Source organism: Pseudoalteromonas sp. MMG012 (assembly GCF_018100875.1).
Classification (GTDB): domain Bacteria; phylum Pseudomonadota; class Gammaproteobacteria; order Enterobacterales; family Alteromonadaceae; genus Pseudoalteromonas; species Pseudoalteromonas aurantia.
Map to the genome: position 1 here is coordinate 1 of NZ_JAGJEF010000041.1, position 41,673 is coordinate 41,673.

Sequence of the window (41,673 nt, forward strand, 5' to 3'; positions counted from 1 at the left end):
ACTGCTTTAGTACGGGGCAGGATTCTAGAGCAAGGTTCGGGGTGATGCAAGTGTAAAATCAAAAAAAATCAAAGTTTTTTGATTGAATGCTCATTATTACGGCAAAAACGCTAAAAAGCAGCAGTTAACGAACAAAATCAGACCAATAATTGAGTCCTCGAAGCACTAAGTCATCGACAAACACACTTGGCTTATCAAAATGCTGTTGTAATAACTCACCATATCCACCAGCAAAAATAACTTGCACCTGACTAAAATCGCATGGCAAACGCGCAATGCCTGAGTAAACCGCACCTAATGTCGCAACCAACGCCCCATTTTTAACTGCATTGGGTGTGTTTAAGCCTAGGCTTTGCTCAAAGACACTAACATCATCACTAAAAACTTTCTCTGTATTAGCAAGTAAACTGGCAATCATCATATCCAACCCGGGCAAAATCCACCCGCCTAGATGCCCCCCCGCACGAGTCACCACATCCACTTTAGTGGCCGTGCCAGAATCAATAATTACACAATCTTTACTATCATATAAATAATGCGCTGCAATGACCGTTAACCATCGATCAATACCTAGATTTTGGTATTGTTTATATGCGCACTTTATAGCCCCAAGCTCAGGACTAACACAGGCATGTCTCAGTTCAATACCATGCTGTTGTGCTTTTAGCTCTATTGCTCTGAGCAAATTAGAACTACCGACCTGAGCGACAACAATTTCTTCAATGTGTTGCCAAGGGATGTCAACTTCATCAATTCGCGTTATTTTCCCTTGTTGCTGTATACCGACCTTAACTGCCGTATTACCTACATCAATCAGTAATCTCACGCTTCATCCTTACGTAATGATATTTCTCCACCATAATAACTTTTCAACTCTCCATCTTGACGCAAGACAATACCACCTTGAGGGTCAATACCTTCACATATCCCACGCCATGTGCGCATACCTGTTGATAAAGTCACCATTTCATTTGCAAAAGCATTGACCTTATTCCATTGTTCTACCATGGCGGTTAAACCTGACTTTTCATACAGTGACAATCGCTGTGCCAAACTGTGTGTTAGTTGAGCAACTAATACATTTTTATCCAAGCTATGGGTGTGCGATGCCAAATCAGTCCAAGGCTGATCAATCCCTTTGGAAGCGTTCTCAGGCATTTGTAAATTAATGCCTATGCCAATTACTAAGTGGCATGGCCCTTCTACTTGGCCTTCAAGCTCCACAAGTACGCCTGCTAATTTACGACCATTTAAATAAATATCATTGGGCCACTTAAGCTCAACTGATAAGCCATATAACGCTTCGATGGCATCATAAACTGCCAAGCCAACTGCAATTGAGACGCCCATCGCGGCTTGCAAACCATCATCTAAACGCCAATAGTAACTATAATACAAATTGGCACCAAAGGGAGATTGCCACACTCGACCACGGCGTCCTCGACCCGCTTGCTGCATTTCTGCGACAAGTACTTGTCCCGACTCCAACGCCTCCCCTTGTTGAATACGGCGCATTAACTCACTATTAGTAGAATCAATGATCGGCTGTACTTCAACGCTATTTCGGCAACTTAAACGCTGCAAACTCGCCACGACATCCTGATGATTTAATAGCGGCAGACTTTCATTTAGGCAGTAACCTTTTCCATTGAGCGAAAAAATATCAATGCCCATTTCTTGCAATGATTTTATATGCTTAGAAATAGCAGCTCGACTAATGCCCAATTGAGTAGCAAGAAATTGACCGGAAATAAATCCCCCTTGATTTAACGCATGTAGAATTGCCAATTTATTACCTTGCGGTGCATTATTCATTGTTTGACTCCACAATCGTCACTTCGCCATCATTGCCGATTAACCTAACTTCATGCTCTAACCGCACTGCGAACTTATCATTCACACACTTTTGAATATGCTGAATAACCTGACACAATACAGTCCCTGAGCTGTGCCCTTCATTAACAAGCACCAAGGCCTGTTTTTCATATACTCGCACACCTGCGACTGTATATCCTTTGAGGCCTGATTGTTCTATCAGCCAGCCGGCTGCTAACTTATGACTATCATTACCCGCAGGATACGCAGGCATTGATGGATAACATGCCAATAGTTGTCGGTACTGAGTATTTGCAACAATAGGGTTTTTAAAAAAACTCCCTGAATTAGCTAACACGTGTGGATCTGGCAACTTACTTTGCCGTATCGCTATCACAGTGTCACAAACCTGCCGTGCTGTTATCTTGTCCGGATCAAGCGTTTGTAGAGGCCCATAACTGAGTGTTGGCTGCCAACATTTAGGAAGACACAACCCAACACGCGTGATCACAAATTGATTTTTAAGTGCATGTTTAAAAATCGAATCCCGATAGCCGAATTGACACTGGGTGTTACTGAGTCGTTCAAACTTGGCCTGTGATATATGGTAGCCCTCGACAAAATCAACAAACTGCGCCAGCTCTACGCCATATGCACCAATGTTTTGTATCGGTGCAGCACCAACCGTACCTGGGATCAGCACCAAATTTTCGAGCCCTGCAATCCCTTTATCTAGCAGGTGAATCACCACAGCATGCCAATTTTCGCCCGCAGCAAGCGATATCTTCCAATGAGTATCCATTTCATCGATCAATATGCCTTTATTTGACATTTTAATCACACACCCTGCGAAGTCAGTAATAAAAATGGTATTACTTCCCTCCCCTAATACACAAAATGGTTCAGTGAAGTCCAGTGAGCGCAACTGTTCTGCATTGTCTATCTCAATAATACGTCGACAATGATGCGGTAAAGCAAAAGTATGAAGTGACTGTAATGCTTGCACGTACGTGCCCTAAACCTTAACTAGTAATATTGAATAGTTTACCCCATTGGTTCGCTGGGCGCATCCATATGTGACTTTCCTATTCAGCATGGTATAACATGAGCTTATCGTTCACTTTTCACATTAATTTATTACAACAATAATGAGCAAGGATCCTATGAAACTTTCTGCCTTAGCTACCAGCTTAGTATTTGCTGGCCTCTCTCACTCAGCATTGGCAACCCAAGCTGTTGATGAACATACTTACGCCAATCTAAAAGATGTTATCAGTACCCATTTGCATTTAGATCTAGATGTTGATTTTGATGATAAACAGCTGGAAGGCTTCGTCGAACACACTCTTGATTGGCGTAATAGCCAAGCGCGTACCTTGGTACTTGATACGCGCGATCTCGAAATTGATAAAATCATGTATTTAGATGGTAATGGTCAATGGCATAAAGCGGCGTTCACCCTAGCAAAACGTGATAGCGTAAAAGGTGCCAAACTAACCATTACCTTTAATACACAAGCTAAAAAAGCGCGTATTTATTACAACAGCTTACCAAAAGCATCTGGTCTACAGTGGCTAACGCCTGTACAAACCGCCAGTAAAACTCACCCATTTATGTACAGTCAATCGCAAGCAATTCACGCGCGCAGCTGGATCCCTGTGCAAGACACACCTGCAATGCGTGTCACTTACTCAGCACGTATCAACACGCCAAAAGACGTCCGTGCGGTCATGAGCGCTGATAACTCAGGGGCATTTATTAAAGATGGTGATTATTGGTTTGACATGCCACAAGCCATTCCTCCGTACCTCATCGCTATTGGCGCAGGCAACCTTGAATATAAAGAAATGTCTCATCAAACAGCCATTTTTGCGGAGCCACAAATCTTAGATGCGTCAGTTGCTGAGTTTGATGATACACAAGCGATGATCGATAAAACAAATGTCATGTACGGTGAATACGCATGGGGGCGCTATGACTTACTGATGTTACCTCCTAGCTTTCCATTTGGTGGCATGGAAAATCCACGCCTTTCATTCATTACACCAACGGTTGTTGCAGGTGATAAAAGCCTCGTTAATTTAATCGCACATGAGCTGGCACACTCTTGGTCTGGTAACCTTGTAACAAACGCCACTTGGGAAGACCTCTGGTTAAACGAGGGTTTCACCTCTTATGTTGAAAACCGTATCATGGAAGAAGTATTCGGCCGTGAACGTGCAGTAATGGAGCAGGCATTAGATACCGCAGGCCTAAGAGCTCAGTTAAAAAACATCGCCGCGCCTGATACGCGTCTGAACCTAAAACTCAATGGTCGAGATCCAGATGATGCATTTAGCTCTGTACCCTATACAAAAGGGCAATTATTTTTAATCTATCTTGAAGAGAAGTTTGGTCGGGCCAAATTTGACGAATTTGTCAAAGGCTACTTTAGTAAATACTCATTTAAGTCATTAACAACAGCTGAATTTAAGGTTTACTTAAATACTCACCTATTACAAAAATACCCAGGTATTGTCAGCTTAGAAAAAGCCAATGAATGGATCCACCAACCAGGTCTACCTGTTGATGCGCCAAACCCAACTTCAGATGCATTCATTAATGTCGATAAACTTTCTACGGCATGGTTAAAAGGAGAAGGTACCGTCAATGATTTACCAACAAGTAGTTGGACTGTGCATGAATGGTTGCATTTCATCAATAACTTACCTAGAGATTTAAGCCTAGATCGCATGGCTGAACTTGATAGTGCATTTAACTTAACGACATCCACCAATGCCGAACGCGCTTTTGCGTGGTATATGTTAGGTGTAGGCAATGGCTATAAAGCAATTTACCCTGCACTTGATGAGCATTTATCAGGGATCGGACGTCGTAAACTGATAGTTCCTCTGTATAAAGCACTTGTAAAGAATGGAAAGCGGGAATGGGCACATAAAGTATATACAGCGGCCCGTCCAGGTTATCACCCGCTTGCTCAAGGCACTATTGATGCTATTTTTGCAAAGTAATACCTACTGAGTGCATAAATTGATAAGGGCCGTTACTGGCCCTTTTTTATTTTTTCTAAAAATGCCGCGCGCTGCCCTGAACTTGCTTGTTGCCACCAAAAATCGAGCATCGTTGCGGCATCAGGATGAGAAACGCCCTGCACCGGCTTTTGCGAACCCAATGATGGCGTAGTCAGCCAGGCTTTGGGTTGTGGTTTAGTGGACGCAGCACTTCTTTTGTCATGGCTATGTTGTGCAGGCATTGCAGCTATCATGCTTGACTGCGCAAAGCCATTGAGCTTCACGGCAAGCTGTGTTTTCGCATGCGGAGTAACAATGCGCACTACAGGGTTTTTAGCAAATATTTTTGCGGCATCAACGTCTTCAGCCCGCTCAAATGTGACCTGATATACCCCTTGTTCTGTTACATTCAATTCTATCCAGAATGCGTCTGAGTCCACCACTTCGTGTTCATCATAATCAAGCTCATATAAATCACTATATTGGAGTTTCAGTGCATATTGTCCTGGTGCGAGTTCTAATTCCGTAACCTTACTAAACAATGAGTGTTCGATAACATCATTATTAACCTGTAGCGGCAGTAGCTCCTCATTGAACTGAATGGTTGCTGCATGGCCATCTTTTAAAAAAGTGGAAAAAAGTAAGATGCAGACGTAGCTTTTTATTCTCATATCACGGTTTCCTTATTTACGTATATTTACAGTTGGCTATTTGACAGTTTGCCTAAACTTTGTCATTAGTGTACACCGTAATTTTTAAATTCTCTGCTAAGTCACGAATAACACATTTTATTAAGGATTATCAATGAGCAATAGCACTATTTTTGACAAAATTATTAACAAGGAAATTCCAGCCGATATTTTATATGAAGATGAATACACGTTGGCATTTAGAGATATCAATCCGCAAGCGCCATTTCATGTACTTGTAATTCCAAAAGCGAAAATTGCAACAATCAACGATGTCAATGAACAAAATTCACACTTAGTCGGCCATTTATATGTCGTAGCTGCTAAACTAGCTAAGGAACATGGGTTTGCCGAAGACGGATATCGTGTCGTCATGAACTGCAACGAAGATGGTGGACAAAGTGTATACCACATTCATTTACATGTCTTGGCAGGTAAAGCATTGGGGTGGCCACCATACACAAATACGAAAAAAGAACTACTTTAAAATATTCCCTGTTAAGGAATGTAAACAAGTAAGTTATTATTTCGAAAACATGAAAAGCCAGCTATATCATAAAGTTATAGTTTGAGTGATGTAATTCATTTGTATTCATAGCGTTATATGTCGATTACATATAGCAGAACTATCTATCGCTTGATGAAAATTCTAATACAAAAGGTCTGAGTCACGTGTTAGCATTGAATCATCAGTTGGAATAAGAGTGTTACCAAAAATGAGCAGTTCTGCCTTTTTGTTATTAGATAAAGAGCCTATTAACACCATAGGAATTAACGTTTTACAGCCATTGCTTAAAACGCAAGGACTAGATGTAACCACAGGTACCGATATAGCAGATGTGCCTGAAGGTACACGCCTATTATTTATAGAAACCGCAACCAATGATGCTTGGAATAAATTAAAAGAACAATTAGTCAGGCTGAAAGTAAGTTGCGATATCATACTATTTAACTTGGACGAGAATCCTGAGCTTGCCAATCGTGCATTACTAAGTGGGATCCGTGGTGTTTTTTATACCACTGATAACGCAGATGTATTAATGAAAGGTATTCGTCTCCTAATGGAAGACCAGCTTTGGTATCGCCGCGAGATCATGTGTAATGCGCTTAATCGTATGTTACAGTTTAACAAAGATGCACTGCACAAGTTAACTGAAGGTGATATTGAGCCCGTTAAACTCACCAAACGCGAAAAAGCAATTATTTCATTGATGAGTAAGGGGGCTAAAAATAAAGAGATAGCTGAAGATCTCAATATCAGTCCGCACACCGTTAAGACACATTTATATAGCGCATTTAGAAAAACCAAGTGCCGCAACCGTATTGAGTTACTCTCTTGGGCTCAGCAAAATATACCTGATGAAATTCGCTAAATACGAGTGTTAAAATTACAGCCGCTATATGCGGCTGTTTTTGTTTCTTTACTCCGCCCCGTACAGTCTCTATCCTTAACCACAAACCTTCAAAACAATAACAAGAATGTTCGACCCTAAAACACTGTATTTTACTAGTGCCATAATGATGGCCATGATGACCCTACTTAATTTTTTGACTTGGCGGACGAATAAAAGTACACCAGGCACCTTGCTGTACATATTTTATCCCATGGTTTTATTTGCCGCCATAATTGGGTTTTTTATCCATAGCGATATCGAGTCATGGCAAACCATCGGCCTCGCTAATACGCTCTTATTTGCCGCATCCATTATTCACTGCCTCGCCATCTGTCAGTTTCTGAACTATAAAGGCTGGGAGCTAAGACTATTTCTTATCGTCACAGCCTTTTTACTTGCCGCACTCGTGTACTTTAGTGCCGTGGATGATGATTTACGCTGTCGTATTTTTGTGTCTGACCTACAGCATATTTGCGAAGCAATCTTCTTATTATATCTGTTCTTGCGTTTTGCTCGCCCACTTTACCCCAATGGTACTATTGTATACGGTATCGTATTAACGCTAGTTTTAAGCGCTTTTTTAGCTCGTACGGTATTGATGGGAGAGGTCACCACTTTTACACTTCTTGAAGACAATTGGTTTGTTATTACGTTATTTGTTAACGGGGTATTAGCCCCTATTTTTTATGCCACTGGCATGGCCCTTTTATGTAATGAACGCCGTGAAGATCACTTAAATCAGCTTACTGAAAAAGCCAAAAAAGATCTCGAGATCAGGGGGCTATTTCTGTCCACTATCAGTCATGAGATCCGCACACCGCTCAATGGGATTTTAGGCAGTGCTCAATTAGTTTTAAACCGAACCACAAACCACCGCAACAAAGCGTACTGCGAAGCCATCGTCAATTCAGCAGCATCTCTTAACTTACTCATTGATAAAGTGCTCGATTACGCAAGTTTAGATCAAAGTGATGAGTCCCTTTACGAAGAAGATGTTGAACTCAAAAGTTGGCTCAATAACCTCTGTTTACTATTAAGCCCATTAGCCGAACAAAAGAAACTCAGCTTTGAGCTCATTTACGAGCTTCCTGAACAAGCTTGCTATTATTGCGATCAACAAAAACTCCGCCAAATAATTATAAACTTAGTAGGTAATGCTATTAAATTTACCGATAGAGGGTGTGTCAAAATCCGTGTAGAATTACTTGAAGAAGCGCATATGTCGCATATTGTCCGCTTTAGCGTGATAGATTCAGGGCCAGGTATTGATGAGGAAGACATTAGTAAATTAACCGAACCCTATGTGCAAAGTAGCGCCGGTAAAATCAAAGGTGGTACAGGGTTAGGGTTAGCAATAACCAGTCGATTATTAGATAGACTCGACAGTAAACTCGATATTCTCAGTGAACTCAATAAAGGCAGCTCTTTTAGCTTTGATATACCTTTAACCGTCGGCGAACTTAGCCTTGTTGAGCAACGCCACCATAATACAGATTGCATTACAGGTCTAAACATACTTTTGGTAGAAGATTTAGATTTGAATCAGAAGATTGCCATTGAGTTTATGGCAACTGACGAGCATAAGGTAAAGCTCGCAACCGATGGCGCCAGCGCGATTGAGTTACTGACACAACATCAATTTGATGTGGTGTTGCTTGATATGAACTTACCCGATTTCACTGGCCAAGAGGTGCTCCGTCGACTGCAAACAATTGAGCACAAAAACCAACGCACTCCGTTCCTTGCTTTCACCGCCAGTTTAAGTCCTGATGAAGTCAAAGAGTATTTAGCGCTTGGAATAAAAGACATTGTCGGCAAACCCATTAAGCAGGAAAAACTGCGACAAAAATTAAACGACTCACAGTCCGCACAGAAACCAAGTATGAGTGTGGAACTCACCGATACACTTTATGATGAAACGGCGGTTAGTTCACTAAAAAGTAGCTTTAGCGACGACGAAGTCTCTTCTATCTATAATGAATTTGTGCTGTCTGCGCGAAATAAGCTCATACATATTCAACAAATGCTTTCACAAGATAGTGAACAATGCATACGGTTACTTCATCGACAATCAAGTACCGCAATGCAGCTTGGGTTTAATCGATATGGTTTACTGTTAAAGAAAATTGAACGACGTTTACTTGAAAGAAAATCAAGTGATACCGAGCTTACTCAAGCAATGGCATTATGGCAGCAGAGTTTAGAAGCGTACCTTGATTTTGTAAGAAGAAATACCTTGAACTAGTTTGTAGCGACTAACATAACCATGGTAATACGCATGATTTACCCGCTGTTTAACGGTATTTTCTTACCGTTTATCGCGCATAATCGACATAACAGCCAAATTTAGTCATTCTCACTACTATTAAAGGTTTAATGCTGCGTATTAAACCGACCAATAACGATAATATGGAATTCACAATGGCATTTTTCAAAAAACCACTGACGGCCGCAATCAGCCTCGCGATTCTAGGCACAAGCCTACCGAGCTTAGCGGATACCACAAATACTACTGCCCCAGCAGCACAAGAACGTAAAACAGATACTTGGGATGTATTAAATACTCCGAGCGAAAAGCAAACAATCACCATTGACACCAATCAAACCACATGGAGCAACTTAGATGTTAGCCCTGATGGTAAGCACATTGTCTTTGATATGCTCGGTGATATATACATCATGCCTATCAGCGGTGGGAAAGCAACCGCGGTAACGAATGATATGGGGTGGAATATCCAACCTAAATTCTCTCCAGATGGCAGCAAGATTGCTTTTATTTCTGACCGTGCAGGTGGCGATAACCTGTGGGTAATGGATATCAATGGCGAGAATAAACGACAAGTGTCAAAAGAAACAAATAATATCGTTCACAACCCAGCATGGGCACCTGACGGACAATATATTGCCGTAAAGCAAGGTCAAGTGACAGGCCGCACTATCCCTGGTGGCTCAATTCGTATGTACCATATCAGTGGTGGTAAAGGCGTGATCGTTCGCGAGCGTTTACATGGTGCTAAATCTCAGAAAAATATCGCAGAGCCTGCGTTCTCAACTGACGGGAAAAAAATATATTACTCTGTTGATGGCACCGCTGGTGTAAGTTGGCAATACAATAAAAATGCACTTGGGACAGTGTTTGAAATCCGTAGCTGGGATTTAGCAACCGCAGAAGAAGAAACGATTGTCAAAGGCGCAGGAGGAGCCATTCGCCCGACACCAAGCCCTGACGGTAAATCTATTGCGTTCGTAAAACGTGTTGATGATGGTAAAGCCATGGCGAGTGCGTTATATGTTAAAAATCTGGAATCTGGGATCGAAATAGAAATTTATGCGGGCTTAGACAGAGATTTACAAGAAGCAAATGGAGCACATGGTAATACCCCTTCTTTTGCATATACGCCTGATGGCAAAGCGCTGGTGTTTTGGGCTGGCGGTGTATTTAGAACGGTAGATATTCAATCTAAAGAAGCACAGGTCATACCCACTCGAATCGTAGCAGAAAAACAAATTACACCTGCATTACGTTTTGCGGTTGATGTTGCTCCTGATAGTTTCAAAATAAAAATGGCTCGTTGGTCACAATTATCACCAAATGGTGAAACGGCACTTTTCCAAGCATTAGGTTATCTATACGTCAAAGATATAGAATCAGGTAAAGTCAGGCGCCTTACAAAACAAACCGATCACTTCGAGTTTTATCCAAGTTACTCACGCGATGGTCAATCGATTGTATACACCGCATGGGATGATAAAACGCTAGGTTCCATTCGCGTTGTTTCAGCGAAAGGCGGAAAAGGTAAAGTAATAACCAAGCAACCGGGACATTATATTTCACCGAGCTTTTCACCTGACGGCAAGCATATTTTATATAAGAAAGTAACCGGTGGTTACCTTTTAAATGGTGACTGGTCTATGTCACCTGGAATTTACCTTATTCCAAGTAAAGGCGGTAAAACAAAACGCGTTGTAAAATCCGGTGATAACCCACACTTTGGTGCTGAGTCAGACCGTATTTTCTTCTCTGTTGCAGGTGATACTGACCGAGAACTCAAAAGTGTTAACCTCAATGGGCAAAAAGAGCGCAGCCATTTTAAAGGCGATTACATTTTCGATTTTAAAGTTTCTCCAAATGGCCAATACGTTGCCTTCATTGAACACTTTAATACCTTTGTTGCTCCATTTACCAGCACGGGTAAAACCCTATCTATTAACAAAGGAACCAAATCCTTCCCTGTTAAGCAAGTGTCTAAGTACTCCGGCGATTACCTAAATTGGATAAGTGACAGTAGCGCGCTTACTTGGGCATTCGGCCCAAATTTATATCAGAGAAAACTCACTGATACTTTCGCATTCTTAACGGGCGAAGACATAAAAGCCAAAGAATTAACGGCCCAAGGTATTGATCTCAGTTTTACACAAAAAGCAGATAAACCTCAGGGTACACTGGCACTCGTCGGCGGTACCATAGTCACGATGCGTGATGCAGATAAGCAGCAGGAAATCATCGAAAATGGGGTTGTTGTTATCAAAGAAAACCGCATTGTTGCGGTCGGTAAGCAAGGTGACGTCACGATTCCAAGCGGTGCAAAAACCCTGGATATCACTGGTAAAACGGTTGTCCCTGGACTCGTCGATGCTCATGCCCATGGCAGTTACGGAAGCCATGACTTGCAGCCAAAACAAAACTGGAATCAATACTCAAACTTGAGCTTTGGTGTCACAACGATTCACGACCCTTCCAATAATTCATCTGAAGTATTCTCAATGGCTGAGCTGGCCAAAGCAGGTAAAACACTTGCCCCACGTATTTACTCTGTAGGCAGAATTCTTTATGCCGGTAATGCGCCTGGGTATAAAACGCCAATTAGCAACTTAGAAGAAGCGGAGTTCCATGTGAAGCGCTTAAAAGATGCCGGGGCTATCTCAGTGAAAAGCTATAACCACCCTCGCCGTGAAACGCGTCAGCAAGTGCTTGAAGCCGCTAAGAACATGGAAATTATGGTTGTGCCTGAAGGGGGATCTAAATTCCAGCACAATATGAATATGATTGTGGATGGACATACCGGTGTAGAACACGCCTTACCTATTCCTCATATTTATTCTGATATTGAACAAATGTGGGGGCAAACAGATGTTGGCTTTACACCCACTTTTGTGGTGGCTTATGGCGGAATTAAAGGGGAAGACTACTTCTACGAACATACTAATGTATGGGAAAATGAGCGCTTAATGAGTTTCGTACCGGATTATATTGTCAGACCTCGGTCTATTCGACCAGGCCAAGCGCCAGAAAGATTATATAACCACATATTGACAGCTGAAGTTGCCAAGCAATTGCGTGACGAAGGTGTCACCGTTCATATTGGTGCTCACGGCCAGCGTGAAGGTTTAGCAGCGCATTGGGAACTTTGGTCAATGGCCCAAGGCGGTTTCACCGCTTGGGAAGCGCTACGAAGTGGTACCATTGATGGTGCAAAATACCTTGGTATGGATCATGACATTGGGACTATCGAAAAAGGCAAACTTGCCGATTTAGCTATCATCGAGGGAGATGTGTTAAGCGATATTCGTCAATCAGAAAACGTGGCATATACGGTTATCAATGGGCGTATTTATGATTCGGCAACGATGAATGAAGTCGGTAACTACGATACTAAACGCGCACCGTTTTTCTTTGAAGGAGGCACTAAAACACAGATGCATCCTGCCACACAAATGTACATGGAAGAAAAAGCACACAAGTACCATTGGAAACACTAATTAATTGTTTCTGAAAATAAAAAGCCACCGATTGGTGGCTTTTTTATGCCATTTAAAAAAGACGCTATTTGCGAAATTAGGCACAAATTTTGTGTGCTTTCACTAGACGTAAACGAGAACTGTTCTACACTTTGCTGCAAAGATACATTTTGTATCAACAAAAATAACGAGAACAAGGAGTGCGCAATGGCCAGTATCAATGCGATTTATCAATCTTTAGACCTGACCAAAAAGCTTATTATTGCATTCTTATTGGTTGCACTTGCTCCCATTGCCGTTGTTATTTCTATGGCGCTATATCACGCCACAGACGCACTTCAGCAACAAGCCTATTCACAACTTGGGGCGGTTGGGGAAATCAAAAAAAGCGCCGTTGAACGCCACTTTAAAGCCGTAAAAAATAAAATGAGTGCGCTTGCACACAACCCATACGCACAAACCGCAGCCCGTGAATTCATTTATGCATTTAGTACACTTGATGGCACCGTTATTATTCCTGACACTTTAACGCAATTTTATCAGAATGAATTCACGACTAAATTTAATACTGAAAACCCGAGTGCAACGTTACCGGATAACTTAATTGATAGTATCAGTGCTGAAGGGCTTATGCTGCAACAACGCTATATTGCGGACAACCCGTTTGCACTTGGCGAAAAATCAAAATTGGTAAAAACCGACCATGATGATGATTATGATATGACCCACCAACGTCATCATGAATACTTTTTGAAAGTTGCTGAAATCAATCATTTCTACGATATTTTTATTGTGGATAACGAAACGGGTAACATCGTCTATTCTGTATACAAAGAACTCGATTTTGCCACATCGCTACTCACAGGGCCTTATGCAAATAGTAACCTTGCTGCTGTATTTCAAAAAGCCCGCTCGTTGAATACCCCCGAACAATATGCTTTTGTCGACTATCAACAGTACCTCCCCTCATACAATGCCCCAGCAAGCTTTATTGCCGCACCGCTCATCAACACTGGGCATGCACAATCTACACTCATTTTTCAATTATCAATTGATGCGCTGAATGACATCATGACGGAAAGAGAAGGGCTCGGTGATAGTGGTGAAACTTACTTAGTCGGGCGTGATGGATTAATGCGTTCAGATTCCTATTTAGACCCTGAAAATCACTCAGTAATAAACTCATTTAAATACCCAAGTAAAGGCGCTATAAATACGGAAGGGTTCCAACGTGCCATCGCAGGAGAGCATGGTCAGAAGCTGATCACCGATTACAACGGACAACCTGTACTTTCCGCTTTCATGCCCATAGATGTGTTAGGATCAGACTGGGCATTGCTTGCTGAAATAAACAAAGCAGAAGCATTTGATGCCGTCACACGATTACGTAATTTACTCATAGTCGTACTTGTATTCACGATTGCCGTCATCGTGGTTATTGCATTTCTCTTTGCGCGTACGTTAACTCGCCCGGCACATGCTTTAGTTAATACGATGCGCAGAGTTGAACAAGAAGGCGATTTCTCTATTCGCGCCCCCATCGCTTCAAAAGATGAAATTGGGCAATCTGCGCTTGCCTTTAATTCTCTATTAAATGAACTTCAGCAATCAATTTCAGAAACAAACTTAGTCATGAATGAAATGGCATCTGGACGTTTTTCAAAACGAATTAAAGTTCAGTGCAAAGGGGAGTTGGAAACATTAAAGCAAGCAACCAATCATTGTGCAAATAGCTTAGATGTTGCGATTGGCGAAATAAATCAAGTCATTAAAGCCATGTCAATCGGACAATTTGACTTGCAACTCACTGCACCTATGTCAGGCGATTTAGACAAACTAAAATCGAATGTAAACCAATCATTGCATTCTCTCAACGGCACTATGAATGCCATTGTGTCTGTTATGGAAAATGTCGAGCATGGTGACTTTAATGGACGCGTCTCTATTGATGCGCAAGGAAAACTCGGTCAGTTAAAAGATTGCGTAAATAACTCTATTTTCAGCGTGTCAGGTGCCATTGATGAAATAAGTACAGTGATGGGCGCTATTCGCCAAGGCGACTTCTCACAACGTATTGATATCCCATTAGAAGGTCAGCTCAATGCTCTAAAAGATAATGTAAACGTCAGTGTCGACAACCTCGCAGTTATCATCAAAGACATTAGTACAATAATGGCTGCAATGAGTAAAGGTGACTTTAAACAAAGTGTACAGTGCCCAGCTCAAGGTCAGTTAGGGCAACTTAAAGACGATATAAATACCTCTATTCACGGCCTTGATAAAGCAGTGAGTGAAATTTCTTCAGTCATGATGGCAATTAGCCACGGTCGCTTTGACCGCACAATCACCTCGGCTATGCCAGGCCAACTTGATACCCTAAAATCCGATATAAATAACTCTGTCGGTAATTTAAACCAAGTTATTGAAGAACTCGCCGCGGTGATGGCAGCAATGTGCAAAGGCAATTTCAACTTAAAGATACAATCGCCGCTACAAGGACAACTGCAACAACTTAAAGAAGATGTAAATACGTCTATTACTACAATTTCTGATGCAATAAGTGAAGTGACGCATGTACTCAGTGCTGTGTCTCAGGGCAAGCTAACCGACTCTATTTCAGGCAATTATGATGGCGTTTTCTTAGTACTAAAACAAGATGTCAATACCACTATCAGTAAGCTAACAGAAGTGATAGAGGGCATACAGTTATCAGCAAGCCATGTATCGCAAAGTGCAGGAGAGATTGCTGCCAGCAATACTGAAATTAGTGCCAGAACAGAAGAGCAAGCCGCTAATTTGGAAGAAGCCAGTGCGAGTACAGGCCACATTCTCAGTGAAATAACGGCTGTAGCCAAACAATCGGGTAATGCCGTAGAACTATCAAACGATGCCCAAAATATAGCCCTAGAAGGTGGTGAGCTTTCAAAAGAAACCGTCATAGCAATAGAAGAAGTCAATGGCGCAAGTAAAGACATCAATGAAATTGTGTCGGTCATCGATGGCCTCGCGTTTCAAACCAATTTATTGGCTTTGAACGCGGCAGTTGAAGCCGCTCGAGCTGGTGAACATGGAAGAGGGTTCGCAGTTGTTGCTAACGAAGTCCGAGAGCTTGCTGGGCGAAGCGCAGCATCAGCCAAGCAGATCAAAAACATCATTGCCAATAGTAATCAAAAAGTAGACCAAAGCACCGATATGGCAAATAGCTCTGGTCATAAACTCGAACAAATTGTCGACGCGGTTTCCAAAGTTAATAACACCATTGTCAAAATAAACCAATCAACGATCACACAACAACAAGCAATTAAAGAAGTTGACTTGGTTGTGCAACGACTGACTGATTTAATTCAAGAAAATTCAGCGATAACTGAAGAAACAATGGCGGCAGCGAAACAGATGGCTGATCAAGCACATCAAATGCACCGCTTGTTAGGTTACTTCTCGTTAAGTAAGCAAAGTGCAGACAATACGCAATTACTCACCCATCAATATAATCGCTAACTCAACTTAAATTCGTCGGCATCTAAATGGGCAGGGAAAGCTGCCCTAAATGCTTCTAGCTGGTTTTTCACTAAGTGAACGAATGCGACCGCAGACTGATTATCTGGTAATTGCATAATAGCTTCCCCCTTAAAATTATATGCAGCACTGCCCCCACTGTGGGCAACTTGATTACCATCTACACCAACTCGATTACAACCCAAGACATAACATTGATTTTCCATTGCTCTGGCCATCAATAATGTATCCCAAACATGACGCCGTGCTGCAGGCCAGTTTGCGACATTAACCATAACATCGTAGTCATTCCTATTACGTTGGAATACAGGAAACCGCAAGTCGTAACACACTTGGGGTAATATTCTAAAGCCGTTAATAGTAAAAACTTGTCTCGCTTGTCCCGCTTCGACATAGTCTCCTTCGTTACCCAATCGAAACAAATGCCGCTTATCATAATGCATCACAGTACCATCAGGTTTTACCCAATAAAACCGATTCACCTGCTTGGCACCCATTTGTACTAATACAGACCCCGCAACCACCGCTTGACAGTGCTGAGCACATTGAATTAGCCACTGCAGTATAGGTCCGCCTTTTGGTTCGCTGACCCCTTCATCAACCGCGAAACCCGTTGCAAAAGTCTCTGGCAATAAAATTAAATCAACCTTGTTTTTTGGTTCACTTAAACTTTCTGTTAATAGCGCCTGCAAAGCGGTAAAATTCATTTGTGGCTGTAACCAAACAATATCGTGTTGTACCACTGCAACTCGTAATTCAGTGCCCTTTGAATCATTTATAATTGGCATAGTTTCTCCGCTGCGATTAATAACGTAGCCGTTTCTTTTGCAAAACACAGTCGGATCACTTTGTCTGACGACCCTTGTGCATAAAATACGCTCAGAGGTATTGCAGCTATCCCCACTTCTTTCACTAAATACTCACAAAATGCCACATCATCTAATGAGGAGATTTCACTGTAATCCAGTAATAAAAAATACGTCCCTTCACTTGGCAGCACACGAAAACGACTGGTTGATAATGCATCGATTAAACAGTCTCGTTTTATTTGATAAAACTGGGCCAATTCATCAACATGTTGACCTTGCTCCACGAGCATATCGGTTAAAGCCAATTGTGCAGGCGTAAAGCTTGAAAACGTCACATACTGATGAATTTTTCTAAATTCATCCGTTAAGTGCGTAGGTGCAATACAGTAGCCCATTTTCCAACCGGTACAATGGAACGTTTTGCCAAAACTAGAGACCACAAAACTGCGACTTAACAACTCAGGATCACGTAACACACTCAAATGAGGCTGATTATCAAAGGTAATATGCTCATATACTTCATCACTTATCAGATAAAGTTCATATTGCATAACCAGCTTTTTCAACTGGGTGAGATCTGCCAACTTGAGTGTTTTAGCACTCGGGTTATGGGGGGTATTAATCACTATTGCACGAGTTTTTTCACTCATGAGCTGATATACCTGTGACCAATCAATTGCATAATCCGGCGCATGTGTTGCCACATGTACCGCTTTACCTCCTGCTAACTCAATGGCAGGTTGGTAACAATCGTAAGCAGGGTCAAAGACGATCACTTCATCACCTGGATGTATAATCGTTTGAATTGCAACAAATAGTGCTTCCGTTGCCCCTGACGTAATGGTTACCATCTGCTCAGCATCTATCTTCGTATGATAACGCCGCTTCACCAACTCACCTATTTGCAGTTGCAGTGGCTTTATACCTACCGAAGGCGAATATTGATTAAATCCTTCGCTACTATAATACGCTAACTTGGATTTCAATAGCTCTGGAGTGTCAAACTCGGGAAAACCTTGAGATAAGTTAATTGCCGCATACTGATTAGCCAACCCTGTCATTTTACTAAAAATACTCGTTGCAACAATCGGTAATTTACTCTGCACTGATACTCTCCAATTATACTTGTCCTGATCACCAAAGTCGGCTTGCTATTATACGGGTATACTTTACGGTGACTTTTCATATTACTTCAAACCAACGATAACCCCATGACGTATAAATTAGCACTGCCGTCGCTTAACAAAGTGTATGACTTATCACTGAACGTATCATAAACTGCAAATCATACTGTAGCTAGGTTACTTTATAGCGACGTAATATGAACCTACACGATCAATTACATGAATATATTTGCCAATTTACGTCAATTAAACGTGGCGGTTTAGCAATAAGATACGCGTTCACTTATCTCTCAAACAGCCATCGTTTTAACCGCGATACCAGCACAAAAAAGGCAACTTAACGTTGCCTTTTCTCTCATCATAATTTTAGATGCGCATCTAAAAATGCGAGTATGCGTTCATAGTATTGTGCACGATGCTTCGCTTTATAAAATCCGTGTCCCTCACTTTCTAGTAACATAAACTGGTAAGGATGCTTGGCTTTTTCCAACGCCTCTATCAGTGACTCAGCCTGTTCAATCGGCGCTCTCTTATCTTCACCCCCATGCACTATTAGCACAGGCGCTTTTAGCTTCTCAATATTATGGCTTGGAGAAAAGTCTTTTAATTGCTGCTGATCGTCCCCCAAAACGCGAGCCAAATAGCTTCTCCCTGTTTTACGCCCCGCGACATCCCCCTCTTTAAACGTCAACGGTAAATCATACACACCAACAACACCAATAGCGCACTTGAACAAATCAGGCTCAATAATCGCGCTTTGTAGCGCCGAGTAACCGCCAAAGCTTGCTCCCATAATGCACATATTACTCGCGTCGGCATATCCTTGTTTGATCGCATACTGAGTGCCATCAATGATGTCATGTTGTATATCACTTCCCCACTTGCGGTATCCTGCTACTTCAAAATTTCGGCCATATCCACCTGAACCGCGAAAGTTTACTTTCAGTACTGCCATACCTCGACTTGCTAATAACTGACTTTCAACATCAAATCGCCAATAATCTCTTGTCCTATGAGGTCCACCATGTGGCATCACTACCAGTGGCAGATTTTTTGCTTCCTTTCCTTTTGGCAAAGTCAGGTAGCCACGAATTTCAACACCGTCGCGAGCGGTGAATTTTATCGGTTTCGTTTCAGACATTTTATCAGTAGGTAGCCAGCCCCTTTCGGAAAATAAAAAGCTCAGCTTTTTCTTTTCGCCATCATACAAATAATACTGCCCCGGGTTTTGATCACTCCAAACGTAAGCAATACTGCGCTTACCATCCTTACTGCTACTGATTAAATGTACTTGGCTATTAGGAAACGTCGCCAATAATGACTTTAACGTGCGGCTGCCTTGCGAATGACTATCTGTAAATGCGTAACTCGGATATCCAGACTCTAATTCAATCGCAATGACTTCTTTGCTAAAGCTATCAAGCCATACCCTTGAAGGTGATACCTCATTATCTTGAAACACCTTGGTCGTTACACCCGTTGTTAAATCAAGCTTGTAAATGCCTTGCGGGCCCCCAGATTCAGACGCCCCTATTAACGCGTATTTACCTGATTTATCGAATGACCATGGCATCACATCTTGTAAAGCGGTATTTTCTAAAGGCAATGAACGCCATTTATCCCCACGCTTATCTCTAATATGAATAGACTGGTTTATATAATTATCAGTAGAAACGACAACACGTACACTCCCTTGATGGTCGGTTACATAACGGCCCATTTTTGAAGGAGATCCTGCAACACGCTTACGGTGTCCATTGTGAATATTGACTCGGTACACGACTGTTTTAGGCTCTTTAACCATACGCCATGGGTACGTCACGATTAGAATATGATCTTCATCATCGGGGAGGCTATCTAATACATAAGAAGTGCCGTTTAAAGGGGGGACTTTTTTAATTGCCGAACCAGTTTGCATTTCACCTTGATAACCAACCACATAACGCTGTCGTGTACCGTCCCAGTTCATAGCATACAGTTCGCCTCGATATTCTGGGTGTGCAGACCAGCCCCTCAAATATTGCTTTTCCGCAACCAGCCTCTTATTGCTTGCCCAGACATAAGCACCAACTTGTCCACTGCCACTAAAGCTAATTCCGCTAACTATTTTATTATCTTTCAGGTCAAGAATATAAAGGTTATTCTTGCCTTCAACTTTAGAAATAAAACTGAGGTACTTGCCATTGGGAGAAATTTGCACCTGTCGGTACGCAAAATCCTTACTAAAATCTGCCACAGAAATAATTTCGCCAGCATGAGTCCATTTGGCACTACTTAATATCAAAATTAAGCAACACACTTTAAATAATATTTTCATAATCTATCCTTATACGCCATTGTCGGTGATTTTATATCGCCGACAATCCAACATTCAATAGAAACTTACCTGTTCATCAAGCGTGCCCTGAACAGCTCCACTGACATACTCGTGGTAAATAGAGTAGTTCAGGACAAATACCAGTCATGTTTTTAATACCAAAAGTGCAAAGCTCATAGAGGGTTATTGACAATATTGATACCAATTGAGGTTAGATTGTTTACTCGGTCTTATGAACAATAGTTCATTCAGTATGGGTAACGTTAATTGCGTAGTTACCTCACAAAAACGCGGTGTGTCCATATTTACTTAACCTCAGGTTTGGATAAGGGCTTTGGAATAGAAAATGTTTTGCAAACAAACTTACGTACAATCCAATGATGATATTTAGCTCAATATCAAGGCGCTTTTATGCAGTAATAGCGGGCTATTACAAATGAAAGCAACGCCGAGAGTGAGAAAAATAGCTTTATTGGGAAAATTTGCTTATCCAGAACTGAGGTTACTTAGCTTGTTTAACAATGAAAGGTAGGTGGCCAGCCTCGTGACCACCCAATAACAGTTAACCTTGCGGTTTTGCCAATTCAGTTTGAATATAACGACGCACTTGTTCCTCTAAAACGAATAAAGGGACAGAGCCATGACGCAGTATTTGATGATGGAACTCACGAATATCAAACTCTTGCCCAAGCGCTTCTTCGGCTTCCTGGCGTAATCGTTTAATCGTTAATTCACCAATTTTGTATGACAGTGCTTGCCCTGGCCAAGAGATGTAACGGTCCGTTTCTGTCTTGATATTGTGTAATGACAGCGCACTATTGTCTTTCATAAAATTCATTGCTTGCTCACGACTCCAACCAAACATATGCATACCGGTATCAACCACTAGCCGTGCTGCGCGCCACATTTCATACGTTAAACGGCCGAAGTTACTATATGGGTCCTTATAAAAACCCGCTTCAAGTCCTAAATATTCAGAATATAACCCCCAACCTTCACCAAAAGCCGAAATATACGTATTGCGACGATAACCTGGTAAATAATCCAATTCAGCATTCAACGCAATTTGTAAATGATGGCCTGGCACCGCTTCATGCAACGTCAGTGCTTCCAGCACATACAAAGGGCGTTTATCTAGTGCATAAGTATTTACCCAATAAAAACCAGCTTCATCATCTTTGCTCGCACCACTGTATCTACCAGTTGTATATTTAGGCGCAATACTTGCCGGGACGGGCTCTACACCATAAGGCCTGCGAGGTAGTGTATGAAACAACTTTGGTAATTGTGCATCCATTTTCTTGGCAATAAAAGTGGCTTCTTTTAACAGTTGTTCTGGTGTGGTTGCATAAAATTGTGGATCCGTTCTCAAAAAGTCGACAAATTCAGCAAATGTCCCTTTAAACCCACTCTCCTGAATGACGTTTTGCATTTCAGAACGAATACGAGCAACTTCTTGCAATCCCAATTCATGGATTTCCTTTGCCGTCATGTCTGTCGTTGTATAATGGCGAACACGATTTGCATAATACGACTCGCCATTTTTCGTGGCTGAAATACCAATCTCTTCTCTTGCGGCAGGGCGGTATTCATCCACAAAAAAGCGTAAGTAATTTTGATACGCAGGAAGCACCTGTTCAGTAATAACGTCTTGTGCACGTTGTTGCAACTTTTCAAAATCAGCTGTTGGTAGTTTCGCAGAATTCACTAAAAATGGCGCATAAAACTCAGAATCAACAACGTTAGGCACGATGAACGCAGTAATAGACTCTTCATAGCCCGCAAGCACAACTTTAGGCTGGGTCATGCCAACTTGTACACCCTTTTTCATCCACATTATATTTTGTGCAAAATAACGAGGGATTTGCTGTAATCGACTTAAATACAATTCATAACCAGATAGCTTCGCAAAGTCATGCCCAGCAACCATAGAAGACATGCTGGAATGGAAGCCGTATTCTGACGTCAACGGTATGTAATGGCTATGAAAGCGATACTGATCAACCTGATTTTGAATTTGCGCACGTAAAATGGTGTGATTAATCCGGTTGTCGTCACTCATTTTGGTTAAAGGAAGCTTATCCAACTCATGCAAGAACTGTACATTACGATGATAATTTTTTGCTAAACCTTCAGCAGATAAGTCAGGTAGCAACTGTGCCCCATTTGTCTGCGTTCTCGCATACGCATTGTTACTTTTGCGAGTTGTTTCCACTTCTTGAGCAATATGAGTAAACTGCGCATCAACATTAACAGGGGTTAATTGGCATGCAGACAAACAAAGAGCTAATAACGAAATAGACGTGTAGTTGATTAACGTTTTTCTCACTCGAAAGCCTTATTATATTTTTATCTTCAGTCACTGTAGCTAAGCAAGCTCATTATTCGCAACTAATTTCGACAGACTTCATAATTTACATTAGTGCAAAAATACAACAAACCCAGCCTTTGTGATTATAAAATCAGCAAATAAACAAATATAAATCATTTTTCTATTTCCAAAGTGGTCATTTTGCTTTTAAATACGTGATTGACTCAGTAATGTAGTCTTCAATGTAGGGACGCAATTCTGAAGCTCAAGGATATCAAGATTACTTACATACTTTTCGCTGACTTATTATTGCGGTAAATGAAATGATATTCCATGATCCTATGGCTGTTGCACAGGAAAAAATGACCAAAGTCTGCCTCTTTTTAGAGCAACACCATTTACCGCCTACGCCGTTAAATTATCAGGTAACGTACACCTATATTAGCAAGTCTGATACGGAGCTCAATGCAGCACTTGATAGCATCTTAAATAGCGGACAAAAAATAGATAGCATTTACTTAGAGCAACTCTACTTTGAGTACATAAATCAGGGTCATCAAGAAGAAGCAGCCATGCTAAAAAACGTGGATGGGATCCTATCAAGCTTACATAACTCCACCCGCAACTCACAACGTAATATCAATCAGTTTTCTGAACAACTGCACCACTGCGTCCACTCTTTAGATGAGCACAATATTGAAAAGAGTAAGCGTGCGCTGATACTTTTATCTAAACAAGCTGATGCTTTGCGACAGCAACAGGTGCAATTTAAAGCCACCCTTAAAAATGCCCGTTTAATGCATAAAAAGACGCAACAGCAATTGCTTAAACTGCGCAAGCAACACATTATCGACACCCAAACTGGCATGTACAAACGCCATTATTTAAATCAGCAAACACAACTGTGGCTACAACAAAATAAGCCTCTGTGTGCTATCGCAATACAAGTAGAAAACATCGACGAGTTCTCGAATAAATACGGCGATGCCATTGCTGAAGTGGTGCTCAATCGTGTTGCTAGGAAAATCCAAAAATATGTCTTTGAAAGCGGTTTACCCGGCAGGACTGGTAAAAATGAGTTTACCGTACTATTACCTGATGTAGAGCCTGAAACGGCACTCGTGATCGCAGGCAAAGTACTAAAAGGCGTCGAAAAACTGAAATTTGTGAGCTCAAAAAGCCCGCTTGAGTTACCCAGTGTGCAATTATCTTTGGGTATCGTTAAACAGCAGCAAGAGGCTGACTTTACGACATTAGCCCGTAAGGCAGCACAAGCGGCTCACAAAGCGCTCACCCTTAATCAGGCCTACTATATTCCCTCATAGTCTGAAATTTCTTCGCTATTATAAGATAAAATCCTACCCTTATGAATTGCACGTGAGTCACGCGATCAAGTACACTAAGCGCATCATAATGTTAAGCCTAACTGAGAAAACAATGAAAGAGTCACCACAAGATACTGCTGATTTTGGTTATAAAACCGTTGATCGTGAAGAAAAGGCTTCTCTCGTCGCCGATGTATTCCACTCAGTTGCAGCAAAATATGACATTATGAATGATTTGATGTCGTTTGGAGTCCATCGACTTTGGAAACGTCAAGCAATTGCTTGCTCCGGCGTACGAAAAGGCCATAAAGTATTGGATTTAGCAGGTGGTACCGGTGATTTAACGGCTAAATTCAGTCAGCTAGTGACTGAGTCTGGTCAAGTTATTCTTGGTGACATTAACGATTCAATGCTTAAAGTTGGTCGTGATAAACTACGTGACTTGGGCTTAGTCGGCAATATCGAATACGTGCAAATGAACGCGGAAGCACTGCCATTTCCTGATAACTCTTTTGATGTGATTACCATTGCTTTTGGGCTGCGTAATGTCACTGATAAAGATGCCGCATTGCGCTCTATGTATAGAATACTCAAACCCGGTGGTCGCTTATTAGTGCTGGAATTCTCAAAAACCAATAATGAAGCGCTCTCTAAGCTCTACGATTTATATTCATTTAACCTACTACCAACTATGGGGAAAATCATCGCTAATGACAGTGAGTCATATCGCTATTTGGCCGAGTCAATTCGTATGCACCCAGATCAAGAAACACTCAAGAGTATGATGGAAGAAGCCGGTTTTGAACAAACCAGTTATCAGAACATGACCGGCGGTATTGTGGCGCTTCATCGCGGCTTTAAATACTAAGGATACGTATGATTGAGGTCGTTGCAAGTGCCATCGTCGAGTCATGTTTGAATCGCTTGCTCGTTTTAGAGCCCGAATTAACAAGGTCTCTGGAAAACTGTAAACATAAAGTGATCGCCGTTGAATTACGCGATTGGCAGCACACCTTCGCGCTCACTTACGTAGGCCATCAATTTATGGTATTCAGTCAATACCAAGAACATGCAGACTGTCATATCAGCGCCAGCTTAGAAACTTTAACCAAGCTCACTAACCCTAGTTTGCTCACGCAACTCATTCGACAAGAGAAACTAGACTTAGAAGGTGATTTGCAACTTGCGCAAAACTATAGCTCAGCCTTTTCAAACATACATATTGACTGGGCAGAACATCTATCTCGCTACATTGGTGATGCACCAGCACAACAGGTGATAAACAGTACCCAAAAAGCCCATGTTCAAGGCAAAACGATTGGCAGCTCATTTAAGTCAACAGTCACACAATTATGCCAAGATGAACTCAAAGTGACCATTCACCCTTTAGAGCTTGAACAATACAAAATGCACACCCGACATATAAAAAATCAAGCAGCTCAATTAGAGCAGCGTATTCAACTCTTACTTAACCGCTGAGGAGCGAATGTTGGCAGTTGCTCGTTTATATCAAATAACTCAAACCTTACTGCAATACGGTTTAGATGATCTCATCCCAAAAAATAAACAACCTTGGTATGGAAAGCTCGCAAGAAAAAGTTTGTTTTGGTTAAAAAACAAACACCCCGATAAATCCATTGGTCAAAGGTTAAGACTGTCACTGGAAACTCTTGGACCAGTATGGATAAAGTTTGGGCAAATGTTATCGACCAGACGAGATTTACTCCCCCAAGAAATTGCTGAAGAACTAGCGCAGTTGCAAGACAAAGTGCAACCATTCTGTGGCCAACAAGCGCAAAGGTTAATCGAGCAAGCACTACAGATAGATAATATTAGCGAACTATTTAGTGAATTTGATCAAACCCCACTGGCTTCTGCTTCTATAGCGCAAGTACATACTGCTCGCTTACATACTCACGAGCAGGATAAAGACGTTGTTATCAAGGTCATCCGTCCTAATATCGAACAACAAATTGAAGCGGATCTTGCTTTAATGACTCGATTCGCCAGCATGCTTGTTAAAGTCGTGAGCCAAAGCAGACGCTTACGCCCAGTTGAAGTGGTCAAAGAATACAAAAAAACACTGCTTGATGAGCTCGACTTACTGCGTGAAGGTGCGAATGCATTACAGTTAGGTCGCAATTTCTCAGACTCAGATTCTTTATATATCCCAGAGATATACAGTGATCACTCGCGTAAGAACGTCCTCGTTATGGAGCGTATCTACGGCATCCCCGTTTCAGATACTGACGCTCTAATAGCGCAAGGTACCAATATGAAACTGTTGGCTGAAAGAGGTGTCGAAGTATTTTTTACCCAAGTTTTTAGGGACAGTTTTTTCCATGCTGATATGCACCCAGGTAATATTTTTGTCTCTACTCACACACCGCACAACCCTAAGTACATTGGTATTGATTGTGGAATAGTCGGTACACTCAACAAAGAAGATAAACGCTATTTAGCTGAGAACTTTATTGCTTTCTTTAATAGAGATTACCGTCAGGTAGCACAGCTTCATGTTGATTCGGGCTGGGTCCCCGCCGATACTTGCGTTGAAGAATTTGAGTTTGCCATTCGTACTGTATGTGAACCTATATTTAATAAACCATTGGCTGAGATTTCATTTGGCCATGTATTAGTAAACTTATTTAATACGGCCAGACGTTTCAACATGGAAGTACAACCCCAGTTGGTGTTATTACAAAAAACACTACTGTACGTTGAAGGCTTAGGCCGCCAACTTTATCCTCAACTTGATTTATGGCAAACAGCCAAACCATTTTTAGAACAATGGGTCAAAGATCAGGTAGGACCTTGGTCAGTACTCAAACAAGTGTATGCTAATTTACCCTTTTGGGCTGAAAAAATGCCTGAATTACCCGATTTGATATATCAAACACTGAGACAAAAGAATCAAAATGTCATGGCAGTAACACCAAAACAAAATACCAAGCCACTCTTACTTGGTATGCTTGCTTGCAGTGCAGCAATTACCGCAGGTTTGTTTTATCTCGCTCATGACTGGTTTGCGGCGGGCGTCAGTTTATCTATTGCAAGCGTACTATTTCTCAGTGCATGGCGTAAAACAGGATGATATTTTATACACTCTGCGTATAATCATTTTTTAACGAGTTAAATTCATTATCAATGAGGTAAGTATGGGTTTCGGTGGCATCAGTATTTGGCAACTTCTAATCATTTTAGCCATTATAGTACTTTTATTCGGCACTAAAAAACTGCGTGGTATTGGTGGTGACTTGGGTAACGCTGTCAAAGGCTTTAAAAAAGCCGTGTCCGATGACGAAGCACAACCGACTGAACAGTTAAAAGACCAAACACAACAAAAAACACAAGAAGCACAAGAAAAACCGAAGGATAAGGTCTAACCGTTATGGGGATGTGGGAACTTGCCGTCGTATTGATCGTCGGCTTGATTGTACTTGGCCCAGAACGCTTGCCTGTCGCGATTAGAACTGTCAGTCGCTGGATAAAAAGTATAAAGTCTATTGCTAACTCAGTCAAAGCTGAAGTAAATGAAGAACTGCGTGTGCATGAGCTGCATTCAAATTTAAAAAAGGCGGAACAACAGAACATGACTGACCTGAGTGCTTCAGTGAAACACTCTGTTGATGAGCTCAATAAAGCAGCAGCCTCAGTAAAGCATAGCTATAAAGATAATACTAAGCAGTCGGACCAAGAGTAATCTGACCGACGCAATAACGAATGAGTACACCATGTCAGAAACGCTACAGAGCGGCTTTATTGGCCACTTAATTGAGCTGCGTAATCGCTTAATGAAGGCAATATTAAGCATTTTGGTCATTTTTGTCGCATTAGTTTATTTTGCGAATGATATTTATGCGTTCGTTGCTGCACCTTTAATTGCACACCTGCCTGAAAATAGCACAATGATTGCGACAGATGTTACAGCCCCGTTTTTTGCCCCTTTTAAGCTCACCCTTTTTGTCGCATTGTTTGCAGCAGTACCCATGTTATTACATCAAGTATGGAGTTTTATTGCACCGGGCTTATATAAACACGAAAAGCGTATGCTGATACCTATATTATGCTCAAGCGTATTATTATTTTACGCTGGGATTTCATTTTGCTACTTCGTTGTGCTGCCAATTATTTTAGGCTTTTTCACCAGCGTCGGACCTGAAATGATGACGCTCTCACCTGATATCAGCAGTTACTTAGCTTTTACGCTGAAATTGTTCTTTGCATTTGGGGTGGCGTTTGAAATCCCAGTCGCCATTATGGTGTTATGCTGGAGCGGTGCAACGACAATAGCGAGCCTCAAAGAAAAGCGCCCTTACGTCGTTGTAGGTGCATTTGTTGTGGCCATGTTCCTTACCCCACCAGACGTATTATCACAAACATTGCTCGCCCTACCTATGCTACTATTATTTGAGCTGGGTTTAATTCTCGCAAGGTTTTACTCTAAAGGCACCAATAATCAGGAGACGGTAGAGTGAACCAAGCCACTCAGAAGAGCAGCTATCTGTGTATGTTTCATCATGATCGTGTTTTGATTCAATGGACTAACTAATGCAAACACACTATATCGACGCAGGCGTAAACTTAACCAGTTCTCAGTACGAGAGTGAACGCGAAGATATAGTAATGCGTGCGACTCAGGCTGGTGTGTCAAACATGCTTCTAATTGGCAGTAATATTAGTGACTCACAGCAGAGCCAAGAGTTAGCCAACAAATTTGGTTACGTCAGTACCGCAGGTATTCACCCGCATGATGCTAAAGATGCACCTGAAAATTATGTTGAATCAATTAAAGAGTTGCTGCAACACCCCGAAGTCGTCGCTGTTGGCGAGTGTGGTCTAGATTTTAATCGAGACTTTTCCCCAAGATCTACTCAACAAAAGGTCTGCCAGCAACAACTCGAATTGGCGAGAAATGCCCAAGTTCCGGTTTATTTACACGAGCGTGATGCCTTTGATACGATGAAGTCGCTACTGTTAGAGACGTCAGTGACAGGCGTTTTACATTGCTTTACTGGCAATAAAGATGCGCTGTCTTTCTATTTAGAGTATGGCCTATACATAGGTATCACGGGTTGGGTCTGCGACGAACGCCGAGGCGCTGAACTACAATCATTGGTGCCATTGATCCCAGACAATAAATTATTATTAGAAACGGATGCGCCCTACTTATTACCTAGAACACTCGCGCCCAAACCAAAATCGAGGCGTAATGAACCTGCATTTATTCATGAGATTGCAAACCAAGTCGCTAAGTTACGAGGTCAAACCGTGGCCCATGTTGCGAAATTAAGTCAAGATAATTTCGAACGCCTTTTTGACAAAAGGCATATCACATGATGCTGCGATTCTGCCTTCTAGCCCTATTGCTCTTTTGCACATCACCTTATGGTATCGAGTTAGGAAATAACTTTAAGATGCGCTCTGATTTGCCATTCAGTTACACTGTGAACAATAGTCATCATGTGGATGGGTTAATCGCGTCTTCGCCTAAGTGGTTCACAAATACAAGTGGCGCACTGAACTTAGGACCTGTAAGTGGTCATGTCTGGCTAAAGGTTGAGTTGAATAATATAAATGCCATTGAGATCCCCCTTCTGCTCAGCATCGATAATAATTTATTGGATAAAATTACCGCTTATATTCAATTGCACAATAGGTCGTTACTCACGCTTGATTTAGGAGACGCTCTTCCCTTAGTGCAGCGCCCTATTAAACATGAAGCACAATTAGTACCCTTTGACCTTCCTGCGCGTAGTACTGGGGTAATTTACCTGCAAATTCAACATCATGGTGCATTAAACTTACCTTTAAGCTTATGGCACCCCATTGAATACCTAAAATACAAAAGTAAGTTTAATCTGCTGTATGGCATTTTGGCAGGTGTGATCATCGCTATGGCATTGAGTAACTTTACTTTGTATACCTTTACTCGGAAAAAATACTTTTTATCTGGTAGCTTTATTATTATTACCATCTGGCTATTAAATGTTCACCTTTATGGCTTTAGTTACCGATATATTTATGGTAATTGGCAATGGCTACAACAATATGCGCAACCTTTATTAGTGCTGTACAGTTGCTTATTATTTATGCCATTCATCGCCAAAACACTCCTGACACAAAAACAATTAGCCTCCTATCAAAAACCCCTTAAATGGTTATGGCCAACATCGTTAGCCGTTGCATTGCTACTCATCACAATACCAATAGATACAGCACTGCTTATCGCTTACGCTTTGAGTCTAATACTCACAATCGGCTATTTAGTACTCGCAATAGTTAAATGGCGCCAAAATACACCACAGCGATATGCGCATGTCAGTATATTTAGCGCATTAACACTGGCACTTGCATACCAATTTAGCTTTGAGCTGGGTTTACTCTCCGGGGCACTATTAGACCGCCCTGTTACTTATTTATGCTACCTCGTTATCAGTATTATTTTGAGCTACACCCTCACACGGAAGTATGTTGATGAGCGAGATAACAAAATCAAAGTTCAGCAATCAAAAATCGCACAAAGTCAGGCCGCCGATGCCTTACTAAAAGAGCGCATCCAGCTACAAGAACAAGCGCAAGAAGATTTAGAATCGAGTATCGATGAACGCACGTTCGAGCTACAAGTCACCTTACGTGAATTAGAAGAGAAAAACCGCGCACTAGAGAAACTCAATATGGAAGATGCGCTGACCAAGGTCAAGAATCGACGCTATTTTGATAAACGTATCATGATGGAAGTCAGGCGATCTCGGCGTGAGCAAACCATACTCAGCGTCGTGATGTTAGATATTGATCACTTCAAAAAGATCAATGATACCTATGGACACTTAGTTGGCGACCAAGCAATCTGCGCCGTTGCGGAGCAAATTCAGCTGCATCTAAAACGCCCTCATGACGAAGTATTTCGCTATGGCGGCGAAGAGTTTGTATTGCTATTACCTAACACCGATTCTCAAGGAGCTGTTGAGCTCGCTGATCTCATACGCTCAGATTTGGAAAAATCCCAACTCAATGTGGGAGAGAATACCGTTACTATGACAATCAGTGCAGGCATACGCAGTGCTATTGCCACTGATAGTAAAAACCCAACATTGTTTACTGACTTTGCTGATAAAGCACTCTATCAAGCAAAACAGCAAGGTCGCAACCGTGTTGTTATTTATGAAAACACTTAGGAGGCCATTGTGGCTCAATCAGGATTAGACCTTTTTCCATACACTCGTATGCGCCGTATGCGTCGAGATGATTTTTCACGCCGTTTAATGAGTGAAAACCAATTATCCGTCAACGACCTAATTTATCCTGTCTTCGTACTAGAAGGAGAAAATCGTCGTGAAGCCATTGAATCTATGCCTGGTATCGAACGTTTATCAATCGATTTACTGCTTGAAGAAGCCAAAGAACTGGTGACCTTGGGCATTCCTGCTGTCGCTATTTTCCCTGTCACACCAACCGAAAAGAAGTCGTTACATGCAGAAGAAGCATATAACACTGAAGGGTTAGCACAACGCACAACCCGTGCACTCAAAGAGGCTTTTCCTGAGCTTGGCGTTATTACTGATGTTGCCCTCGATCCATTTACCACTCACGGACAAGATGGGATCATTGATGACAGTGGCTATGTTGTAAACGATGTCACTACAGAGATACTAGTGCAGCAAGCTTTATCGCATGCTGAAGCAGGTGCTGATATCGTTGCGCCTTCAGACATGATGGATGGTCGAATCGCAGCAATACGTGATGGTTTAGAACAACAGGGACATGTACACACCCGCATTATGGCGTACTCTGCTAAATACGCATCAAGCTACTACGGGCCTTTCCGTGATGCCGTGGGCTCTGCTGGTAACCTTAAAGGGGCAGATAAAAAAACCTATCAAATGGACCCTGCCAATTCTGATGAAGCAATTAGAGAGGTCGCTCTTGACTTACAAGAGGGTGCTGACATGGTCATGGTCAAACCGGGTATGCCATACTTAGATATTGTAAAACGCGTAAAAACAGAGTTTGGAGTGCCAACCTTCGCTTATCAAGTGAGTGGTGAATATGCAATGCATCGCGCAGCAATTGATAATGGCTGGCTAGCAGAGCAACCGACGATTATGGAGTCGCTATTGGCATTTAAGCGCGCTGGTGCCGATGGCATACTAACCTACTTTGCAAAACAAGCCGCACAATGGTTACAACAGAAGTAATTGGTCAGTAAGTAACAAAAAAGCGCCATATGGGCGCTTGTTTGTTACTTAACCTCAGGTTTGGATAAGGGTTTTGGAATAGAAGATGTTTTATAAACAAACTTACGTACAATCCAATAATGATATTTTGTTCAACATCAAGGCGCTTTTATGCAGTAATAGCGGGCTATTACAAATGAAAGCAACCCGAGAGTGAGAAAAATAGCTTTATTGGGCAAATTCGCTTATCCAGAGCTGAGGTTATTTACTACTGAGTATACTTCTCGTTTTTTCTAATTCTTCAGCCGATATAGACCAACTATAAAACCGTGTTTTTCTATTATTTGACAGTGAAATTTCAAGAATTTTAATAAACATTATACGAGTAACACGTATATTTTCGATGGTGTCACAGGGAATATATTGCGTTTTTAAACCCAGTGAATAGCTTAGGCCCGCTTTATCTATATGTACGTAACGGCGGTTAACTACTGCTAAATATAATGATAAAATAATTCCCGAGAGGAACAAATACGAAGTAATCATCAAAATATTGGCAAGCGCTGGAAAGGTTTGTGATGCACCATAGATCACAAAGCAGAATAAGAATAACACACCGTAAAATATCCAATTCACAGTTAAGTCGATTGTTTTCATAAAAGCCTCCATTCTTTTTAAGTACCCAAAATAAAACCAATCATTTTATTAAGAATGCAATGATAAGAGGATACTGTTCCTAAATCAAGAAACTCCAGTGCTTTTATTGCGATTTATTCAAGATAAAAAAAACCGCTTGTTAAAACAAGCGGTTTTTCGTATTTAATGAAAAAGAACTAATTACTTAGCTGCTTTTTTCTCTTTCTCTGCTGCAATTACTGTCTCAGCTACGTTCTGAGGACATGCTGCATAGTGTGAGAATTCCATTGAGAATTGACCACGGCCAGACGTAATAGTACGTAAGTGACCGATGTAACCAAACATCTCAGAAAGTGGAACATCACCCTTGATACGAACACCAGTCAGACCTGCTTCTTGGTCTTTGATCATACCGCGACGACGGTTAAGGTCACCAATTACGTCACCTACGTTGTCTTCTGGCGTGAATACGTCAACTTTCATGATAGGCTCAAGAAGTTGTGCACCCGCTTTAGGGATAGACTGACGGAAAGCGCCTTTAGCTGCGATTTCGAAAGCGATTGCTGATGAGTCAACTGCGTGGAATCCACCGTCAAATAGCTCAACTTCAACGTCTAGTACTGGGAAACCAGCTAGAACACCTTCTTCCATCATTGACTTGAAGCCTTTCTCAACTGCAGGCCAGAATTCTTTAGGTACGTTACCACCAACAACAGATGAAGAGAACGTGAAGCCTGAATTCTGCTCGCCTGGCTTGATACGGTAATCGATCTTACCGAACTGACCAGAACCACCTGATTGCTTCTTGTGCGTGTAGCTATCTTCAATTTCTTGAGTGATAGTTTCACGGTATGCAACCTGAGGCTGACCAACGATTAAGTCTACACCGTAAGTACGTTTAAGGATATCTACCTTAATGTCTAGGTGTAATTCACCCATACCTTTAAGGATAGTTTCACCTGAATCTTCGTCAGTTTCAACTTGGAAAGACGGATCTTCTGCAACCATTTTACCGATTGCCACACCCATTTTCTCGTTACCGCCTTTATCTTTAGGCTGTACTGCAATTGAGATTACTGGCTCAGGGAAGATCATCGGCTCAAGTGTACATTCATGCTTAGGTGCACATAAAGTGTGACCAGTTTGAACGTTCTTCATACCTACGACAGCAATGATGTCACCTGCTTGTGCAGACGTTAATTCATTACGGTCATCTGCTTGCATCTCAACCATACGGCCAACACGCTCAGTTTTACCTGTTGCAGAGTTAAGAATTGTATCACCCTTGTTAAGTACACCAGAGTAAATACGGATAAAGGTCAAGGCACCGAAACGGTCATCCATGATCTTAAACGCAAGTGCACGTAGTGGCTCGTCAACTGATACAGTTGCAACTTCACCAGTAGGTTCACCTGTTTCTTTATCTGTAAGAGGTTGCGCGTCTACTTCTGTTGGAGAAGGTAGATAATCAACAACAGCGTCAAGTACTAGTTGAACACCTTTGTTTTTAAACGCTGAACCACAGTAAGTTGGGAAGAACGCTAGCTCACGAGTACCTTTACGGATACACGCTTTGATTTGGTCAATAGAAGGTACTTCACCTTCCATGTACGCTTCTAGTAGATCATCGTCTTGCTCTACAGCAGTCTCGATAAGCATCTCATGATACTCTTCTACTTTGTCTACCATATCAGCAGGTACGTCTAATACTTCATAGTTTTCTGGAAGACCAGTGTCATCCCAAACGTATGCTTTCTTAGTAAGAACGTCTACAACACCTACGAACTCGTCTTCGATACCAATTGGTAACGTCATAACAAGTGGATTAGCTGCAAGTACGTTGGTTACTTGGTCTACTACGCGGTAGAAGTCAGCACCCATACGGTCTAACTTGTTTACGAAGATACAACGAGCAACTTCTGACTCGTTCGCGTAACGCCAGTTTGTTTCTGATTGTGGCTCAACACCACCAGAACCACAGAATACACCGATACCACCGTCAAGTACTTTCAATGAACGGTAAACTTCAACAGTGAAGTCAACGTGTCCAGGAGTATCGATAACGTTAAAACGGTGATCTTTCCAGAAACAGCTTACTGCAGCTGACTGGATAGTAATACCACGCTCAGCTTCCTGTTCCATGAAGTCAGTTGTTGATTCGCCATCGTGAACTTCACCAGTTTTGTGAATTTGACCAGTTAGCTTTAGGATACGCTCAGTGGTAGTAGTTTTACCCGCATCAACGTGCGCGAAAATACCAATGTTTCTGTATTTCGATAAATCTGCCATTATTTTGCTCTATTTAAAGTAGAAAAATTATTCGGCGGGAGTATATCACCTCTTCTAGCGAACATCATCCTTGATATCGCTTAAAATGCAATCAATTTGGTAAAAAGTTGCTTTTCGCTAGAATATGTAATTCAAAAATGCAAATTCATCAGTAAATTAACTTAAATTATTAATGATCCGCACCTTATTGGATCATACTTAGCTTGCTATTTTTATTTGCCTGACCACGCCAAATTCTATGGATAAAACCTCAATCAAGCGGCGGCTAAACTACTACGCCACTGAAATTAAAACCAAATAAACAACCCTAAGATGACCCCAAGTCCAAGCAGTGGAACCACCACAGTGAGTATTGCCAAAGGCCCATAGGCCGCTTGATGCGTTTCTTTACAAATAGCACGAACGGTTGTCACAACATAACCATTATGCGGTAAAGTATCGATTGCCCCAGAACTAATGGCCACCACCCGATGTAACTCACTATTATTAACGCCTAAATCCAGGTAATGAGGCGCAACGAGTGGCAATGCAATTGCTTGTCCGCCTGATGCCGAGCCCGTTAAACCGGCAATGACACTCACGGCAATTGCAGCCCCTAAGAGTTCATTACCTGGAATTTGGGTCATGAGCGCAACAGCTTCTTGAAACGCGGATGTTTCTTTTGCGATGGCACCAAAACCAACCACTGCAGCAGTATTGCCTATTGCAACTAACGCCCCTGTAGTCGCTGAATTAATAGCATCTGATATATTAAGAAAGAACTTAAAATTAATGATGTAGAGACTCAGAACTCCCCCTAACAACGCCACCATTAACGCACTTTGCTGTAACGTGTCATGTAATGAAAAAGACAGCCCTAATACCACAAGTAACGGAAGCAGCCCTGTGATAGGATGAGGCAGTGTTCTCGCTGCACACAGCTCATCATCTGCGCGCACCTCAAATACTTCACCATTGGCTTGTGCTCTTCTTATCATCCACGTCAGCAATAGATAACCTAATACCGCCATAAACACAGCAACCATTAAACTTTCTTGCCATGCCGCATACGGCGAGGTATTTAAATATTTAATTGGGATCCAATTTTGAATTTCAGGCGAGCCCGCTGAGGTCATGGTAAAAGTCACAGAACCAAACGCCAGTGTGGCAGGAATAAATCGCCGGGGTAAATTTGCATCTTTAAATAGGCTCAATGCCATTGGGTAAACTGAAAACGCCACGATAAAAACGCTGACACCACCATAAGTAAGCACGGCACAAGACAAAACAACGGCCAAAACGGCGTACTTCATTCCTAGCTTGCTAACAATGCTCCCCGCTATTGCATCTGCGGCTCCCGTATTTTCCATAAACTTACCAAACAAGGAGCCCAATAAAAACATCAGAAACCAAGATTGTACAAACCCAGAAAAACCACGCATATAACCACTGACAAAATCCACTTCTTCTGCATTTGGGAAGAGTGCAATATCACTTGAAAAAGCGACGGCCAAAGCACACAGAGGTGCTGAAATAAATAAATTAACGCCTCTCAACGTCAGCACGATCAGTGCGATTAAAGCCAATATAAGGCCAACAGAGCTCAGCATAATATCACCCATTGATATCTTTGATATTGCCCCTTACCACCTCGCGGTTAATGACTAATACAGTAATTTCATGCGGTGCATCAAGTCCCTATCACGATGACATCATTCGTTATAAACAAGCCACAACGGCAAAACCTAAACGTCACTCAATGATAAACTCGGAAGCCTGTATGTCTTAATGGTATGAGCTTTCTTATTATAGATAGCACAAACTTATGCTAACAAAATGAAAAAGTACACAATTTAGATTTTGTACCGCTGCTTAAATGCCGTTGTTTGCATACGAGATAGAGTAACATGTAAGTTATTTTGCAGCGTTACTTCAAGTATGCCACCCAGTTCCTGAGTAATTGTGGTAATTTTACCCACATTAAACAGCCAGCTGCGATTAGCCCTGAAAAAAGGCTCCGTTGGTAATCGTTCAGCGATATTGCTCAAGGTTCGATACACGCTGACAGCCCCATTTTCTGTGTGCAAACGCGTATAATTACTCATAGCCTCAAATGCTTGCACTTCATCAAGTGAAATAAAAAAGCAACGTTGCCCGTCTTTGATAAAAAAGCGGCTATCAACTTCAAGTGGTGTTTGTAATTTTTTATATTTTTCAATGGCAATAGCTAACCGAGCTTGTGTTACAGGCTTTAACAAGTAATCTAGGGCATTCACTTCAAAAGACTTTACCGCAAAATCGTGATGCGCCGTAACAAAAATAACGTAGGGTACATAACTCAATTGCGCAAGCAGTTCAAAGCCACTGCCACTGGGCATATTGATGTCAAGTAAGAGTAAATCCGGCTGCAGTTGTTCTATAACTGCTTTTGCTTCAATGATATCCGGTGCTTCCCCCACCACATCTAACCCACCGAGTTCATCAAGCTGTGCTCTGAGTTCAAGTCGAGCTAAATGGCTGTCGTCAACAATCACCACTTTATTCATAGTGCTTCCTTTGGTAACTCGATACAAGTCACAACACGCTGTTCACGTACCACCCGTTTGATGGAACCCTCTCCTTTATAGAGCAAGGCTAAACGCTTCTCTATATTTTTGGTTGCCAGCCCTAAGCCACCAGATGGTTTCGCATTTTCAATCAAGGGATTCATCACCTCAATGAATAGTTTTTCATCGCAGCGTACCTTTAAAGAAACCAACCCGCCGGCTCGGTTCTTAGCAATCCCATGTTTAATGGCATTTTCTAAGCATAACTGAAGGACCATCTTTGGCACTTTTAAGGTGACGGCCTCTGCTGCCACATCAATGTCAGTCTGCAACCGCTCTGCTAAACCAATCTTACACAAATTTAGGTAATGTTGTGCATTTTCAAGTTCCTCACCTAGCGCTACTTTGTCATCTTGATTTGTTTGCAGAGAGTATCGCAACATGTCGGCAAGTTCAGCGAGACTCTCTCTTGCTTGGGTCGGTTGCGCTAAAATCAACGCGCGAATATCATTAATAGCATTAAATAAAAAGTGCGGATTCAGTTGGCTATTTAACGCTTGTAACTGGCTCACCGTCAATAACGAATGCGCTTCGCTAAGAGATTTTATTTTACTCAATGCTAAATACCCAAGCGACCATAACATCGCCAACCCAAGCATATTTATACCGTTGCTGAGCCCGACAGTTTCAATAACAAACCCCAATTGCGATGCAGGAATAGGACGCGATATCCCGATATGCGCTATAAAGAAAACTCCGAGCAATAAAATAGTCGTTGCGAACAAGGTCGTCAAACACGACCCCACACATAAAAACATAAACTGAAAGAGGTTACTCCTATGCTGAATATGCTTCTTATACAGGCAACGTATTAGGTAGGTGACTAATGCGCCTGAAAAAATAAAAATGGCCCCGTAGACTGTTTCTATCCAACTGGCATAAGGGTTTTGCATGACAATGAACGTCATCATTAAATAGGTAAACAACCAGCTCATAATATGACAAGCAATAAATGCATATCGCTGGGAAAAAAAATATTGATAATGTAGCATCATCATTGCCTTATTGACCTTTTTCTTGTAGCTGCTTAAATAATCTCATCGCTAGAGTCCCCGCATCCTGCGGGCCTGCAATCATCACGATAACACCTTGCTGTTTACTTGGATCAAACACCACCATTGATGTAAACCCTGCCGTTTTTCCGCCATGAAAGTAACTGCCATTCAGTCCTTTATTAAAGCCATACACCATGGTGTTATTTAAATGCGTTAAACTATTTTTCAGCATAGGGAACAATTCAGAATCACTCGACTCAACCTGCCAATACGCGCTTATCCAATTCGCCATGTCTTCAGGAGATGCTAATGCACCTCCGGCACCAACTAAGCTATCAAAATACCAGTTTGCTACGGGTTTCCCATCATAACCACGACCTGATAATTGCTGTTTTTTCAACTGACTTAAAGCCAAAGTAGCATGTGACATATTTAAAGCGTTAAAAAGAGAGTTATCAACAATTTCTTGCGGTGTTTTATCCCATGCTTTTGCCATTAACCAACCTAACAATCCATAGCCAAAATTAGAATATTCAAAGTCGCCTTTTTTGCCGATAGGCAACGTCAATGCCTGTTTAATATCTGCTGAATCAAAATCCACGTAAGGGTCATCGATGTTCGATGGCATCAAATTTTTCGGTAGTCTCGGTAAACCAGAGCTGTGTGTTAACAATTGCAATAACGTATAGCTGTGGTGTTCAAACCCCTGTCCTAATATATCTGCAATGGGCATATCTAAAGACCAAACTTTATCAACGACTAAGCGACTTGCCAATAATGCAAATAAGGGTTTCGTCAATGAACCAATTTCAAATAAACTATCCGAACTCACCTTATCGCCATGGAAAAAGAACGCTCGCTTATCTTGCTCCAAGATCACCACTGCGGCGGCTGAGTCCTCAAACACAATCGCGAGCTGCTCATCTAAATTATTCAGTGTAATGGCTGGTTTACTGCCATAGGCTAAAGACGTTTTTTTTTCAAAGTTAGTGGCATTTCAAACCCTTGTACAAACTTCCCTTGATAGCCTTCTTTACCAAGCTTTCCACTAAATTGGGCCCCTATCATTTTTGAGCTAAATGTCATTTTCTGGTTATCAATCGTGAATTTATTCAGGGGAATGCCAAAGCTTTGCTGAGCTGGGCTATCTAAAGAACTATAAAAACCTTCTTTTGTTACAGCAACCTGTACTATAACAGGAAGCGGTTTTCCGTTGATATCAAGCTCACCTTTATATGCCCCTTCATATTTGAGTTGCTTAAGATCTTGCTCTGATAATTTGTGTAATGTCAGTGGCATTGTCTGGCCTTGTATAAAAGAGCCGACCAATGTACTACCTTCAATACGACCTTTAAATTCAGCTTGGAGATCGGTATCTTTGAACGATATTACACTGTCTGACACAGTATACTCTGTAGGACTTTTACCGAACTTCCCTTGATTAGGACTATCTAACGTCATTGTATTTTGTACTGGATCAACATTAAACCCTATGGTTAAGAACACGTGAGGTTGAATTTCTAATAACCCACGCCACTTATCAACCGCAACTGTTTGTGTACACATAAAAACACTGACTAAAACCATAAACCATTTCATTTATTTCTCCTTAAGCACATATAAATTAGTAAATATTTAACCTCAGGTTTGGATAAGGGTTTTGGAACAGAAAATGTTTTGTAAACAAACTTACGTACAATCCAATGATGATATTTTGTTCAATATCAAGGCGCTTTTATGCAGTAATAGCGGGCTATTACAAATGCAAGCAACGCCGAGAGTGAGAAAAATAGCTTTATTGGGCAAATTCACTTATCCAGAGCTGAGGTTATTTAAGTTCAATTAATGATTTTATTAACCAAAACGATCTCCAGTTTACCTAACCTTAATCAAGATGGGCGGACTATTTGTTTCAATGGTGGAAAAACGATGTTAACGACATCAATACGTGGCTAAAGGCCTCAGCCATCAAGTTAATGAGAATTATTTTCAAATAGGAGTTGACAGAGGTTAAGATCTAATTGATAATCAATCTCAACAAGGTAAGTTTGACGGTTTGCTTTGTAATTTTACTCTGATTGTTTCTCGACCCAGAAACACGTGCTGCGCACGTTAACTGCACAGGTTGATATAGGTGGAATAACGCCCCTTATTAAATCATATATTAACTTACTCACTATTTTACTTGCTACATTGCTCATATCTGTGACGGTAGATATGAACGCTAGAAAGGCCCTAATCGGGCTTTTTTTATGCCTATAATTTACCGATAATCACACATTAAATAAATGATAATTATTTGTATTTAGGTGTTGACAGGGTCAGATATCTAACTGATAATCAATCTCAACAAGAGTGATGCATACTTAGTCTTGTTACTTGTTTCTGACCCGAAACACGTGCAGCACACGTTAATTGCTCGGTCAGGTGAACCAAACAACGCCCCTTGTTATGTTCACCTTACCAATCCACTATTTTACTTGCTACATTGCTCATATCTGTGACGGTAGATATGAAACGGAAAAGCCCTTGCAGGGCTTTTTTTATGTCTGAAATTTACGTCACTCTCCCAAATTAATTAAATGATAATTATTTGTATTTAGTTGTTGACAGCAACCTTAATCTAACTGATAATCAGTCTCAACAAGAGGGGTCGACATAGCCCAAGCTTGTTGCAGTATTCAATTTGTTTCTCGACCATGAAACACGTATGGCTTACGTTAACAGCCACGACTGAAATGCGTTACCTACAACGCCCCTTGACAGTAACACGCTTCAGTCACTCTACTATTTTACTTGCTACATTGCTCATATCTTGACGGTAGATATGAAAAACAAAAAAAGCCCTTTCAGGGCTTTTTTTATGTTTGTTTAAAATTAGACTTTCAACAACCTACGTAACCTCTGGTTTGGATAAGGGTTTTGGAATAGAAAATGTTTG

31 protein-coding genes are annotated in these 41,673 nt (G+C 41.5%); 16 read left to right on the plus strand and 15 right to left on the minus strand.

From position 1 onward, the window contains the following. Positions 1 to 124 precede the first annotated feature (124 nt). Genes J8L97_RS13920 through murB form a run of 3 tightly spaced genes read right to left on the minus strand, consistent with a single transcriptional unit; the run spans position 125 to position 2,821 of the window. Positions 125 to 826: a type III pantothenate kinase gene (locus J8L97_RS13920; RefSeq protein ID WP_211050489.1), complete on the minus strand. Its 702-nt coding sequence runs from the start codon at positions 824 to 826 to the stop codon at positions 125 to 127. Further along, positions 823 to 1,815 (minus strand): bifunctional biotin--[acetyl-CoA-carboxylase] ligase/biotin operon repressor BirA, encoded by a 993-nt coding sequence (gene birA / locus J8L97_RS13925; RefSeq protein WP_211050491.1) that lies wholly within the window; start codon positions 1,813 to 1,815, stop codon positions 823 to 825. Before birA ends, J8L97_RS13920 begins: the two co-directional genes overlap by 4 nt. Beyond that, a complete protein-coding gene (murB, locus tag J8L97_RS13930; RefSeq protein WP_211050492.1) occupies positions 1,808 to 2,821 on the minus strand; it encodes a UDP-N-acetylmuramate dehydrogenase in 1,014 nt (337 codons plus the stop codon). The genes birA and murB overlap by 8 nt, the downstream gene beginning before the upstream one ends. Before the next feature lie 157 nt (positions 2,822 to 2,978). Here murB and J8L97_RS13935 point away from each other — a divergent pair, with 157 nt between their 5' ends. Next, complete coding sequence (locus tag J8L97_RS13935) at positions 2,979 to 4,826, plus strand: M1 family metallopeptidase (RefSeq protein ID WP_211050493.1); 1,848 nt, start codon at positions 2,979 to 2,981, stop codon at positions 4,824 to 4,826. A 32-nt stretch (positions 4,827 to 4,858) separates the two neighbouring features. On the opposite strand, the gene J8L97_RS13940 is transcribed toward J8L97_RS13935, so the two are convergent. Beyond that, positions 4,859 to 5,497, minus strand: coding sequence for a DUF2057 family protein (locus tag J8L97_RS13940; RefSeq protein WP_211050494.1), 639 nt, complete (start codon positions 5,495 to 5,497; stop codon positions 4,859 to 4,861). A 133-nt stretch (positions 5,498 to 5,630) separates the two neighbouring features. On the opposite strand from J8L97_RS13940, the gene J8L97_RS13945 reads away from it, so the two are divergent. The 5 genes from J8L97_RS13945 (at position 5,631) to J8L97_RS13965 (ending at position 16,146) form a co-directional block, all read left to right on the plus strand. Next, positions 5,631 to 6,002, plus strand: a complete 372-nt coding sequence (locus tag J8L97_RS13945; protein WP_211050495.1) for a histidine triad nucleotide-binding protein — start codon at positions 5,631 to 5,633, stop codon at positions 6,000 to 6,002. A gap of 229 nt (positions 6,003 to 6,231) precedes the next feature. Continuing rightward, positions 6,232 to 6,888: a helix-turn-helix transcriptional regulator gene (locus tag J8L97_RS13950; protein ID WP_192509057.1), complete on the plus strand. Its 657-nt coding sequence runs from the start codon at positions 6,232 to 6,234 to the stop codon at positions 6,886 to 6,888. Positions 6,889 to 6,994: 106 nt separating this feature from the next. Beyond that, positions 6,995 to 9,154, plus strand: coding sequence for an ATP-binding protein (locus J8L97_RS13955; protein WP_211050496.1), 2,160 nt, complete (start codon positions 6,995 to 6,997; stop codon positions 9,152 to 9,154). 176 nt (positions 9,155 to 9,330) lie between these two features. Next, complete coding sequence (locus J8L97_RS13960; protein ID WP_211050497.1) at positions 9,331 to 12,669, plus strand: amidohydrolase family protein; 3,339 nt, start codon at positions 9,331 to 9,333, stop codon at positions 12,667 to 12,669. Positions 12,670 to 12,855: 186 nt separating this feature from the next. Continuing rightward, on the plus strand, positions 12,856 to 16,146 hold the full coding sequence (locus tag J8L97_RS13965; RefSeq protein ID WP_211050498.1) for a methyl-accepting chemotaxis protein: 3,291 nt from the start codon (positions 12,856 to 12,858) through the stop codon (positions 16,144 to 16,146). Here the strand turns inward: J8L97_RS13965 and J8L97_RS13970 are convergent. The 4 genes from J8L97_RS13970 to J8L97_RS13985 form a co-directional block, all read right to left on the minus strand. Then, complete coding sequence (locus J8L97_RS13970; RefSeq protein ID WP_247688678.1) at positions 16,143 to 16,871, minus strand: amidohydrolase; 729 nt, start codon at positions 16,869 to 16,871, stop codon at positions 16,143 to 16,145. The two genes, J8L97_RS13965 and J8L97_RS13970, sit on opposite strands and share 4 nt — an antisense overlap. Positions 16,872 to 16,939: 68 nt before the next feature. Continuing rightward, a complete protein-coding gene (locus tag J8L97_RS13975) occupies positions 16,940 to 18,034 on the minus strand; it encodes a methionine aminotransferase (protein WP_247688679.1) in 1,095 nt (364 codons plus the stop codon). A 421-nt stretch (positions 18,035 to 18,455) separates the two neighbouring features. After that, positions 18,456 to 20,414, minus strand: a complete 1,959-nt coding sequence (locus J8L97_RS13980) for a S9 family peptidase (RefSeq protein WP_211050504.1) — start codon at positions 20,412 to 20,414, stop codon at positions 18,456 to 18,458. Positions 20,415 to 20,976: 562 nt separating this feature from the next. Further along, positions 20,977 to 22,743, minus strand: coding sequence for a DUF885 family protein (locus tag J8L97_RS13985; RefSeq protein WP_211050506.1), 1,767 nt, complete (start codon positions 22,741 to 22,743; stop codon positions 20,977 to 20,979). A gap of 305 nt (positions 22,744 to 23,048) precedes the next feature. On the opposite strand from J8L97_RS13985, the gene J8L97_RS13990 reads away from it, so the two are divergent. From J8L97_RS13990 to hemB, 10 genes are all read left to right on the plus strand, one after another. Continuing rightward, positions 23,049 to 24,050: a GGDEF domain-containing protein gene (locus J8L97_RS13990; RefSeq protein ID WP_247688676.1), complete on the plus strand. Its 1,002-nt coding sequence runs from the start codon at positions 23,049 to 23,051 to the stop codon at positions 24,048 to 24,050. A gap of 112 nt (positions 24,051 to 24,162) precedes the next feature. Then, positions 24,163 to 24,918, plus strand: a complete 756-nt coding sequence (ubiE, locus tag J8L97_RS13995; RefSeq protein ID WP_192509212.1) for a bifunctional demethylmenaquinone methyltransferase/2-methoxy-6-polyprenyl-1,4-benzoquinol methylase UbiE — start codon at positions 24,163 to 24,165, stop codon at positions 24,916 to 24,918. Between the two features lie 8 nt (positions 24,919 to 24,926). Further along, entirely contained in the window at positions 24,927 to 25,529 is a 603-nt protein-coding gene (locus J8L97_RS14000; protein WP_211050508.1) for an SCP2 domain-containing protein, read from the plus strand. Positions 25,530 to 25,539: 10 nt separating this feature from the next. After that, the gene (ubiB, locus tag J8L97_RS14005) at positions 25,540 to 27,144 is read left to right on the plus strand and encodes a ubiquinone biosynthesis regulatory protein kinase UbiB (protein ID WP_211050520.1); all 1,605 of its coding nucleotides are present in this window, start codon (positions 25,540 to 25,542) and stop codon (positions 27,142 to 27,144) included. A 64-nt stretch (positions 27,145 to 27,208) separates the two neighbouring features. Further along, positions 27,209 to 27,436, plus strand: coding sequence for a Sec-independent protein translocase subunit TatA (gene tatA / locus J8L97_RS14010; RefSeq protein WP_192509066.1), 228 nt, complete (start codon positions 27,209 to 27,211; stop codon positions 27,434 to 27,436). A gap of 5 nt (positions 27,437 to 27,441) precedes the next feature. Then, the gene (gene tatB / locus J8L97_RS14015) at positions 27,442 to 27,753 is read left to right on the plus strand and encodes a Sec-independent protein translocase protein TatB (protein ID WP_192509067.1); all 312 of its coding nucleotides are present in this window, start codon (positions 27,442 to 27,444) and stop codon (positions 27,751 to 27,753) included. Positions 27,754 to 27,784: 31 nt separating this feature from the next. Continuing rightward, entirely contained in the window at positions 27,785 to 28,528 is a 744-nt protein-coding gene (gene tatC / locus J8L97_RS14020) for a twin-arginine translocase subunit TatC (protein ID WP_211050510.1), read from the plus strand. Between the two features lie 73 nt (positions 28,529 to 28,601). Continuing rightward, complete coding sequence (locus tag J8L97_RS14025) at positions 28,602 to 29,390, plus strand: TatD family hydrolase (protein ID WP_211050512.1); 789 nt, start codon at positions 28,602 to 28,604, stop codon at positions 29,388 to 29,390. Between the two features lie 77 nt (positions 29,391 to 29,467). Next, a complete protein-coding gene (locus J8L97_RS14030) occupies positions 29,468 to 31,228 on the plus strand; it encodes a diguanylate cyclase (RefSeq protein WP_247688677.1) in 1,761 nt (586 codons plus the stop codon). Between the two features lie 9 nt (positions 31,229 to 31,237). After that, complete coding sequence (gene hemB / locus J8L97_RS14035; RefSeq protein ID WP_192509071.1) at positions 31,238 to 32,248, plus strand: porphobilinogen synthase; 1,011 nt, start codon at positions 31,238 to 31,240, stop codon at positions 32,246 to 32,248. Between the two features lie 240 nt (positions 32,249 to 32,488). On the opposite strand, the gene J8L97_RS14040 is transcribed toward hemB, so the two are convergent. The 7 genes from J8L97_RS14040 to J8L97_RS14070 all read right to left on the minus strand — a co-directional run bounded on the left by J8L97_RS14040 (position 32,489) and on the right by J8L97_RS14070 (position 40,331). Further along, the gene (locus J8L97_RS14040) at positions 32,489 to 32,884 is read right to left on the minus strand and encodes a hypothetical protein (protein WP_211050514.1); all 396 of its coding nucleotides are present in this window, start codon (positions 32,882 to 32,884) and stop codon (positions 32,489 to 32,491) included. A gap of 180 nt (positions 32,885 to 33,064) precedes the next feature. After that, positions 33,065 to 35,152, minus strand: a complete 2,088-nt coding sequence (gene fusA, locus J8L97_RS14045; protein ID WP_210996368.1) for an elongation factor G — start codon at positions 35,150 to 35,152, stop codon at positions 33,065 to 33,067. Between the two features lie 287 nt (positions 35,153 to 35,439). Next, entirely contained in the window at positions 35,440 to 36,741 is a 1,302-nt protein-coding gene (locus J8L97_RS14050; RefSeq protein ID WP_211050515.1) for a GntP family permease, read from the minus strand. A gap of 243 nt (positions 36,742 to 36,984) precedes the next feature. Next, positions 36,985 to 37,677: a LytR/AlgR family response regulator transcription factor gene (locus J8L97_RS14055; protein WP_192509074.1), complete on the minus strand. Its 693-nt coding sequence runs from the start codon at positions 37,675 to 37,677 to the stop codon at positions 36,985 to 36,987. Next, positions 37,674 to 38,735: a sensor histidine kinase gene (locus tag J8L97_RS14060; RefSeq protein ID WP_211050516.1), complete on the minus strand. Its 1,062-nt coding sequence runs from the start codon at positions 38,733 to 38,735 to the stop codon at positions 37,674 to 37,676. Before J8L97_RS14060 ends, J8L97_RS14055 begins: the two co-directional genes overlap by 4 nt. Before the next feature lie 4 nt (positions 38,736 to 38,739). Beyond that, positions 38,740 to 39,639, minus strand: coding sequence for a serine hydrolase (locus tag J8L97_RS14065; RefSeq protein ID WP_211050517.1), 900 nt, complete (start codon positions 39,637 to 39,639; stop codon positions 38,740 to 38,742). A 56-nt stretch (positions 39,640 to 39,695) separates the two neighbouring features. After that, a complete protein-coding gene (locus J8L97_RS14070; protein ID WP_210996372.1) occupies positions 39,696 to 40,331 on the minus strand; it encodes a hypothetical protein in 636 nt (211 codons plus the stop codon). Positions 40,332 to 41,673: the final 1,342 nt, after the last annotated feature.

Bases quoted from the DNA above. Each gene is read 5' to 3' on its own strand.
- birA (WP_211050491.1), bottom strand. From the start codon at position 1,815: ATGAATAATGCACCGCAAGGTAATAAATTGGCAATTCTACATGCGTTA.
- J8L97_RS13935 (WP_211050493.1), top strand. From the start codon at position 2,979: ATGAAACTTTCTGCCTTAGCTACCAGCTTAGTATTTGCTGGCCTCTCT.
- J8L97_RS13940 (WP_211050494.1), bottom strand. From the start codon at position 5,497: ATGAGAATAAAAAGCTACGTCTGCATCTTACTTTTTTCCACTTTTTTA.
- J8L97_RS13945 (WP_211050495.1), top strand. From the start codon at position 5,631: ATGAGCAATAGCACTATTTTTGACAAAATTATTAACAAGGAAATTCCA.
- J8L97_RS13950 (WP_192509057.1), top strand. From the start codon at position 6,232: ATGAGCAGTTCTGCCTTTTTGTTATTAGATAAAGAGCCTATTAACACC.
- J8L97_RS13955 (WP_211050496.1), top strand. From the start codon at position 6,995: ATGTTCGACCCTAAAACACTGTATTTTACTAGTGCCATAATGATGGCC.
- J8L97_RS13960 (WP_211050497.1), top strand. From the start codon at position 9,331: ATGGCATTTTTCAAAAAACCACTGACGGCCGCAATCAGCCTCGCGATT.
- J8L97_RS13965 (WP_211050498.1), top strand. From the start codon at position 12,856: ATGGCCAGTATCAATGCGATTTATCAATCTTTAGACCTGACCAAAAAG.
- J8L97_RS13970 (WP_247688678.1), bottom strand. From the start codon at position 16,871: ATGAATTTTACCGCTTTGCAGGCGCTATTAACAGAAAGTTTAAGTGAA.
- J8L97_RS13975 (WP_247688679.1), bottom strand. From the start codon at position 18,034: ATGACAGGGTTGGCTAATCAGTATGCGGCAATTAACTTATCTCAAGGT.
- J8L97_RS13980 (WP_211050504.1), bottom strand. From the start codon at position 20,414: ATGAAAATATTATTTAAAGTGTGTTGCTTAATTTTGATATTAAGTAGT.
- J8L97_RS13990 (WP_247688676.1), top strand. From the start codon at position 23,049: ATGATATTCCATGATCCTATGGCTGTTGCACAGGAAAAAATGACCAAA.
- ubiE (WP_192509212.1), top strand. From the start codon at position 24,163: ATGAAAGAGTCACCACAAGATACTGCTGATTTTGGTTATAAAACCGTT.
- J8L97_RS14000 (WP_211050508.1), top strand. From the start codon at position 24,927: ATGATTGAGGTCGTTGCAAGTGCCATCGTCGAGTCATGTTTGAATCGC.
- tatA (WP_192509066.1), top strand. From the start codon at position 27,209: ATGGGTTTCGGTGGCATCAGTATTTGGCAACTTCTAATCATTTTAGCC.
- tatB (WP_192509067.1), top strand. From the start codon at position 27,442: ATGGGGATGTGGGAACTTGCCGTCGTATTGATCGTCGGCTTGATTGTA.
- tatC (WP_211050510.1), top strand. From the start codon at position 27,785: ATGTCAGAAACGCTACAGAGCGGCTTTATTGGCCACTTAATTGAGCTG.
- J8L97_RS14025 (WP_211050512.1), top strand. From the start codon at position 28,602: ATGCAAACACACTATATCGACGCAGGCGTAAACTTAACCAGTTCTCAG.
- J8L97_RS14030 (WP_247688677.1), top strand. From the start codon at position 29,468: ATGCGCTCTGATTTGCCATTCAGTTACACTGTGAACAATAGTCATCAT.
- J8L97_RS14040 (WP_211050514.1), bottom strand. From the start codon at position 32,884: ATGAAAACAATCGACTTAACTGTGAATTGGATATTTTACGGTGTGTTA.
- fusA (WP_210996368.1), bottom strand. From the start codon at position 35,152: ATGGCAGATTTATCGAAATACAGAAACATTGGTATTTTCGCGCACGTT.
- J8L97_RS14050 (WP_211050515.1), bottom strand. From the start codon at position 36,741: ATGCTGAGCTCTGTTGGCCTTATATTGGCTTTAATCGCACTGATCGTG.
- J8L97_RS14055 (WP_192509074.1), bottom strand. From the start codon at position 37,677: ATGAATAAAGTGGTGATTGTTGACGACAGCCATTTAGCTCGACTTGAA.
- J8L97_RS14060 (WP_211050516.1), bottom strand. From the start codon at position 38,735: ATGATGATGCTACATTATCAATATTTTTTTTCCCAGCGATATGCATTT.
- J8L97_RS14070 (WP_210996372.1), bottom strand. From the start codon at position 40,331: ATGAAATGGTTTATGGTTTTAGTCAGTGTTTTTATGTGTACACAAACA.